This window comes from Pontibacter burrus (assembly GCF_010686685.1).
GTDB lineage: Bacteria > Bacteroidota > Bacteroidia > Cytophagales > Hymenobacteraceae > Pontibacter > Pontibacter burrus.
On record NZ_JAAGWD010000005.1, the window covers coordinates 346,028 to 403,698 of the forward strand.

A 57,671-nucleotide genomic window follows, 5' to 3' on the forward strand; every position below is an offset into this window, starting at 1 on the left:
TGTTTCATGGAAATAAGCTGCCTCGGGCTTGGTTTCGGCTTTTCTGTAGCCTTCGGGCTCGGGGTAAATGTAACTATAGAAAGCGGCCTCGGGTAGTGCTTCGTTGCCCGGCCAGAATCCGCAACTACTCACCTCATGCGAGTAGGCTTCCTGCGCTATCCAATCCGGAAGGCCAGGCACGCCGCCCGGATGTTTTGGAGCTGTGCGCCCCGAAAACCGCGAAACAGCCAGATCAAAACTACCCCAGAAAAAATGCACCGGACTACATTTGCCCCTGAACTCGGCTCTGAACTGCTTCATTACTTTCTGGGCCTGCAATAAAGCGTGGTGCAAGGCGCTTGCCTGTTCCGGATTATAGGTCCGGTGGGTCTGGTCCTGGTCAAACGGAACAGGATTTTCAAGTTCGCAAGGCACCTTATAGATGGGTACATGAATGCCTAATTCTGCCAGGGCATGCATCAGCTTCTTGTAAAACTCGGCAACCGTCATATTTCCCAGCGACAGTTTTCGCCTCTGGCCGGTGCTGGTTTTTATGTTTAACTGGTGCTGTATCAGGTTCAGGTCTACCTGGAAATGCTGGTTCTGGACTGGGAGGTCGCCGGTTGTAAGCCCGGTTGGGGTTACGATCAGGGTTACGTGCCAGGAGTGGTTTACCCAGGGCTGCGTTTTTATTTTCAGTTTGCCAAGCATCTGCGACCAGAGATGGAGCGTCTCGAGTGTGTCTTTAGATGCAGCGTAGTTAAGTTCAGGCCAGCCAGTTTTCATAGTTCTGCTATAGTTAATGGTGCATGTTACATTAACGGCAGAAACAGTTTAAAGTAAGCTCAATCTGGAAGAATAAATAGCTGATAAACAGCAACTATAGAACAATAGCCACCAACTATACCAAAGCCAGCAATCCCCCTCTTAGGAGGGGTTAGGGGTGGGTTAAAACGGCAGCTATAGATTAATAGCCAAAGTCACTACTTATTCCTGTCCCTTAAGGGCGGTTGAGTCAGGAGACTCGCGCTAGCAAAACAGGGTTACTTTTAGTGGCAAACATAGCAATAGCCAATCCATCAAATCCCTATTAATCTGCGGTTTAGACAGCAGCAAACTATAGTTTACCTCCCGGAATCAGGCCTGTACTTTAGTTGCAACCCCAGCAGGAAGTTGCGCAGGATCTGGTCTTTAAGCGGGCGGTAGTGTTGGTGGTCGGGTTTACGGAAAAAGGCGCTGAGCTCGGATTTGCTTAACCGGAATTTTATCAGGTCCAGCACGTCCAGGATGTCTTCGTCTTTATAGTTCAGTGCGATCTTGAGTTTGCGCAGAATGATGTTGTTGTTCAGACTTTTCTCGGGCTTTGGTTGCTCGCCTTCTTTTTTGCCACGCTTTTCGTTTATGAAACCGTTCAGGAAAGCCGCCAGGTTAATATCTACCAACTTCTGAAATTCAGGGTCGTCTTCTGGCTTCATCCAGTTGCTGATCTCGGAACGTGTTACTTCTTTTCCACCTGAGGCAAACAGATCGACCATTTTAAAATCGCTGATATCAAATGTATAGCGCAGGCGGCGCAGAATATCGTTATTGTTCATGTTATAGTTGCTTTTGCATGCATACGCTGTTTTCAACGCCTACATATTGGCCATAATTCGGAATTACAGTATAGCCGCTGTTTTTGTAAAGTTCTATGGCATCGGCCTGTTTCATGCCGGTTTCTAAAATAGTGGAGCTATAGTTCAGCTCCTTTGCCCAGGCTTCCAGCGCGGTTAGTATTTGCTTAGCTTTACCTTGCCTTCTGAAATCCGGGTGCACAAACATGCGCTTTACTTCGGCTATAGTTTCGGTATAGGATTTTATAGCGCCACAGCCAGCCGCCACGCCATCTTTATAAGCCACAATCACTTCTTTTATAGCATCTACTTTGTTGTATTGTGCATAAAACGCGTGGTCGTCGCCATCTTTCTCTTTTAAATCCTGGTCCAGTAAAACAACAAGTCGCCGGAAGTCAGGGTTGTCGGAAGTGGTGCGGGTTAGGGTTAGCATTTAAAGATTAATAGTAAATGGCCTCTCGTAAAAGACGTGCGAGGCCGTGACATGACTTTTACACAATGTTTAGCGACTGGCTTTATTTTAAGAAGTAACTGTTAAAAGTGTTTTTTATCAAGTCCCAAAGTAATGTAGCATTCTCTTTTGTTACGTTTAGTTGAATGATAATACTAATTACTGTTCCAATGAATAGGTTTTGCCAATCATATTTCCCTAAATCTTTCGCAAATTCAGTTAATCTTTCAAGTTCAATCTTTATCTCTGTGTGTTGCTGGACAAGAAGGGGGATTGTTGATAAATTCTGAGAGAGTAGGATTGTTTTTGCTTTTAATTCTTCGTATTCCCGAATTGTAAATTTTGAGTTATCTTTTTTTGAAGAAAAGTTAATAGAAGATATCTCCTTCTCAAGCCTTTCCCAACTATTTGGTTCATTTAACTCTCTTGTAAGATTTTCTATCCAATCGTAAAAATGGGTAACAATACTGTCCCATCCGATGCGTCCTGATGCTTCTAAGTAAGTATCTGAGCCTGGAACGTAGTTTACAACAAAAGATTTATGGTAGTTTTGGTCTTTGAATATGTTAAAATAGTATTCGGATTCTTTTAAACTTATTGAAGAAAATCCATTGCTGTCTGTGGAAGGTTCAGATAGGTTGAATTGTGCAGGTGTCAAATTCTCACTCTCTTCAATAATATTAAATAGTTCGTTTTTTTGAGATAGAAGAAGTTTCATAAGAAATTGATTTTTAGCTTGCCGTTAACTAATAGATAAACATATATATATACGCTTATCTTCACTATGGATGACGGTCATATCCTTCCTACAAATGCTGCACGTACTGCTCCAGGTAGCCTTCCATTTCGCGCTGAACTTCCAGGGCTGCTTCGCGGGCTTTTTCGGCGAAGTCGCGGCCAGATGAAGCGTAGATGATTGCGCGGGACGAATTTACTAATAGGCCGCAGCGCTGGTTCATGCCTAAACGGGATATCTCTTCCAGGCTACCGCCCTGCGCGCCAATGCCCGGCACCAGCAGGAAGTGGTCCGGAACTATAGCACGCACGCGCTGCACATACTCGGCCTGCGTAGCACCAACCACAAACATCAGCTGCCCGGCTGTGCCCCAGGTAGAGCTCTCACGCAACACTTGTTCCCAAAGGTATTCTTCACTTCCATCGGCCAGGCGCAGCATCTGGAAATCCTGGCTACCCGGGTTTGATGTTAAGGCCAGTAAAATCACCCACTTGCCACCCTGCACCAGAAACGGCTTCACCGAATCGGAGCCCATGTAAGGTGCCACGGTTACCGAGTCGAAGTTCATGGTCTCGAAAAAAGCGCGGGCGTATAGTTCGGAGGTGTTGCCAATGTCGCCGCGTTTGGCGTCGGCTATCGTAAATATTTCCTGCGGTATGTGGTTTATGGTTTTCTCCAGGCTCACCCACCCTTTCGGCCCCTGCGCTTCATAAAAGGCAATATTCGGCTTATAGGCCACGCACAGGTCGGCAGTGGCATCTATGATCTGGCGATTGAACTCAAAAACCGGGTCTTCAAAATCCAGCAAATGTTCTGGTAACTTCTTCGGGTCGGTGTCGAGGCCAACGCACAGGTATGATTTTTTCAGCAGGATCTGCTCGAATAGTTTTTCTCTTGTCATGGCTTTAGGTGGGTTTTATCAGGTAGAGCAAAGCTACATTTTTACGGGCACTGCTAAAAGCCTTTTTCGGGTTTTGCTGACACAGCGCTCAACTATAGTTTAAATTAGATGCACGACAAGGAAAATGCAACCATAATAAGATAAACTGACTCTCTAAAGTACAGCCTTATTATAACAGAACTAAAATTATGATCAGACTCGCCATCATTTTCGCGTTTTTCCTGTTTTCGGCTTTCAGCTGCTCTAAAGAAGAAGAAACTGTGAACTCACTGGAGAATTTCCCCGCTTATATTGTGGCAGTAGATGCCCCTGAAACCGCTACTGTAGGAAGCACTGTGCCTGTAAAAGTAGCGTTCCAGGTAAACGATAGCTGCGGAGAGTTCAAAAAATTTGAAGTAGATGCGCAGGGCAAAACTATACACATTCAGGTTTACCCGCAGTACAGAGAAGGACCTTGTCTGATGGTTGTTTTAACCCGTGAGGTAAGCTATGAATTTAAACCGACTGAGCCCGGCACCTACACGTTAAAGTTCTCACCTAAATATCCTGACCAAGAAATCTCCAAAACTATAGTTGTAGGCGAAGCAAACTAAGCTTGTCTGAAGCAGGATTAATTTGGGTTTAAAGTTGAACAGGATTTGTAGAGACGTAATACCTAGCGCCACTGCTATGAAACTATAGCTCTGTTCTGGTTCAGCTTTATTTTGCAACTATAGCACAGCGAGTCTGGAGACTATCACCCACTGTGCGGCAACTGTCAGATACCGGCGCCAGCATTTTTCTTGTCGTGGCAACTATAGCTCTAACTATAGAACCACAGTTTAGCATCATACTGGCAACAATCAACTAAATTTCAACTCCATCGCTTCGTAGCGGAGACGCAAAATCTTGCGTCTCTACATCCGGCCAATCCTATAAATCACCATTAATCCCGGTTCATACAAATCATACAAAATCGCATAAATCTCTTTAATCACTGGTCAAAAAAAAGCTGCTCCGTTTCCGAAGCAGCCTTTCCTATCATATCAGGTTGGGTTTATCTTAAATCTACCACGCTCACGCCTTTATATTTTGCTTTGTTAAAGCTGAAGGTATCAGCGGCAAGCGGCGGGTTAGCCTGGAAGTTCTTGATGGTATAAGTGTAGCGGTTGCCGTTGTTACGGAACATCTTCCAGCTTTTCAGGGTCTTGTCTTTCTGGTTAATGTACAGGCGAACTTTAAAAACCGGGTTGTTGCGGTCTTCCGGTGCCAGCTCAATTACGTCGTACGTAATACCATCAGCACCCTTTTCGGCGCCGGCGTAAGCGTATTTATAACCTTTCTTATACATTTCAAAAATCTTACCCGGCGACATAGCCTCTGCCTCAGGGTCCGATTCAGTTATAGTTACTTCGTTCACATCTTTCAGGTAAGTCCACAGCACTTTGCCATCACTAATAACCTCCTGACCGCTCACTGCCAGTCTGTACTTCGGGCCGCTCACCAGAATATCACCTTCAACGGTTTCTTTGCCTTTAGACGATGTGTTTTCCATAGTCTGTGCGAAGGTGGCTTTAAAGGCCTTCATGGCTTTGTACTTGGCACTCATGGCATCCAGAATCTTAGTTGCCTGCGGGTCTTGCTGTGCGCTTGCCAGGTTTACGAAAAGCACCATGGCAAGAAGTAGAGAGAATATCTTTTTCATTTTTTAGGGTTCAATTGTTTGCTTAACCCATCGTATTCAATAACTGTTCCAAACTGTATTCGTCCGGAATTAAAACTTCACGGGCCTTGCTGCCTTCAAACGGGCCAACTATACCAGCCGACTCCAACTGGTCAATCAATCGGCCGGCGCGGTTGTAGCCCAGCTTCAGGCGGCGCTGCAACAACGAAGTACTTCCCTGCTGGTGCTGCACTATAATGCGGGCTGCTTCTTCAAACAATGGATCTTTGTTGCTCGGGTCGAAGTCTGTTTTCTCAGCGCCGCTGTCGTCGCCCACAAATTCAGGTAACAGGTAGGCATCGCTGTAGCCCTGCTGCTCGCCAATATAATCGCAGATGCGGTCTACTTCAGGCGTATCTACAAACGCGCACTGAATACGGATAATGTCTGAACCAATAGAGAACAGCATATCGCCCTGCCCTATCAGCTGGTCGGCACCACCGGCATCCAGAATGGTGCGGGAGTCGATCTTGGATGTTACTTTAAAAGAGATACGCGCCGGGAAGTTGGCTTTAATGATACCTGTAATTACGTTTACCGACGGACGCTGCGTGGCAACCACCAGGTGTATACCAATAGCACGGGCCAGCTGGGCCAGACGCGCGATCGGGGTTTCCACTTCCTTACCAGCCGTCATCATCAGGTCGGCCAATTCGTCAATTACCAATACAATGTACGGCATAAAGCGGTGACCTTTTTTAGGGTTCAGGCGGCGCTCTACAAACTTGCGGTTGTACTCTTTCAGGTTACGGCAGCCGGCATCTTTCAGCAGGTCGTAGCGCATATCCATTTCCATACACAGCGAGTTCAGCGTATTCACCACCTTTTTGGTATCAGTAATGATGGCTTCTTCGCTATCCGGAAGCTTCGCTAAAAAGTGGCGCTCAATCTTGTTGAACAGCGATAATTCCACTTTCTTAGGGTCAACCAAAACAAACTTAAGCTGCGATGGATGGCGCTTGTATAGTAGCGATGTAAGGATGATGTTCAGACCAACCGACTTACCCTGGCCTGTAGCACCCGCCATCAGCAAGTGCGGCATTTTGGCAAGGTCGGTGATGAAAACTTCGTTAGTAATGGTTTTACCAAACGCGATCGGCAGGTCCATTTCAGATTTCAGGAACTTCTCTGTACTCAGAATCGACTTGATGGACACCATTTCTTTTTTAGTATTCGGCACTTCAATACCGATCGTTCCCTTGCCCGGAATCGGCGCAATAATACGTATACCAAGCGCCGCTAAACTCAGGGCAATATCATCTTCCAGGTTTTTGATCTTGGAGATACGCACACCGGCATCCGGCACAATCTCATATAGCGTAACAGTCGGGCCAATCGTTGCTTTAATGCTGGCGATACCAATGTTATAGTTACCCAGCGTCTCTACAATCTTATCCTTGTTGGCTTCCAGTTCCTCTTTGGTAACCGATACCTTGCTGGCGCCATACTCGTTCAGTAACTCTATAGTTGGGTACTGGTAACGGGCCAGGTCAAGGGTTGGGTCATAGTTTTCGATGGCATCGCCGGTCTCTTCTTCAGGCGCTTCTTCAATTACCAGGTCCAGTTCCTCTTCACCTTCGGCGGTATCAAACTCCAGCTCGGCTTCTTCCAGAATGCTTTCATCCTCAATGTCCAGTTCCAGGGTTGGGGCAGCAGGTTTTGGAGCCGGCGCTACCGGTGTTGTTATAGAGCGAAGCTCCATTTCCAGCGCCTGGTTTATAGCTTCTTCATCTTCCTCATCCAATAGCAGTTCGTCTTCCTCCTCATAATCCAGCGAAGCAGTAGGGTCGGCATTGTGGTTGATGTTACGCGCGGAGCCATGCACTACCTCACCAATTGAGGATGCGGCTCTGTTAGAGCTCAGGTTATCGTCGGTTTCAGCGGAAGGTTTCGGGCTCCAGCTTATTGATGTGATATCGAAGAAGAACACCAGGAACACGATGAACAGGAAGGCCAGCACCAGCCCAGAGCCCCAGCCCAGCAGCGAGTTCATCCAGATGGCAGTTTCGATGCCGATACCACCTCCTAAAAAGCCGAAATCTTCTATACCGCCTGCCACAAACACAATGTAGCCCAGCGTTAAGCTCAGCCACAACATGCTAAAGCTGCACAGCCCCAGTACATAAGAAAGTGAAATATTGAGTTTGCTGAAAACAATGCGGGCACCAGTGCAGAACACGATCGGGATAGCGAAGAAAGCGCCCATGCCCACCCATTTGAAGATGAACAGATGTGACAGCCAGGCACCGAACAGCCCCAGCCAGTTCTCTGCTTCCTGTCCGCTCTCTTTCAGGCCCGTTCCCTTCACTGATTCAACCACACTCTGGTCGGCGTGGCCGGTAAAGAGGTACGACACAAACGCGATCATCATGCAGAACGACAGCAACAGAAAAAAGAAGCCTGCAAACAGTTTAACCCGCTTGTCGTGCAGGAAGCTGATTCTGAAGCTCGGAAGCTTTATTTTAGGCATCGAGAACTTGAAAGATCTCTTGGCTTTCTGCTTTGGCTGCGCCTGATTTCTGGGCGTATTGGTGGCAGCACGCGGCTCATTGCGTCCCTTAAATTCATTCGTAGCCCTGCTTCCGTTCAGCGGTTCGTTTCTGTACGTGTTCTTTGCCATACCCTTCGACTAGTTAGAATTCCAAATTTACATTTTTTGCCTTGAAAGCGAAGAGCAATTAGCCGGGCAACTGAAAATTTATCTGGCCAGCAGCTTCTTGTTAATCTGGGTGATGAGCGCCGGGCCTTCGTAAATAAATCCGGTGTATAGTTGTACCAGGTCAGCGCCGGCGTCCAATTTCTCTAAAGCATCCTCAGCAGTCATTATACCGCCTACGCCAATGAGTTTTATAGTTGCTGGCAGGTGCTGGCGCAGGTACCGAATGATCTCGGTTGAACGTTTGGTCAGCGGTTTGCCACTAAGCCCGCCGGCTCCTATGTCCTGTACTTTTTGTGAGGGTGTGTGCAATCCGTCGCGGCTTATAGTGGTGTTGGTTGCAATTATGCCGCTTAAATTCGCTTCTTTGGCAATTTCGATGATGTCGTTGAGTTGCGGCTCGTTCAGGTCCGGGGCAATTTTGAGCAGCAGCGGCTTTGGTTTTGGCATTTTACTATTCTGTTCCTGCAGCGCTAGCAACAGTTGTTGCAATGGCTCTTTTTCCTGAAGCGCACGCAGGTCCGGAGTATTGGGCGAGCTAACGTTCACTACAAAATAATCCACTACATCATATAGCGCTTTAAAGCAGTACAGGTAATCGTTCAGAGCTTCCTCGTTAGGCGTTACTTTGTTTTTGCCAATGTTCCCACCAACTATAATGTTGCTTTGGCGGGTTCTCAGGCGAGCAACGGCAGCTTCTACGCCTTCGTTGTTAAATCCCATGCGGTTAATGATGGCCTGGTCTTCGGGCAAGCGGAACAAACGTGGCTTCGGATTTCCCTCCTGTCCTTTCGGGGTAAGCGTCCCGATCTCTATAAAGCCAAAACCTAAATTAGCCAGCTCGTCTATCAGCTTGGCATCTTTATCAAAACCTGCGGCAAGCCCCACCGGGTTAGGGAAATCCAGCCCAAACAATTCGCGCCTCAGTTTCGGACTATGCATTCCAAACATGCTGTTGCTTATAGTTTGCGCCAATGGCAACTTATAAACAGTACGCAGCGCATCGGTGGTCAGGTAATGTACTTTCTCAGGATCGAGCTTGAAGAGTAGCGGACGAAGCAGGCTTTTATACACGGCAGCTGGGGTTTAGGGTTTGCTGCCTGCAAAGATAGGGAATACAGTTTGGAAGTTAGAAGGTTTGGAAGTTAGAAAGTTAGTATAGTTTAAGAGTTTGGGAGTTTTAGAGTTTTAGAGTTGGAGAGTTTAGGAAGTTAGTGGCGTTCGTTGCTCTTTCATATTTGCGCACCGAGATTGCTTTGTCTGAAGCGCGGATTATGGGGTATTTATGGGATCATTGGATCTGAGGGTTTGCTATAGTTGAGGCTATAGTTTTATAGTTGCTGTGGTCCAACCACCCCTAACCCCTCCTTATCCAAGGAGGGGAGTTTTTCTGCTATTGTTATAGTTTACACAATAGTTTTATAGTTACGTTTTAACCCACCCCTACCCCTCCCGAGAGGGGAATTTGGGCTGTTGCTATAGTTTAGGTTATAGTTCTATAGTTTTAACTCGGTCTATAGTTACAGGCCACGAACAGGCAGGCGCAGCCTGCCCCTCGGAACTACCACTACGGAAAAGCCACAGAGCTATAGCTGTTAAGCTAAACTATAGCTATCGAGTGATCTCAGTCTTTGGGTTGAGCGCCTTGTAGATTTCTGGTGCCGCCAGGCATTGCGACGCAGGAGCAAAGGAAATGTACACCGCGCGATGCCCGAAGAGGGGGCCTCGCGGCCGTGAGCGCTCCAAGGCATCAATAACACTGTAGGCTGGTAGAGCTGCCAGGATAAAAGGTAACTATAGCACGAATTGCTTGTGTCCAGCTGCAGCTATAGTTAGCTATAGGACATATAAGATGTCTCGGCTATCGCTCAGGATGACAAAAGAGACCTATAAGCTGAAATAGATTTCCCGTTACACTCGAAATGACAAATAGGCAACTATACCACTACAATTAGAGCGATCACAATGATCGCTCTAATTGTAAATTACTCTTTTAACTTCTTCCAGGCAGCTTCCAGTACCGGATTTGATTCAGAACTATAGCTTGTATTCTTCATCTGCCTCTCTATTTCCTTGATGCGATCATCAGTGTTTGGGTGGGTGCTGATGAATTTAAGAAACTCTGGAGATTCAGTTTGCAGGCGTTCCATGAGCCACACCATGCCTTTGGGGTTAAGGCCGTTCATCGACAGTAGTTCCAGGCCGGCCTTATCTGATTCGGTTTCGGCTTTGCGGCTGTATTCCAGGTTATGAAAAGTTGAAGCGTTATCAAGAATTACGGCTGCAATGCCGCTTACATCGCCGAACAGCACCGAAAGCAGCATGTAATACGACAGGCTTCGGGCAATGGCTTTGGTAGAATGGCGCAACTGCACGTGCCCTATCTCGTGGCCCAGCAAACCTGCCAGTTCTTCGTGATTCTCCATCTCGTCTATGATGGCATCGTGCACCACTATAAATCCGCCGGGCAGGGCAAAAGCATTTACCATGTCGTTCTTCACAACAGTTACCTGTATCGGGAAGTCAGACTCTATGTTAAGTGCGCCAAGGTACTGTTGCAGCGCTACCGTTTTAGCCGAATCTACCTTTTGGCCGTGCATGAACTGGTTGTGCAGCTTTTCGCCCATGGCACGCTCATAACTAACCGGGAAGTGCGAGGCAGCTTTCTCGGCCAGCGCAGGAACACCCCAGAAAAAAAGTACCACAGCTACCACCAGCAGGCTCAGACCACCAACTACAAGCCCTCTGACACCGGTCTTCTGAAACGAGTCGTATTTTGAGCGTATAAACCTGGCGCCTCTGTATTTTACTTCGAGCGCTTCCTTAAAACCCTGCTCAAACACGGCTATGCTCTGGCGCGGGAAACCACCATATTCCAGTACAGTGGTGTTGTCGTTAAATTCGGTGGTATGTATCTGGTCCAGATGCCATAGTTCGTTGCCACTTTCGTCGTCGGCGCGCCAGCTAATACTGATATAGTTTGGCTCCAGCTTAATAAAAGCGGGCATACCCTTGGAGGTACGCCCGTTATAAAATTTTCCTTCAAACATATGTTATACAAGGCCTATGTCCAGCATATCGGCCATATCTTCAAAAGTAGCATTTTTATATTCTTCTTCGGTCTGAGCCAGCATATCCGGGTTAAATTCTCCTAAAATCACGCAGTTATGAATAATGGTATGCATGGTGCGCGTAACTACCCAGGAGTAGCCCAGGCCCAGCGTAAATACCATGATCAGCAGGTTGCCCAGCGTCAGTTTCAGGTTTTGCCAACCTGTAAGAGAGGAGTCCAGGCGACTGTATTTGCCATCCTGCTCTATCAGAATGTTATTGATATAGAAGTTGATCAGGTCTTTTGCCCACCAGAAGGAATAGATACCTAACGTAACAATGGTGAGGAAATACCCTTTTATATGCAGTATGAGCAAATCACCCCCATCTCCGGTATAGCTGAACCTGGCATTACCAAAACGCATGTTCCCGATGATCTCTTTGCGCAGGTTAGTTGTAAACCACGCACCGTAGATACCAAACGTAATCATGGTCAGGAACATATTCAGATAGAAAACCTTATACATGCTACCCAGCTTACCACGGTAGCCCATATGGATGCCTCGCCAGCTGGTACGCGATGTACGGTAACGCATCATTCCGTGCAGGGCCATCGGCACTAGCAGAGACAACCCGACCATAAAGATGGCTAAGCAGATAAAGTAGATGCCCATGTCTTCAGGTGTCATGTTGAAGATACCATAGAGCAACACCCCATAAAGAACTGCCAGAATACCGATTCCTTTTATAAAACCGATAAACATTTCTTTTCCGGTACCATGAAAAGTAAAGGGACTGCCGGCCAGTTCGGTTTTGCGGTAGATGTAATGTAGGTTTTTGGCTTTTGCCCACGGGTAGTAAAGCCCCAGGGTAACGAGCATCAGTGCGATGTTTACAATCTGGATACTAAATAGTTCCGAACCTTTTCCTTTAAAGGCTAATGTTGGTTCGCTAATGTTTGTTTTCACTTCGGTAAAAGTTTCCTGCATAATATGTTACTATAGGTTAAAAAATGAAGATTATCAGCCTTCTTGAAATCATGCACAATAATCTACCCTAAATATATATAACATCAGCTGTATTATGCAAATAAAGGAAAGAAGTTTTGGAGTATAGCGTACTAAGTAGCTATTAAACTTCCAGCTTTAAAAGACCAGTTTAATTATCTGCCAGAACTTATCTATAGTTTGTAAAACACCAGATTCGGAAATTAGCAGGAGTTGGTACAGGAATACACATAAACCAGCAAGAGCCACAAGCATATACAAAATTTTCCAACCTATGCCCATCGGATGAATTTTACCATTGTGATATGCGATTTTAACAGATTGCCCCTTGTAGAACAGCGGAATATTAGCTCCCACATCCATTCTTAATTCCTGAACAATCTCATTTTGATCCACAAACTGCACACTATAGGATAGTATAAGTAAGTTATTTTACCACTGGATGCACTCCATTTGCCTTTCATTGCTATTACTTTTCCTATAGTATAGTAACCGTATTTGGTCTGATAATAGTCTGTAATGATCAGATAAAGACCAACACAGAAGAACATCAACCCAAAAATTAAAAGAAAAACATCCATCTGGTCCTTTGCTTACTAACTCCTCGGATGAAAATCCTTGATTACCTGCTTCAGGTAATCTCTGTCCAGGTGGGTGTAGATTTCAGTGGTGGTGATGGATTCGTGGCCCAGCATTTCCTGCACGGCACGCAGGTCGGCGCCGCCTTCTATCAGGTGGGTGGCAAACGAGTGGCGGAACGTGTGCGGGCTTATCTGCTTCTGTATTCCGGCTTTGGCTGCCAGGTCTTTGATAATGGTAAACACCATTACACGGGTAAGTTTGGCACCACGGCGGTTCAGAAACACAATGTCTTCGTGGCCTTTCTTGATTTTAAGATGACAGCGCACACCTTCGCGGTATAGTTTAATGTGCTTCAGGGCATCGCGCCCGATCGGCACCAGGCGCTCCTTATCGCCTTTACCTGCCACTTTAATAAAACCCATGTCTTCGTACAGGTTGCTCAGTTTCAGGTCCAGCAGTTCCGATACGCGCAGCCCCGAACTATAGAGTGTTTCGAGCATGGCCCGGTTGCGTGTACCTTCCGGCGTTGACAGATCTATGGCCGAAAACAGCTGCTCGATCTCATGAAAGTTCAGCGTGTCGGGTAGTTTGCGGTCGAGTTTCGGCGCTTCAATGGTTTCGGTCGGATCGTGGGCCATTAGATCTTCCATGATCAGGAATTTGTAAAATGCCCGGATACCCGACAAGGTACGCGCCTGCGAGTGCACGGTCATGCCCAGTTCATTCACCCACTCCAGAAAATCACGAAGTATAGCCGGGGTAATTTTATCAGGCGACACCTGCAGGCTGTTTAAGTCCAGAAAATCTGTCAGCTTACGCACATCACGCAAATAGGCCTCTACAGAGTTACCCGACAACGACTTCTCCAGGCGCAGGTATTGCTCAAATTGCTTTACAGTGATATTCCAGGTCATGGAAGTTAGAGAGTTTGGGAGTTAGAGAGTTTAAGAGTTAAAAGGTTAGAAAGTTAAAAGTTGTGTTATGTAGAGATGCAATACGTTCCGTCTTTTACATCGGGAGACCCAACAATTTAACAATCAACAATTAACAATCAGCATTAATCCTGTTCATCCTTTAATCCTGAAAATCCTGATTTAGATAAACAATTTAACCATCCAACAATTAAACAATTTAAAGTAAAGCAAATATAGTTAATCCTTACCTTTGCATTGTCCGTTTTATGCGGAAATCAAGCTAATCACCCAACCTATGAAAATCCTGATCCTGAATGGCCCAAACCTGAACCTGCTGGGCATCCGCGAGAAAGCAGTTTATGGCTCCCGCTCTTTTGAAGATTATTTCGAAGAACTAAAGGAGGCTTTCCCAGCACTGGAGTTGTCTTATTTCCAGAGCAACACCGAAGGCACCCTGATCGACAAACTGCATGAGGTTGGTTTCAGCTATAAAGGAATCGTTTTTAATGCCGGCGCTTACACCCATACTTCGGTAGCGTTATCGGATGCGGTGAAGGCTATAGAGGCACCTGTGGTGGAAGTACATATTTCCAACATCTACGCCCGCGAAGCTTTCCGGCATAAAAGCATGATAGCCCCCTACTGCACTGGCAGCATAGTTGGCTTTGGCTTAGAGAGTTACCGCCTGGCATTGCAGTATTTCGAGCGACTGAAGCCAAAACAAATCGGCTTCGGCGCTAATAAATAAACTATAGTACCGTTAGTGTAGAGAAGAGAAGTTTTTATAAAAATATAGTTTTTATACTATATTTTATTTATATTCCAGCATGATGCTTAATTTTTACCCAGGCCCATCCAAAGTATATCCCGAAATTCGCACCTATTTATCAGATGCGTATGACGAAGGTATTTTAGGTGCTCCTCATCGTGGCGAGCAGTTCGTGCAGCTTTCCAGAGCAACGGTGGGCCTGCTGAAACGAAAAATCAACATACCTGAAGATTATTACATTTTCTTTACTTCCGGTGCCACCGAATGCTGGGAGATCCTGATCCAAAGCCTGACCAAACATAAAAGCTATCATATTTATAACGGTTCTTTCGGCGAGAAATGGTTTGACTATGCCAAAAAACTGCGCCCGAATGCAGAAGGCCTGGCTTTTGACCTGAACGAACCCATGCCGGTAGAGCAACTGAAGATAGGTTCCGATACCGAACTTATCTGCTTTACCCAAAACGAAACATCAAACGGCACACAGGTATCGGCGACCAGCATCCTGAACCTGCACAACCGCTACCGCGATACGCTTATAGCTGTAGATGCCACTTCTTCGATGGCCGGCCTCAACCTTAAGTTTATTAAGGCTGATATCTGGTTTGCATCGGTACAGAAATGCTTTGGCCTGCCTGCCGGGTTGGGCATCCTGGTTTGCTCGCCAAGAGCTATTTTCAGGGCAAAGCAAATGGCAGAGCGTGGGCACTACAACAGCCTGGTAAGCATGTACGAGAAAATGCTGAACTACCAGACTACCCACACGCCTAACGTACTGGGTATTTACCTGCTTCGCCGTGTGCTGGAAGACCGCCCCTTTGTAAAAGCCCTTGACCAGGAACTGGTAGACCGCTCGCAAAACCTGTACGAGTTCTTTTCCCAGTTTCAGGACATACAATTGCTGGTGGAGAACGAAGAGGTGCGCTCCAGAACAGTAATTGCCCTACAGGCTACTGAGCGACTGGTTGATGATATTAAAAAGCGTGCCCTGCATCACAACATCCGGCTGGGCAACGGCTATGGTCCGTGGCTGCGGAATACGTTCCGTATCGCCAATTTCCCGGCCATACTAGACGAAGAATTCGAAGAACTGAAGCGCTTTTTCCTGCACTATTACGCGTAATCTTATACCTTTGCGCGCAAATCAAGTATAAGCGCACATGGATATCTTTAACTTCAAGGAAATCATATCAGTTACGCTGATCCTGTTTGCGATCATCGATATTCTGGGCTCTATCCCGATCATCATAAACCTGCGCAAGCGCGAGGGCGTGATCCAGTCTGAGAAAGCCACCATTATTTCGGGTATTCTGATGATCGCGTTCCTGTTTGTGGGCGATGGAATCCTGAAGTTATTCGGCATTGATTTCCAGTCATTTGCTATGGCTGGTGCCATTATTATCTTCATTATTGGTTTGGAGATGATTCTGGGGAAAGACTTTTTTCACACCGACCCTGAGATCAAGAGCGGCTCTATCGTTCCGCTAGCGTTTCCGCTTATAGTTGGGGCCGGCACCATGACCACCCTGCTCTCGTTGCGTGCAGCTTATTCGTTGCCCAATGTACTGGTTGGTATCATCGTAAACCTGATCTTTGTGTACATCGTGCTGAAATCGTCGGGTTGGATAGAGAAGAAACTTGGAAAAGCCGGTGCCGACGTGCTACGTAAAGTGTTCGGGGTTATCCTGCTGGCCATCGCTATTAAACTGTTCAAGAGCAACCTACCGATATAATTATGAATTACAAATGATGAATTATGAATTGGAATAAGCCATTTAAGTTCGAGCGGGTAATCTGTTAAAACACCGAGTATAGTCCTTTATCAGAAACTGTCGCGAAACTATAGGTCCTCTTCTTCGAATTCACTCATTCAAAATTCAGGCATTCAAAATTACTTTATGATTGAAATATTTACAGACGGTGCTTCGCGTGGAAACCCGGGGCCGGGTGGTTATGGCGTTATATTGCGTTGGGGGCCGCATGTAAAGGAGCTTTCTGCCGGTTTCCGGAAAACGACGAACAACCGCATGGAGCTGCTGGCTGTAATTGTGGGGTTAGAGGCTATAACAAAACCGGGCATTCCGATCACCATTTACTCCGACTCGAAATATGTAGTTGATGCTGTAGAGAAACGCTGGGTGTTTGGCTGGCAAAAGAAAGGCTTTGCCGGTAAAGCTAACGGTGACCTGTGGGCTCGGTTTTTGCGCATTTATGCAAAACACAATGTGCGCTTTGTGTGGGTACGCGGTCATGCCGGCCATCCCGAAAACGAGCGCTGCGACGAACTGGCCGTAGCCGCAGCCTTATCACCAAACTTACCAGCCGACGAAGGCTTTGAATCCGGTATGTTTAACTCTAAGTAATTCGGTTTAATTATGAATGCTGAATTATAAATTATGAATTGAGTAAAGTACCTTAACATCAGCATTAATTCTTAATAGATTATTCATAATTCATAATTAAGCGCAGCATTGGCTAATTCTTACTTCCAATTTAAACAGTTCCGGGTTGAGCAGGACAGGTGCGCCATGAAGGTGTGTACCGATTCGTGTTTGTTTGGGGCTGTGGTAGAGGTTGGGCAGGCAAAGCGCATTTTAGATATTGGCACAGGTACCGGACTCCTCTCACTGATGGTGGCGCAGCGCAGTTCTGCAACTATAGATGCTGTTGAAATTAATTCCGATGCCGCCTCTCAGGCCGAAGAAAATTTCGCTGCCAGCCCCTGGCGAGAAAGATTAAACCTACACCCGGTTAGCCTGCAGCAGTTTGCAAACTATAGCCAGCAACGTTACGATGTAATTCTTTCCAATCCGCCGTTCTTCCTAGCATCGCTAAAGTCGGGGAATGCGGCCAAGGATAGCGCAAAACATACCGGTGATTTGTTTTTTGAAGATATTCTGGCATTTGCGCAAAAGCACTTGACACCGGACGGCAAACTATACATTTTGTTGCCACCAGCAGAGGCTACTCACTTTGCCAGCCTGGCTCCTGCTCACCAACTTTTCTTAACAGAAACTATAGAAGTGTTTACCTACATCAACGGCCAGTGCATCCGCCATATCCAAACCTATAGTTTCGCCAAGCCAACCATACCAACTATAAGCCAGCTCCACATCCGGGGGGCTGATAAAGTAACTTACACCACTGCCTTTACAGAATTGCTGAAGGATTATTATCTGCATTTATAACGGTCTGTTCTCTTTGAGAGTACTGCCTTTCATTGCGCGAATTCTCCCTTTGAGGCCAAAGCTTTTCATTTTCTTCTTTGTCATCCTGTAAGGATCTTGTTGACCTTTAGCAAAGACTTAACCAGTTGGGTTAGGGGCCAATTCTACCAACTTAAGGGTTTTCCATTTTCTAAAATGTCATTCCGAGCGCAGTCGAGGAATCTTATATGGCACTGCAATAGGACACATAAGATCTCTCACATTGTTCGAGATGACAAATTCGGCTTAAGTTGGCGGCATTGAGGTTAGGAGTCCTCTTTCTCCACCAAGTTTCTTAACAGAATGGCTTTAATTCAAAGCTCCACTTTCTAGAATGAAACGCTCATCCTCAAAAGTACAGTCCAAATAGAAACAAGTCTGATTCAAACTATAGTACAGACAACACCCTTTCCTGTTCTACGAAATTGATACCGTAGGCCTTCAGCTCTTCCAGCACTGGCTCGTATAGTTCGGGGTGGATTGGAATGACAACGCCGCGCTGCGTGATTTTGCCCTGCAGCAGCAGTTTGGCCAGTATAGCTACCGGCAGGCCAACCGTTTTCGCCATGGCGGTATGCACTTCATCGTCGCCTTTTACTACCAGCGACGAGGTGAATTCATGCTTTTCCCCATCCAGCTCATACTGAAACAGGTGCTGCATCACGATCATGTCTTTGTCGCCGTGCTCGAGCTGCCACTTCTCTTTCAGTATTTTTTCCAGTACCTGGGCCGGTGTCGCATTTGCCAGCTCCACAGGGTTTTCGGAAAACAGATCGAGCCAAGCCAGCTTCTGCATGATTTCGCCTTGCTCCTCTATGCCGGTATAGTTGGCTAGCCGTTGTTCTATAGTTTGCCCGTTTATAGTTGGCGGCAGAAAAGCTTCCAGGTAGCTGCGGTAGGTCATGTTTTCAGAGCCTTCCAAACTATAGCTGTCGTCGGTGAGGCCGAGCTGTACAAATACATTCCAGGCTGCACAATAGCCTTTTCGGCGCAAGGTGCCACGCAGCATGGTTGGTATATCATGCAGGTTGTAAGGTTCGCGATAGCTAAGCGAGTCACGGTTGGCGTAGCCTTCAAAATGGCCGTAGCCTTCTACAAAAATATCCTCGGTGCGGGTAAACAGCTGGTGATACGGGATGTATTTGTAGCCGCCGTTCCGGATGTATTTGGCTGTGCCCTGCCCTGCCAGCACTACGTTGCGCGGGTTCCAGGTAAACTTATAGTTCCATGGGTTGTCGTCAGATTCCGGTGCAATCAGACCGCCGGTGTACGATTTAAAAGAAGTAAGCTTGCCGCCTTTTGCCTGTATGTGCTGTATGGCCGCCATTGCCGACATATGGTCAATGCCAGGGTCCAGACCGGATTCCATGAGGATGGTAATGTTCTTTTGCTGAGCCTCGGCGTGAAGTTCCAGGAAGGCTGGCGTAACATAAGATGCCGTGATCAGGTGCTTTTCCTGCTTTAAACATTCCTGTGCTACTTCTATATGAAAAACTGCCGGCAATAAAGAGATTACCAGGTCTGCCTGTTTTACTTCGGCTTCGCGCTGTGCCTCGTCGTGCACGTTAAAAACAATGGCTTCGGCAAACGGTAGGTGATCTATAACAGACTGCAGGTGGCTTACTACAATATCGCCAATTCGGATGTGCCAGTTCTCGTTTGGGGCGTTTTGCAGCAGGTAATCGATAAGCGAAGAAGCGGAGCGGCCTGCACCAAGCAACAGGATATTTTTCATAGGGCAGCGGTTCTGGTTTTATAGTCTGCCTATAGTTTGCGTGAGGGATAGAGCGGTTGTTTGAGCTCCTATAGTTGGGTACAAACTATAGAGCGAGCCGCGAAAGCCCGACGGCTATGCCGGCACGCCCGACACCAATTTGTGGTTGCCTCCCACACAAACAATAGTTTAATTCTGGTGTTAAGTTAAGGATTACGGGCAGGACAGCAAACGTTTTTATTGTTTTTCAGGAATATAGCTTTATATTTATAGCCCTTTTCTAATTTTTGTATTGAAACGTTCTTAAATGGCAAACAAACTGACCATTAACATTGATGTTGATGTGCTGGACCCGGCTGAGCTTACGGCAGATGAAATGAAGGCGATGCAGCTCGCACAGGAAGCAGCCAATGATGCCTATGCTCCTTACTCTAACTTTTTAGTGGGCGCGGCCCTGCTGTTGGAAGATGGCTCCTTGTTTAAGGGCAGCAACCAGGAAAATGCAGCTTACCCTTCGGGGTTGTGTGCCGAGCGTACTGCCCTGTTCTCGAAAAGTGCCTACTACCCGCATACCAAAATTAAACTGATTGCCGTAACTGCCCGCCGCCGGAGTGAGCAGCAACACCTGCCCGCAATGCCCTGTGGCGCCTGCCGCCAGGTAATGGCCGAATACGAGTTTAAGCAGAAAGAGCCAATCCCTGTGCTGTTACAAGCTGCCGATGGTAAATATCACCGCCTGAAGTCTGTATCGGACCTGCTACCGTTCCAGTTTACGCCGGACCACCTGTAGTATAAAACAGTTCCGGCGAAGTGCCTGTTGTAGCTGAGAACTTACATTACAGCCCATGAACGAGCATCGCCTTACCGTGCCCCGTACTGCCCGCTTTTATATGCTGGGCACGCCTTCTGAAAAGATAACAGACCTGTGGATTGTATGCCATGGCTATGGGCAGCTGGCGCGCTATTTTCTTCGTCATTTTGCTCCGCTGGATAACGGCCGCACTGTTGTGGTTGCTCCTGAGGCGCTCTCACGGTTTTACCTGGATGGGTTTTCGGGGAGGGTAGGTGCTACCTGGATGACGAAAGAAGACCGCCTGGCCGAGATTGATGACCAAGCTGCTTACCTTAACTTGTTGCTGAAGACCCAACTACAGCAACTGCCTGCTGATGTGCGGGTAACTATAGTTGGTTTCTCGCAGGGTGGCGCCACGGTTAGCCGCTGGCTGGCAACTGGTACAACGCATGTGCACCGACTTATACTATGGGCCGCCTCCTTCCCCGAAGACATTGATTTTACCGCCGGCAAAGCTGCCTTCCAAAACTTACCTGTGGCTATAGTTTACGGCACGCAGGATGAGTTTATCACACCCAAAACAGTTCAGAAAAAAGAGCAGCTCATGGCTGAACTCGGCATAAACCCCACCATTTACACCTTTGAAGGCGGCCACACCCTGCACTCCGAAACCCTGCTGAAACTGGATAAAGAGTTGTAATAATTTGTGCTATATTTAGTAACGCAAGAGCTGCAAACTATAGCGCTGTAACTATAGCTATAGTGCGGATAAGGGTGTGTTTGGGTTTATACTATAGTTATGGTTTATAAGAATAAATGGAAAACATAACAAAAGGAGCTTACAAATCACCTGGAAAGAATCACGGCTTTGACTTCATTTTTGAAGGTGAAATCAGATTTGGACCATGTTTTTATAAAATTGCTTTGGATGGGGTGTTGATTCCAGATCGCATTTTCGGATTTGAGTTCAAGTGGGATTCTAACTCCAAGTTCTTGGCACTTCAAGAATGGTTAACAACTGACTATAGAAATGGACCTATAACTGCCTTAACTATCATAGATTTAAATACAAGAAAACTTGCTCGAATTTCCAAAGCAGATGGAGGGTTTATAAAACCACTAATGTTTGAGGATGATAAAATCATCTTTGAGAAAGAGTACCTTGCAGAAGCTAAAAAGATAGAGTTTGAAATAAATCTGAACAATATCAAGAACTGGGAAGATTGAAAAATAACTACACCACAACATGGTATAGTAGTAAAGCTTACTATCGCTTCGCCTCTTCTACTAAAACACGTTAGCGGTAACTTCTAATTATGAAGAAGATTCTCAAAAGATATAATGAGTCATTTTTTGTTGAAGTCAATCAATCAAAAGACAAAGTGATTGAATTTGTATCCCAAGAAAAAAATAAAAAAAGAGACATCTTCGGATTCCTTAGCAGCAGTCCCTTGGATTACAGTGAAGTCACTGTTTCTGGTGAAAAGATATGTATTGAAGTGTTGCCCAAAATGTTAAACCCATATAGGGGAATGGGCGAAATTCACATGAGTGTACAAAGTGGTTCAAGCAGTTCAGAAACCATAATTGAAGGAGAAATAATACCTTATAATAGCCTTTACTTCTTTTTAATCTGTATGGTGATTGGCCTTTTAGTTTTATGGACACCTTTAGTTTTAGTAATGAGTTCAGGCATTCATACCTTCATCATGCTTGCTTTCGGATGGACAATATTTCCATTAGTTTTATACCTGATGCCCATTTGGAATAGAATCAGACTTAGGGAGTATAAGGAGTTCTTTATAGCTGCTTTAATGAAAAGCTAAAAAAAAAGCATCAGCTTACAAGCACATAAGTAAAGCTTCTGCTGCGCCTCGCTCACTTTATGTACTATACCGCTAGCAATATTTTAAGTCAATGAAGTATAAAGATGACAATATAGGTACTATCTCCTCCTTCTTACTTGCGATCGTTATTATTCTTTGGGGTATTAAGATGATTGCAAAGAACCTTGTGGCTGTGGGAGTTAGTAGCAGGACTTTATCCCTGTCAGGTTTTGGTGGCGAATATTTAATATTAATGGGTTTAATATTACTGTTCGTAGCATACCACGGTCTGTCTCCCCTTGGTAAAATACGGCGGTTTCTTGAAGGGGACTTTAAGAAAAAGGACAAACAAAAGCAATCAAAGAAATAGCTAAACATAATTTACGCTAGTCATAACCTAGCTCTACTAAAACATAACTCCACTTCACAAAACCCATACCCCACAACAAACCAACATGGAAGACCACAAAAATCAAAATGCTGATACAACGCCAAAAGTGACCGGAATAGGCGGCATATTCTTTTATTCAGGCGATCCGCAGGAGACACGGGAATGGTATGCCAAGAATTTAGGACTTGAGATGAATGATTGGGGAACATCGAGCTTTGAATCCAGGAATGTTAATAATCCAGATGAGATAGACACGCTCCAGTGGTGTCCATTTAAAGAGGGAGACAAATATTTTGCCCCATCCAAAAAAGACTTCATGATCAACTACCGGGTTCAGAACATAGAGGGGCTTGTTGCAAAACTCAAAGCAAATGGTGTTACCATTCTCGACGACATCGCAACATTCGACTACGGAAAGTTTGTGCATATTATGGACGCACAAGGCAACAAAATTGAACTATGGGAGCCAGCTGGTTAAAAAGCCTGATTTGCAAAACCGCTTCCTAAAGTACTTCAAGATCTTAGTAGCTGCATCAACTATAGAATTAGAACATTAATATATTTTATTACGTATATACAATTAATCAGACAAAATACCCTGAAAATGTGTATTCCTGTATAAAATCTGTTCTAAAACCCTTGTAGTTATGCAAAAGAAGTTTTACGCTTTCACCTTGCTATACTTTGTGTCGGTTGCTGTTTTCGCGCAAAGTAAGATCAACATCACCGCCAACATCCCCGACGCCAAGTTTTTTCTGCTCCGCGAAACCGACAATGCCGAAGTGGCAGAACTGGGCGTAGGCAGCATTGAACTGAAGCTGGAAAAGGATGCAAAGAACCGCATTAAAATAGTAAAGGACGGTTACGAGCCCCTTATAAAAGAATATCCGCGCACGGTAAAATGGGAGAAAGAACAGAAAGTAGCGCTGGAAAACCGCATGGTAGATATCAGTGTGGAGCCTTATGATGCCGAGATTTTTGTTGACGGCCGCATGATCGGGACGAAACGCACCAATCTTATAGTTGGCAAAGGCAAGTTCCTGACGGTAGAGATCAAGAAAACAGGGTTTGCTCCCATCACCAAAGTATACTATAACTCCCCTGACCGTGAAGTACCACCTGCAAAAGACTTTTTTGAGCTGAAAGACCGGCAGGTTCGCCTGGAAGTGGCCCCAGCCGATGCCGCCATACTGGTAAATGGTGTAGCTAAAGGGCGCGGCAATTCTGATATAACCGTACCCGTTGGCGAGTGTGTAACAGTAACTGTTAACCGCGAGGGCTTTGCCGATGTAACACAGGTTTTCTGCAACAAACCAGACACTGATCCGGCTCCGCCGGTTCGGTACAGAGCTGCCCTGGAAGACCGCCTGGTTAAACTCACTACCGCTCCTGCCGATGCCAACATAGAAGTAAATGGCAAAATTGTAGGTGTAGGCAAATACGACCTGAAAGTACCAAAGAATGCATGTATAGAGCTGCGCGTGGTAAAAGATGGCTTTATCCGGTATGTGAAAAACTACTGCAACCAGAACAACATGCAGGAGCCGCCACTCACTGAGTTTGTAGAGATGGTCGCTGATGAAGCCTACAACTCTTCTATCTCTACTGACATGGCTAACGTGCGCATCACCATTCCGGTAAATAAAGCGATGAACCCTGAGGACGCGTGGCGTACCTTAAGCTCTATAATTACGCGCAGCTTTGATGTGCTGGAAACTGTAGATTACAATACCGGCTACCTTACTACTGCCTGGCAGGTGCAGAATTTCAACGGCATGAGTACCATCCGTACCCGTGTAATCATAAGCTCAGGCGGTAGTTCTGATGGTCTAACCTATGTGGTTAAACTGGTAAGTCAGCGGGCCGATGGCGTTACAAGCGTTAAAGAAGATCAGCTGTTTACGGACTGGGAAAGACTACTAAAGCGCTACGGCAGTATTGTAGAAGAGCTTCAGGCCAGGCTACAGTAACAAACTATAACTATAAATGTACAAGCCCCGTCAACTGCTGACGGGGCCTTGTGTATCTATAGTTCTCAGAGATTACTACCCCGAGTTAACTTTTTAACTTTTTAACTTTTTAACTTTTTAACTTTCTAACTTTCTAACTTCATAACTTCTTAACTTCCCCTCTCCCACATCCCTGTCATTACTACTTCTAAAAGGTGCTGGTCCGGGTCGCGGAAGTAGAAAGATAAAAAGCCACCACCCCAGTCGTATTCCTGTTCTATAGTTATGCCGGCTGCTTCCACTTCAGCTTTGGTTTTGCTATAGTCTGCTTTACTTACTTCAAAGGCCAGGTGCAGTTGCCCGCTCCCGTAGTGTGGCGGCAGGGTTTCAGCTTTACTAGCTGCTTCGGCAATAAAGCACAGTAATACCGAGCTCCCCGCCCTGAAAAAAACATGCCTGCCGGGTACTTCGCCAATTACCTTAAACTTTAGCAGGCCATTATAAAACGCTTTGCACCTACCAAGATCGGCAACGTAAAGGCAGGTTTCTTTTATTTTTACAACATCCATACCAGCTCAAAAAAGGTCATTTACAGATCTCTATATAGCAAACGTAACTCATAGCTGTTCGTTAGATAGTTATCAGCTTGTATCCTACAGCATAAACTATGAAGCTTATGATGAAAATTTTTATTGTTTTTGCCACTGTACTAGCCGTGGCTTTTTATTTCTTTTACAACTCCAATCAAACATCGCCTGCAGCAGTTACAACTGTTGGCGGCCAGCTCGAAAAACTTGCTCCGCTCCCCTCGGAGGTTAAAGAAAGCTCGGGCATTGAAGCTGCGGCCAAGCAAGGCCACTACATTACCCATAACGATGCCAACAACAAACCTTACCTATACGAAATCGACGAGAAAGGGCATCTGGTACAAACCTATAAGTTGAAGATTCCAAATGTGGACTGGGAAGATTTAACAAGTGATGACAAGGGCAACCTCTACATAAGCGATACCGGCAACAACGACAACAAGCGTAAAGAACTGGCAGTATATAAAGTAAATGCTGAGAACATGCAGCAGGTACAGCCAATCCGGTTTACATACGAAGACCAGCCCGCAAAAACATCAAAAAAAGACAAGTTAGATTTTGACTGCGAAGCCCTGTTCTGGCACGACAACTATTTATACCTGATTACGAAGGACCGTAACAAAAAAGGGATAGCACGTGTGTACCGCCTCCCCGACAAGCCCGGAAACTACAAAGCACAAAAGGTCGGTACCATAAAAATGACAGATCTGGTTACCGGCGCAGCCATCAGCCCCGATGCAAGTGCGGTAGCACTACTAAGCGAAGAGAAGGTTCACCTTTACCAGAATGTATCGTCGGTAGACAAATTTTATGAGGGCAAGCCAAAAGAGATAAAACTCAGCGGAGCCGGACAAACAGAGGGCATCATGTTTAAGGATGACAATACACTGATCCTTACCAGCGAAGGCGGTAACTTATATAGGTACTCGCTTTAAGATTGTGGGCAAGCAAAAGGGCTGCAGTTTATTGCTGCAGCCCTTTTGTTATTTTGCTTCCTGTAGTTTGCCACCTGGTAAGGCTGGCTTCGGATTTCGCCATACTCTGAACAGCACAAACAAGCCGATCAGGATTAGCGGCAGGCTTAGCAGCTGCCCCATGTTCAGGCTCATCGTATCTTCAAATTCAACCTGGTTCTCTTTCAGGAACTCTACCAGGAAGCGGAAAGTGAATAGCAACGTTACGAATAAGCCAAACAACAAGCCCAGCGGCAGTCTTTCCTTATACTTCTTCCAGAGCCCATAAAGCAGCACAAACAGCAGAAACGCGCAAAGTGCCTCGTATAGTTGTGTTGGATGGCGCGGGTCCAGAGAAGCGGCCACACCGTTTATGATCTCGTGGTTTCGTTCAAACTTAAACGCCCACGGCACATCTGTTACCTTACCTATAATTTCTGAGTTCATCAGGTTGCCCAATCGGATCAGTGCACCACCCAATGCTACCACAATTACAATGCGGTCGAGCACCCACATGTAGTTGAATTTATGGTTCCGGCTAAACAACCAAAGCGAGAAAAGGATACCTATAGTTGCTCCATGGCTTGCAAGTCCGCCTTTCCATATCTTCAGTATCTCGATGGGGTTGCTCAGATAATACTCTGGGTCGTAAAACAAGGTATGCCCCAAGCGAGCGCCTATCACTGTACCAATGATCATGTAGAGTGTAATTACGTCCACATCGCCTTCGGTTCGGCCCTCAGCAACATAAATTCTGCTCAGTATGCGCTGCCCGAATACAAAAGCAAGGGCAAATAACAGTCCATACCAACGCACCGAAATCGGGCCGATATTAAATATTTCCGGATCTACGTTCCAGGGAATAAAGTTCAGTAAACTCATATAAGGGTGATGATCGTGTATAGCCAAAGTTACAATAAATCGGGCAGGTACAAAAAGATGTGTTATAACTATAGTTTCTTCTTTGCTTACTGAACTTCTTTGTCATCCTGAGCATTCTTGAGACGAGAGTCAAAGAGAGCCAGCGTAGCTGTGAGGGATCTTATATGTACTATAGTTGCCACAGGACACAAGCATTCTGTGCTATAGTTACTTCTGATCCTGGGAGCTCTACTCACTTATAGTTTCAATTTAGCATTGGTACGCTCCCGGCCGCGGGGCCCCGTCTTCGGGCATCGCGCTGCTGCCTTCTTGCTATCCTCGTTCCTCGGATTGGCTGCGCCACCGCAACAAGTCAAAGGCGCTCAACCCAAAGACTGATATCATTCGATAGCTATAGTTCTTTTAGTATGAATATCTATAGTTACATCGCCTTCTCGTGGTGGTAGTTCCTTGTGCCAGGCTGCGCCTGCCTGGTTATGATCTGGAATTATAGCACTACAGCTCAACTATAGCAATGGCAGAAAGTCCCCCTTTGAAGGGGGTAGGGGGATGACTAACGTCCACTATAACACGATAGCCCAAACTATAGCAAAGGCAGAAAAGCTCCCCTCCTTAGATAAGGAGGGGTAGGGGTGGTTTGACAACCATAACTTTAGAACTATAGCTCCAACAATAGAAAAAGCTTCAGTCCTGTAAAACAGAAAAAATCTCACTTAATCACTGGTCCAAACCTTTTACCTGATTCAGTTCACTTCTGAAACCGCCACTCAGGATCGGGAAGCGGAGCCAGCTTCTTGGGTCCAGGCTATAGTCATCGAGGTGGAAGGCCGGGGCATAACGTTCGCGCTTCCATTGGTTGCGGCTCCATAAACTATAGAATTTCGTGATCCAACCTTGTATCGTTTCAGCATCGGCTACACCTGAAGCCAGCAGCTTTTCATAAACTTCGTGGGGAGCAAGACGGTCGTAAAAAGCCATTCGCTCAATCTGGTTCAACACATCATACGGCATCAGGTCTTTCTCATCGGTCTGTGATTCTTTTGCCGGACGCAGCTCTGCTGATGGTTGGAGATTATTTACGTACTGCAGGCCTTCGTAACCTAGTTCGGTCTGACACCAAACCAGCAATTGCCTGATAAAGGATTTATCGATACCCGCAATTGGCGAAATGCTACCGGCTGTGTCGCCATCCATCGTAGCATAACCAACAGCAGCTTCACTTCTATTGGAAGTAGCTAACAGCAAAGCACCTTTAATATTTGTCAGCATCCAGATAGATGGAGCCCGCACACGTGCTTGTATGTTTTGAAGTGTCACATCGTCTTCGGCCCAAGTAAGTGGGCGCTCTATCGCACCTTCGATAATGGAAGTATAGCCTTTTACCTGTTCATCTATGGTCCAGGAATAAAATACAGCGCCAATACTATGCGCCAGTTCTTTTGCAGAAGTAAATGTGTCGTCAGACGAGTTTTCCGTACCCTGATACGCGCAGGTAAGCAAGCGATTAACCAATTCTTTTATAGCCTGCGCTTTGCTTAGTGTATCAAAGTAGGCCGCATCTTTTAGCGGAAACAATTGTGTTTTCGCTAAAAAGCCAAGCACCCCCAACCCTTCTACACCACGGCGCACCATTTCAGCTACCGCTACTGCACACAAAGAGGAATCTGCTCCGCCGCTCAGCGATAATACAAAACCACGGCTGTGACTCTTGCGCATATAGTCGAACAGGCCAAGGCTTAGTGCAGCCATCACCTCGCGGTTTTCATCTATAGGCGGCAGGTATTCAATCTCAGTAGCTACTTCAGAGTTCTCGCTAAAGCTGACTTCCGCCAGTTCAAGGTCTACATTTTTAAAGCTTAGCAGTTCGTTTCGTTTCAGCAGCTTTCCGTTCTGGGCGATCAGTACTTCACCGTCATAAATTACCTTTCCGGCTTCGTTACCCAGCAGGTTGGCATACACATAAGCGCACTGGTATTTTTTTGATGCCTCTACCACTAAGCGGTAACGCACATCAGTTTTACTCAGGGCAAAGTGGCTGGCGCTTGGGTTAAGTATGAGCTGTACCCCTTTTGCCATATGGCGTTCTGCAGGTCGGTTCGGACGCCAGGCATCTTCACAAATCTCAAATGCATATTTCACACCCTGCTCTTCGTAAATCAAATCGCCGATCTGATACTTCTGCCCGAGCATCTCAAATTCGCCTACCTGGTTGGCAGGCCACTCGGTAAACCAGCGTGGTTCGTAATGCAACCCGTCTTTTGCCAGGAACTGTTTTGCCGTAAAGCCAACAATCTCTTTATTCCGGATCACGCAAGCCGTGTTGTATACTTCCTTCCCGATCCAGATGTGCACCCCCACACAAACTGTAATGCCGTCGCACCACTCTTTTATCTGTAGCAGACGTTTAAAAGCTTCTTCGCCCAGCCACGGGCTCAGGAAAAGGTCTTCGCAGCCATAGCCGGTAATGCAAAGTTCCGGCAGCAGCAGAATATCAACATTGTTAACTATAGCCTCGTTAATGGCTTCCTTTATATTCTGCAGGTTGTTTTCCCAGTCCAGCGGAGTCTGGTTAAGGGCGGCACCTGCCAGCGTGAGTCGGGTTTCTTTCATAGGGTTATATAACGGAAGTATGAAAGGGCAAGTTAGGTTTAATTGTTGGATGGGTAAATGCTCAAATTATGAAAGACTGATGGTTGCTTAAGGAACTTAACAAAGAAACTATAACCGGACCGCCGCTGCTTCTGCAACTATAGTTATGAAACAAAAAAGACGCAATCCCTTGCGTCTCTACATTTCTCAAGAATCCAACTATAGCCCGATTAACAATTTACCATCAACAATTTAACCTTCAGCAGTTAAGCAATCTTCAGAATTTCGATGCTTTTTTCTGCCGCGGCCTGATCTGCTTTTTTCTTGGAAAGGCCCACGCCTGTAGCTACTGGTTTATCGCCAATGTATACTTCGGTAGTAAACTCGGTTGTATTACCCTGCTGCTTCTTCTTTATGTTCTCAAACCTGATTTCCATGTTCTGGCTTTGCGCCCACTCGATCAGTTTGCTCTTAAAGTTCGCAGTTGTATTTACAAGTTTATGCAGGTCTACGTGCGGTTTAATCAGCTTGCCGAGTATGAACTGGCGTGTCATGTTATACCCTTTATCCAGGTAAATGGCGCCAACCAATGCTTCCAGGGCATTACCGTTTACAGACTTATGCCTGTTTGAGCCAGCCTCTACTTTCACCAGCAGGTTAAGCCCAATTTTAACAGCAATATGGTTCAGCGACTCGCGGTTAACGATACGCGAACGGATCTCGGTCAGGAAACCTTCGTCTTCGTACGGAAACTTCTTAAACAACAGTTCAGCAACTACAGCACCCAATACGGCATCGCCTAAAAACTCCAGACGCTCGTTGGTGTCGTGCTTCGTACCTGCTGCTTGCCGTGCAAACGATGTATGCGTAAGGGCAAGTTTATACAGCCTGATATTATCGGGAGTACTACCAATAATACCGGCAACGGCGCGCACTAACTCTCTGTCTTTGTTAAAAACCCGTTGGTAGAAACGCTTTACCGGTTTAATTGGACCAAGCACTAATCGTTCAGTTGTCTGAAAATTACGGATGTGTTGTGACCACCAAAACCAAAGGTGTTACTTAACGCTACTTTAACCTCACGCTCCTGGGCCTTGTTAAACGTAAAGTTCAGGTCCGGATTAAAGCTTTCGTCGTCAGTAAAGTGGTTAATGGTTGGCGGTACCACGTTGTTCTGAATAGCAAGTATAGAAGCGATGGCCTCTATAGCACCCGCTGCCCCCAGCAAGTGACCAGTCATCGACTTAGTAGAGCTGATATTCAGTTTGTAAGCATGGTCTCCGAACACCGTTTCGATCGCTTTCGCTTCGCTAACGTCGCCGAGTGGCGTTGAGGTACCGTGTACGTTGATATAGTCTACTTCTTCTGGTTTGATGTTGGCATCGCGCAGGGCATTCTTCATCACATTCAGGGCACCTAATCCCTCCGGATGCGGCGCTGTAATGTGATATGCGTCGGCAGACATACCGCCACCCAGAATCTCAGCATAGATCTTGGCACCACGTGCCTTGGCATGCTCATATTCTTCCAGGATGATGGCACCGGCACCTTCGCCAAGTACGAAACCATCGCGGTCCTTATCAAACGGGCGGGATGCAGTTTCAGGTGAATCGTTGCGTTCTGAAAGGGCTTTCAGGGCATTGAAACCACCAATACCGGCTTCTGTTACAGCTGCTTCCGAACCACCTGATACGATAACATCAGCTATACCTAAACGGATATAGTTAAAAGCATCAAGCAGGGCGTTGGTTGCAGAGGCACAGGCCGATACAGTTACAAAGTTTGGCCCACGGAAGCCATACTTAATAGAGATCTGACCAGCACTGATATCAGCGATCATTTTCGGAATGAAGAACGGGTTGAAGCGTGGCGTGCCATCGCCGTTGGCAAAGTTCACGCACTCTTCCTGGAACGTGCGCAAGCCGCCAATTCCAGATCCCCAGATCACCCCGACACGGTCAGGATCATAGTTACCTTCAATTAAGTTTGCGTCTTGTACTGCCTCTTCGGCCACTACAAGCGCAAACTGTGTAAACAGGTCCATTTTGCGGGCCTCTTTACGGTCAAAGTATTTTTCCGGATCGTACCCTTTTATTTCACAGGCAAACTGTGTTTTAAACTTACTCGCATCAAAGCGTGTGATAGGCGCAGCTCCACTCACGCCATTAACAAGGCCGTTCCAATACTCTGCAACGGTATTTCCAAGTGGCGTGAGTGCGCCCAGCCCAGTAACTACAACTCTCTTAAGCTCCATAAGCTGTTACCAGAGGATAGATATAGTAGAAAAATTCTTATACTAAAAAAGGTTATTATTTTGCGTGCTCTTCCAGGTAGCTGATAGCCTGACCTACAGTAGCTATGTTCTCAGCCTGATCATCTGGAATAGATACGTTGAACTCTTTCTCAAATTCCATGATAAGTTCTACTGTATCTAGTGAGTCTGCGCCAAGGTCGTTTGTGAAGCTAGCCTCAGGAGTAACCTCTGACTCTTCCACGCCAAGCTTATCGATGATGATAGCTTTTACTTTTTCTGCGATTTCTGACATTTTTTCTTATAGTTTATTAAAACACTGTGCAAAGAAATATAATTAGGCAGACAATGCCAAAAAAAATTACTCTATTCGTGTTTAAGCAAAAGTTTTGGCCCGTCGCTGTCTATTTACAAAGTACCTTCTTAAATTTAGGCGCCAAAGTGTAAACATGAAAACTTTTTACCTCGACGACGATTACGATTACGATTTTGAACTATACGGGTTGGTATCGTCGGGGAAGGAGTACACGCTGGCCTGGTGGCTGAACAAACTGCTGGCATTACGCCTCACAAAACAGAAGGACCTTTGCTACACCCTGCCCGACAGGCAGCAGATGCTGGTCTCCAACTATGAGTTCAACACCGAGCACAGCATTATACGGCTTTTCCGGAACAAGGCGGTTGGTACTACTACCACACGCAAGCCTTACCTGCTGCCAGATATAAAAGAGTATGACTTTGTGTTACAGATTTCGGGGCCGCTGCCAGGGGTGTCTGCGAGCAGTTTTATAAACACCCTATTGAACATACCGTTAGTACAGTATGTGAAACAATTCGACCCACTGGCGCTTAAGTATAGAGAGAATTTGATTTTTTAACTATGAATATTACGTTTAACAAAACCAAGGTGCTAGCCACCGTAGGTCCGGCTTCGAACACGTTCGAGCGACTGCTCGCGCTTGTGCAGGAAGGCGTGGATGCTTTCAGATTAAATTTCTCACACGGCGAACATGCCGAACACCTGGAGGTGATTCATCATGTAAGGGAGATCAACAGGCAGTTCGGCACCAATGTGTGTCTGGTGCAGGACCTGCAGGGCCCTAAGATCAGGATAGGAGATGTAGAAAATGGCGGAGTGGAGATTAAGGGGGGTGAAGAAATTCTGCTTCGCTGCGATGGCTCTCTTAGTGTACCAGGCCGCCTGGCAACTAACTATACCCACCTGGCCAAAGATGTAAAACCCGGTGATGCCATACTGATTGATGACGGTAAACTGGAGCTGCGTGTCCTACACACTGATAATGACCAGGAAATACGCTGCGAAGTAATTTATGGTGGTGTGGTAAAACCACGCAAAGGTATAAACCTGCCTGACACAAAAGTTTCAGCGCCATCATTAACCGAGAAAGATCTGCGCGACCTGCATTTTGGTCTGGACCATGACATTGAGTGGGTAGCACTTTCTTTTGTGCGTACCGTTCAGGACATCTATGAAATTAAGCGCATTATAGAGGAGCGCGGCAAAGACACCCGCGTAATTGCCAAGATCGAAAAGCCTGAGGCAATCAGAAACATTGACGCAATCATAGAGGCTACCGATGCCATTATGGTGGCTCGTGGTGACCTGGGTGTGGAAGTGGGCATGGAACAGGTACCGATGATCCAGAAAATGGTAGTTGAGAAGAGTAACCTAGCGGCTAAGCCTGTAATTATTGCAACCCAGATGATGGAAAGCATGATCGTAAATCCGCGCCCTACCCGCGCCGAGACAAACGACATTGCCAATGCGGTTATAGACGGAGCTGACTGCCTGATGCTGAGTGCCGAGACTGCTGTTGGAGCCTACCCTATCGAGACCATCAGAAGTATGAGCCTGACAATACAGACTGTAGAGACACAAGCTGATATCTTTAACAAAACATATGTGCTTAGCCCGCACTCGCCGCACTTCTGTAACGATAGCCTGGTAGCCAATGCCTGCAACCTGGCCCGCGATACAAACGCTAGTGCTGTTATTGGTATGACCAAGTCCGGCTATACTGCATTTCAGCTTGCCAAGTACAGACCAAAGTCAAACATTTTCATATTTACAGAGAATGAGCAACTGCTCACTACTTTAAATCTGGTTTGGGGCGTGCGTGGTTTCCACTACAACAAATTTGAATCTACGGACAATACGATTGCTGATATCAAAGATTTCCTGCTGGAGAGAGGCTTTATTGAAAAGGGAGATGTTTTCATTAACACGGCCAGTATGCCGATAAATGAGCAGAAGCGTACCAACATGATCAAGCTGAGCATAGCTTAACAGGTAAGATGTAACAGGTTTTACTAACTATAGGTAAAGCCTTGTTATAACAAAAAGCAAAAGCGCCGGTAACTTTAGTTGCCGGCGCTTTTTGTTATATACTATCAACATCCCTTTATTACAAAGTAGGGACTGTTCGTTAGGAGAAAACTATAGCACTGTTTAACAGGACTATAAATACAAAAAGCCTTGTGCGCATGCACAAGGCTCCTGAAACATTTACTCCGCAAAAAAAATTAAGCAGCCAGGCTGTTTACAAACTTAGCCAGTTTAGACTTGTTGTGAGCCGCTTTGTTTTTGTGGATGATATTTTTCTTAGCCAGACGGTCAATCATTGAAGAAACTGTCTTGTACAGTTCCTGCGCCTCGGCTTTATCAGTTGTGCTTCTTAGTTTCTTGATGAAGGTACGAGTAGTTTTCGCCTGGTATCTGTTACGAAGACGTTTAGCGTTGTTCGCTCTGATTCTCTTTAATGCCGACTTATGGTTAGCCATGTTATTTTATACTATTAAATATTTTTGTTCCGTATGTAAATGAGTCTGCAAAGGTAATTCCTTTACAATTAATTTCCAAGACCTGTTGCCTAGAAAAATATTTTAATTGCTTTGAGGTGACAAAGGTAAAACCAAAACAGTGAATTTACACTATATACTCCCTGTTATATAATCAATAAATTTGATGATGTATTCAGTCAAGCATTTACTTCCAGTATTTCTCCTCCTTTGCTGCCTTACTGCCTGCTCTTCTGATCCGGATATTCCACCTGCACCGGTAACAGAATACAAGCCAACACCCTATCAACTGAATATCCCCTCTACCCTGCCGCGCAACTTTGTTATTCCGCCCGATAATCCGCTTACCGAAGAAGGCGTAGTACTGGGTCGCCACCTGTTTTATGATAATAAGCTCTCGGGCAACAATACTATGTCGTGCGCCACATGCCACCAACAGCAATTGGCTTTTACCGATGGCAAATCCCTGAGCTTTGGTATTCAGCGGATGCCAACCAAACGCAGCACCATGAGCCTGGCCAATATGCTTTGGTTTAGCCAGTTTAACTGGGACGGCAGCGCTACAGGCCTGGAGGCACAGGCACGTGGCCCGATAGAAGACCCGCTTGAAATGCACGAAACTATGGTTAATGCTGTGAACAAGATACAGCGCACTCCAATTTATCCGCCCATGTTCTTCAAGGCTTTCGGCGACAGTACGGTTTCCGAAGAGAATATACTGAAGGCATTAGCCCAGTTCCAGCGCACACTTATTTCTGCCAACTCCCGCTACGACCGTTATCTGCAAAGCAAAGAAGTATTTACACCTGACGAGGTTGAAGGCATGCGTCTGTTTATGACACATCCCGAGCCTGGCCTGGGCATACGTGGCGGCAACTGCGGCGATTGCCATGGCGGCACGCTGCTATCGCTGAAGGGTTTCCATAACAATGGCCTGGACTACACCTTTAAAGACAACGGGCTGGGAGCTATAACAGGCCGTGAAACAGACAACGGAAAATTTAAGGCACCTACGCTGCGCAACATTGCTTTAACGGCACCTTACATGCATGATGGTCGTTTTAAAACGCTGGAAGAAGTGCTGGACCATTACAACGAGCACCTAATCTATAATAGCCCGAACCTGGACCCGCTGATCAAAGAAGCATCGAATATGCCGAACGGGCGCACCCTGAAGCTTACGCCAGATGAGAAGCGCAAGATCATCTTATTCCTGCACACGCTTACCGATTCCACTTTTATACAAGACGAACGATTCTCGAACCCTTTTACCAAATAATACGATGACACGATTCTACAAAATCACACTTTATATAGTTGCGGCAGCGTATTCTCTTTTACTATCAGGTTGTTCTTCTGAGAGCGACGAGCCACTGATGACTGATGTTGAGATTAGCATTACGAATGAGGTAAACGGCCAGCCACTGGTGTTGCTTGATAAGACATACACCAACCCATCCGGCGACACGTACGTGGTACACGACCTGAAGTACTTTATGAGCAATGTAAAGCTGATCAACTCTCGTGGCGAAGCTACCTACATAGAACCTGATAGTTACCACCTGATTGATGAGCAGATTGGCAAACGCGCGTTTACACTTAAAAATGTAAAAGCTGATACTTACACTAAGCTAGAATTTGGCCTGGGTGTTGATGCTGCACGCAACCATTCGACAGACCAGTACGGCGACCTAGACCCAAGCTCTACGATGGTCTGGGATTGGGATACCGGTTATAAATTTTTATCGCTGGTAGGTACGTATGTAGCCAATACCAAAGAGGGCGGCCTTGTGTTCCATATTGGTGGCGACACAAACTATAAAACGATTACTGTAGATCTGCAGCAGCCACTCAAAATTCAAAGCAGTTCAGGAAACCGCATTCAAATTGTTACTGACCTCAACGGGCTGTTCCTGGAGCCTAATCCGATTGATTTTGATGAGATAAACACGGCCATGACCGGACCGGCAGCTGCTAAAATTGCCGAAAACTATAGCACTGGCTTTTTTAAACAGGTAACAGCAAACTAATACATGCTACGCAGCAACATCTGCATGTGGGCAAAACTGGGAACAACTATAGTTGGAATAGCAGCTATAGTTGCTGCCTGCGAACGCCCTGCTTCTGTTGCTCCCGCTCCAGAGTTGGTACAGTTACAGGTTCCTGCCAATTTCCCGGCTCCACTGCCACAACCTGCGCACAACCCGGCTACAGCACAAGGCATCTTGCTTGGCAAAAAGCTCTTTTTCGATCCGGCGCTTTCAGTCAATGGAAACGTTTCCTGCGCTACCTGCCATCAACCCCAGAAAGCATTCTCCGACGGGCAGGCACTATCTAGTGCAGGTGTATCTGGTAAGGCTTTAAAACGACACGCTCCTGCCCTGATGAACCTGGCCTGGATGGATGGCTTGTTCTGGGATGGCGGCGCCAAAAACCTGGAGTCGCTGAGCTTTGCACCGTTGCGCCACCCCGACGAAATGGGCCAGGACATAGCAAAACTGGTTGCCCGGTTACAGCAGCACCCCACCTACCCTTCTTTATTTAAAGCTGCTTTCGGCACCGACTCTATTACGGCAGCGGCGCTATCACGGGCACTGGCGCAGTACCAGCGCACCCTCGTTTCGGCTAGCTCCCGTTACGACAAACATATACGCAACGAGCCGCACAAAACTTTGACTCAAACAGAGCTGCAAGGATTACACATATTTAAAAAGAACTGCAGCAGCTGCCATGCCACTGATCTGTTCACAGACAACCGCTACCACAACAACGGCCTGGACAACAGCTTTCCGGAAGGCGACGAAGATCTGTATTTTGGGTATGGTCGCATTAGCCGCAGAACAGAAGACATTGGTAAATATAAAACTCCAACGCTGCGCAACATTGCCCTTACGGCACCTTACATGCACGATGGCCGGTTTAAAACGCTGGAAGAAGTATTGCAACACTATAGCTCCGGAGTAAAATGGTCGGCGAGCCTGGCTCCGGAACTACAGCAGCATGCAAAGCCCGGTATTCCGCTTACCGCAACCGAGCAACAAAAACTGATCGCTTTTCTGCACACGCTCACTGACGAGGCTTTTGTAAAAACGAACTATAGCTCTCCCTGATGAGAGGACCATAAAAAAACTCCGCTGCAACTATAGCCGCAGCGGAGTTTATAGTTTATAACCAACTATACTTTAGTTATTGCGTCGGTTTACGTCAACATCTACATCTATATCATCAATCTTACCTAAACGCTTCTGAACTTTATCTTCAAAACGTTTCCAGTCAGCTTTTGTCTCTTCCCACTGACGACGGGTAGCGTCATCCCAGGTAGAAGCCTCAGCCTCTAGCTTAGCTTCTTTACGCTTATACTCGGTGCGTAATTCACGGTACTCATCTGCTGTAATGTTTTCGGCTTTGTTCGTGTTTGTCCTAACCCAGCCGCTGAAGTCTTCATAACCACGGTTCATGTCGTTGTCCAGCTCATCCATCTCGTTATTCATTTCAGCGTTGGCTTCCGACATTTCAGTCTGTGCTTCATCTACTTCAGCATTCGTTGCATTCTGAGTATCCTGGCTGCAGGCAAACGTAAATACACCAATTGCTATAGCCAGCCCTATCGTTTTAATTCCAGATATAATTTTCATAGTTCATGTAAATTTTGTTAAGGCCCTTTTTTACGAAGAATATAGAATAATGATATACGACAATATTAAATTCAATTTAAATGACAGCATCTTATAAATAAAATACAATAATTGTATTTATTTACTGTACACTAACCGTATCGAGACTTAATTCCTGATCTATGGTAGATTCCTGCCCATAGCGCTGACTTACGTTTTGTTTTGCTACAGCCCACGTACTCTCTAAGTCCAGCCATAGTTGGCGGTCTGTTTCGTCCCATTCATCTATGCTGCTCTCCAGGGTGGCTGCTCGTCGTTCAAACTCAGCGTTCAATGTGTTCCAGTTTTCTTCAGATATAGTTTCGCTTTGTGCAGCATTCTTGTTCACCCACTCACTGAACTCAATCAGCTCAGTGGTCATGTTGTGGGTAGTGTTTGGCCCATTGCAGGCAAATAACTGCAGGCTTAGCAGGAAAGGTAAACTATAGGTTAAAATCTTTTTAAACTTCATGGTGCTTTGGTTTGTTCCTGTTTTTATACGGAGCCTCTGTACCTCATTATTCATTTACCTGAAATAATTAATTTTACGCTGCAAGCATAACATTCAACTTACACTCGTATACTTTAGTATCTGTGTTACCTATCAACTTTACTGCCATGCCTATTTTATCCTCCTCTTATAAGGCACCTTTTTACCTGTTTAACGGGCACCTGCAAACTATAATACCAAGCTTATTCCGGCAGGTTGATGGCATAAGCTACAGCCGGGAGCGCCTGACCACACCCGACGACGACTTTATAGATGTCGACTGGTCCCAAGTTGGGTCTGATAGCCTGGTTGTGCTCTCTCATGGCTTAGAAGGTGACAGTCACCGCCCGTATATTCTGGGGATGGTGCGGGCTTTTAACGAGCGCGGCCTGGATGCGCTGGCCTGGAACTACCGTAGCTGCAGCGGCGAGCCCAACAAACTGCTGCGCTCTTACCACCTGGGCGCGTCTGATGACCTGGGATTTGTGATTGAACATGCCCTGCATACAGGCAACTATAACACCGTACACCTGATCGGTTTTAGTGCAGGTGGCAACATTACTTTAAAGTTTCTGGGCGAGGCACCAGGGCAGGTTCCAACAGAAGTTAAGCGGTCGGTTGTATTCTCCGTACCTGTCGACCTGAAATCATCCGCACAAAAAATTTCCCGCATCTATACGCAGCGCTTCCTGAAAACATTAGGAGCCAAACTGGAGCAAAAGCGCCAGCTCTTCCCCGAGGACATTGACCTGACCAACTATAGTGTGCTCTGGTCTTTCCCGGAATTTGACAATCGTTATACGGCGCCCATGCATGGTTTCAGAGATGCGGATGATTATTATACCAGGTCCAGCTCCAAACAGTTTCTGAAGCATATTCAGGTGCCTACGTTGCTTGTAAATGCCAAGAACGATCCGTTTTTATCTGAAGCCTGTTACCCTTTTGAAGAAGCGAAATTAAACCCTAATTTCTATTTTGAAATGCCCGAGAGCGGTGGCCACGTGGGCTTTACCGAAGATTTCCGAAAAGATGTTTACTATTCTGAAGCGAGAGCTGTTCGGTTTTTATTGGATGAGGCAAGGTATTGTTTGTAGTGTTATCTGGTTAGCGTAATATCAGAAATTTAACTTCAGTAAACTATAGTTTCTTTCTTGTCATACCGAGCGAAGTCGAATGATTTTGTATATCCTTTTCCTGTCGTTTCGAGAACAGCGAGAAATCTATCTTCGTCTATAGTCCACACTTGTCATGTCGAGCGTTAGCCGAGACATCTTATATGTCCTATTGTTAGCTATAGTTTCAACTCGATACAAGAAGATTCTTTCATAGTTACCACTTATCCTGGGAGCTCTACCAACCTATCGTTTTATAGATGCTTTGGTGCGCTCACGTCCGCGAGGCCCCGTCTTCGGGCATCGCACTGCTGCCTTCTTGCTACCCTCGCTGCGCTCGTGTTGGCTGCGCCACCGCAACAAGTCAAAGGCTCTCAACCCAAAGACTGAAATCAATCGATAGCTACAGCTATAATTTAGTGAGCAGCTATAGTTCTGTGGCCTTTTCGTGGTGGTAGTTCCTTGGGGCCAGGTAAACCTGTCCTATACTGGTCTGGAACTATAGCTACAGCCGGAATTCCCCTCTCGGGAGGAGTAGGGGTGGGTTAATGGCCAACTATAGAACTACAGCGCAAACTATAGCAAAAAGAGAAAAGCTCCCCTTTCTTGGCTAAGGAGGGGCAGGGATGGTTGGACCGCGGCAACTATGAAACTACAGCAAAATCCCAATCCTGCAAATCCCAAATCGCCATTAATCCCGGTTCAGACAAGCTACTTCAGCGGCACGTGAACCACCTTCTTGGTATCGAAGAATTCTTCTGAAAAGTAATCGCTCAGATTAAACTGCTTAGTGATCAGGCCAGATTCTGCAATCTCTTCATCCAAGTCGCCGCCTTTTAAGTAGTATAGTCCTTCAATTGGAGAGCCGGTTTTCTTGAAGCTGTTCATGATCCAAGGCCAGAAGTTGGCCAAGCGGGTAACGGCACGGCTAACAATGAAATCATATTTATCGCGCACCTGCTCGGCGCGGATATGGCTGGCTGTTACGTTTTGCAAATGCAGTTCACGGGCAATTTCCTGCACTACGTGTATCTTCTTCCCTATCGAGTCCACCAGATGAAACTTCACATCCGGGAACATTACTGCCAGCGGCAAGCCCGGTAAACCGCCACCGGTGCCCACATCCATGACCGCCGTATGCTCCGGAAACTGCACTACCTTCGCAATGCCAAGCGAGTGTAAAATATGATGTACACCCAACTGGTCCATGTCCTTGCGCGAGATCACGTTTATCTTCTGGTTCCACTCCTTGTAAAGCTCACCCATCTGCTCATACTTCTGCAATTGGTCTTCAGTGAGCTCCGGAAAATAACCTGATAATAAAGTGCTGATGGCGGTCATATTTTTTCAAATTATGAATTACGAATTAAGAATTAGGAAAAGCATTAGGCAGCAATCAAATACAAAGCTGTGGCTACCAATCCAACTATAGCAACTACGCCTAAAGCCATTAAAATATCGAACAGCAGCATAAGTCCTGCGTTCCGGTATTGCCCTTCGTACTTTATAGTTAGCTCCCGCTCAACTTTCGCTTTATCACGCAGGCGTAGCTGCAGGTATAGTTTACCTGACTGCGAAAGTATTGTATCTGTAAAGGAACGGGCCATGGCTATAGTTTACTACTGCTAGCTTTGTCTGTTGTTACGCAACCTTTGTCTTAAACAGGCTGCAAAAGTATAAAATATTACGGCAATGGCAGCAAAACTATAAAGCCCCTGCTGCTTACGGGCAACAGGGGCTTTAAAACATAATCAATATTCTTGGTTGTTGATTGCTAGTTGATGATTGTTAGACTGATAAAATTTTAAACAATCAACGATTAACAACTAACAATTAAATAAGGTGCTTTTTGTTCTTCACCATGTCATAGAGCAACTCGCGGGCCCGGTGCAATTGTGCTTTTACAGTGCCAAGCGGCGCGTTTAGCTCAGTAGCTATCTCTTCGTAGCTCAGCTCGTTAAAGTAGCGCAGCGTAACCAGGCGCTGGTATTTTTCGGGAAGCTTAGCCACTACATACTGCATGATCTCGATCTTCTGATTCTTGATCGCTTCTTCCTGCGGGTTCAGGTTCTTGTCCTTAAAGTCTATCGTTATCTCATCGCCGTTATCGATCTTAATAGCCGAATCAATGCTCATTGTTTTGATGCGGTTCTTGCGGATAAAGTCGATACAGTTGTTAGTAGCGATACGGAACAGCCAGGTACTAAAAGCATATTCCGGGTTAAATTTGTGCAGGTTTCTGAAAGCTTTCGCAAAAGCCTCAATTGTCAGGTCTTCTGCATCGTCGGGATTACGCACCATCTTGAGCACCACGTGGTACACCGGCTTTTTATAGATACTCATCAGCTCGGCGTACGCTTTCTCGTCGTTGTCTTCAACGGCAGCTTGTATCAGCTTGAAATCGTGTTTCGCCTTTGCTGAGAATTGTTTATTTACTTCCATCTGATTCTTTTATACAGTAGTACAGAAATACCAAGGAACAGGTAATTAAAAAAGTACACTAGGTCAAGTACGGGCAATAAAACTAAGGAGAGCTTGTCGTTAAGTCTGCGAGCTACCGATGTATACGCGGAAAACATAACTATGTACCGCAAACCGACTATAGCGGCTAATATAGCTAAATGACTATTTACGACAAGAAGAATGATAGCTAATACGTAAAAAAATATATTTGAGATTACGAATGCGCCAATTTTTCTTTTATCATCTGCCTTGTACTGCTTCCCGACCGAAAGATGCCTTCTTTTCTGTGTGATCCATTCCCGAAACGTCTTTTTGGGAATACTCCAGGTCTGCGCCTCTTTGTCTATAACAATATTTACTTTGCTATTGTTGACGGCATCTCTAACAAACAGGTCATCGTCGCCGCCGGTTATTTTGATATGAGAGGCAAATCCTTTGTTCCTAAAGAAACATGCTTTAGTATACGATAAGTTTCGGCCAACACCCATGTAGGCCTGCCCTTTGTTTGCCTGAGACAAATACTGAATTGCCGTCAGTAATGTTTCATATCGGATAAGATGATTTAAAAATCCTTTTAATTGTGCATACGGAGAATAGCCAAGTACAATATCGGCACCTGTTACGTAGCCACTCTGCATCTTTTCTATCCATTTAGTACTATAAGGGCGGCAGTCGGCATCGGTAAAAAGCATGTGCTCATACTTGGCTGCGCGTATACCCAGGGCCAGGGCATATTTTTTTGAATTCAGGTATTCCGGTGTCTTTTTAACGGTAACCACTTTAAAGTTCGAGAACTGCTTTTCCAGCTCATACAGGTAAAATTCCGTGTCATCGTCAGAGCGGTCATTTACTACCAGCACCTCAAATTCCAGGTACTCCTGGTCCAGCAGCATCGGCAGCAGCTCAAACAGGTTATCCTGCTCGTTGTGGGCAGCCACTATAACCGATACCGGCACCTGCTCCGTTACGTCCGGGTCTTTGTGACGGCTAAGCGGAAAAAAGTAAACAAGGGCAAAGTAAAACTGCACCAGTACACAAATGCCGAGCAGTGCTAATAGTATAATTGGAATCAATATTCTTACCTGTTAGAGTGTTGGATTGTTAAATTGTGAACGGGATAAAGTGCTGCATCGGTTCTAACAGTTTAACCATATAGCAATTTAACAATTTAGCTTCAAAAATAGCTATTCCGGAGGCATTTCCGAATGTTGTTGCGAATTATTAAATGTTCAAGGATTGTACTGTTGCACTTCGTATCTTTGCGCCTTATTTCTATAAACTATAATCCGCTGCTGGTGAGTACCTAAAACCACTAGCGGCGCCCGCTCAAATTGAGCATTAATTTACGATATGCAGTTTACCTTACTCGCAACCGATAAGCAATCCAAAGCACGCGCCGGCGTAGTGCAAACAGACCATGGCGCCATCGAAACGCCCATTTTTATGCCGGTGGGCACTGCCGGTAGCGTTAAAGCCGTGCACCAGCGAGAACTGAAAGAAGATATTAAGGCCGAGATCATCCTTGGCAATACATACCACCTGTACCTGCGCCCGGGCCTGGATGTGCTGGAAAAAGCAGGCGGCCTGCATAAATTTAATGGCTGGGACCGACCTATCCTCACTGATAGCGGTGGCTACCAGGTTTTCTCGCTGGCAGGTACGCGCAAAATAAAAGAGGAAGGCGTAAAGTTTAAGTCGCATATTGATGGCTCTTCGCTGGACTTTACACCGGAGAACGTAATGGACACGCAGCGCACGATTGGAGCCGACATTATCATGGCTTTTGATGAGTGTACCCCCTACCCCTGCGACTATAGTTACGCCAAAAACTCGATGGAGCGCACACACCGTTGGTTGCAGCGCTGTGTGGACAGGTTCGACAGTACCGAACCGAAGTATGGCTATTCGCAAACGCTATTTCCTATAGTTCAGGGCAGCACTTACAAAGACTTGCGTGTGCAGTCTGCTGAAACTATAGCTAGTTTTGGTAGAGAAGGGAATGCCATTGGTGGTTTATCTGTAGGTGAGCCGGCTGAGATGATGTACGAGATGACCGAAGTGGTTTGCGACATATTGCCAAAGGATAAGCCCCGTTACCTGATGGGCGTTGGTACTCCGGCTAATATTTTAGAGAACATTGCGCTGGGCGTGGATATGTTTGACTGTGTGCTGCCAACCCGAAATGCCCGAAATGGCATGCTTTTTACGACACAGGGTGTTATCAATATCCGGAATAAAAAATGGGCAGACGACTTTAGCCCCATTGATGCGGAACTGGGTGGCTATGTAAGTACGTTTTACACCAAGGCTTATCTGCGCCACCTGATACACAGCACCGAATACCTGGCCGGCCAGATTGCCAGCGTGCATAACCTTACCTTCTATTTGTGGTTGGTAAAGCAGGCGCGCCAGCAAATACTAAACGGCACCTTCCGCGACTGGAAAGACGTGATGGTGAAAAAATTAATGACACGATTATAGTTAGAAAGTTGGGAAGTTAGAAAGTTAAAAAGTTACACTTTCTGCTTCACTCACTTTCTAACTTTCTAACTTATAAACTTTCTAACTTTGAAGATTCTCGACTGGTACATACTGAAGAAGTTCTTGAGCACATTCGTGTTTGCAGTGCTGATATTGGTGGCAATTATTCTGGTGATTGACTTCACAGAGAAGAACGACGACTTTATCCAGCATAATGTAGCCATTTCGGAGATCATTTTTGATTACTACATCAACCTGATACCGTTTTATGCCAACATGCTAAGTCCGATTACGGTGTTTATTGCTACCGTTTTTGTTACGGCAAAACTGGCATCGCATACCGAAATTGTGGCCATGCTCAGCAGCGGAATCAGCTTCAGAAGGTTGCTTGTACCTTATATAATTGGTGCCACCCTTATCGGTGTATCTATTTTTGGTCTGATAGGCTGGGTGATCCCGAATGCAAATAAGAAGAGTGTGGCATTCCAGGTAAAGTATGTAAAAAGCCCTTTTACTTACGACAGCCGCAACATTCATATAAAAATAGCGCCCAATGCCTATGTGTTTATGGAGAGCTATAACGTTAACGCGCATGTAGGCTATAACTTTGCCCTTGAGGAAATAGAAGGTACTACGCTTAAAAGCAAAATCACCTCAAACAGTATTAACTGGGACGAAGAAGCCGGTAAGTGGCACATGGATTATTATACCCTGCGCACCTTCGATGGCGAAAAAGAAACTATACTGAAGGGACAGGACCTGGATACCACCCTGAACATGCGGCCCAAAGATTTTGAGAGCACTTATAAGCTGGAGCAGACCCTGACGCTACCTGAACTTAATAACCTGATCGATGAGAAACGCGCCCGCGGTGCCGACGACATTGAACTATACCTAGTTGAAAAGTACGAGCGTTTCAGCTATCCATTTGCCATTATCATCCTTACAGTTATCGGGGTAATTGTAAGTGCACGTAAGGCACGCGGTGGTGTCGGCGTACAGATCGCGCTTGGCTTCTTCCTGGCCTTTGTGTTTATCATATTCGTTATCACCAGCCGAAGCCTGGCCCAGGTAGGTGACATTCCACCCTATATTGCAGCCTGGATCCCAACTATAGTTTTCAGCGGGATCGGCTTTTTACTTTATCGATATATTCCACGTTAATGCCACGGTTTAAAGATTTTTTAGAACTCCACTTTGTAATTCTTCTGTGGGGCTTCACTGCTATATTAGGTAAGCTTATTACTATACCGGCTGTAGAGCTGGTTGCTATCCGTACTTTTTTTACAGCGCTGGCACTCGGCCTGATCATCTATAAAACGAAAGTACCTTTCTGGATGGGCCGCGTTACGGCGATGCAACTGATTGGGGTTGGTTTCCTGATAGCAGCACACTGGATTCTGTTCTTTGCAGCAGCTCGTGTGGCCTCTGTTTCTATCTGCCTGATAGGTATGGCCACCTGCAGTTTATGGACTTCCTTTCTGGAGCCTTTCTTTACGAAAAAGAAAATTAAGCCCTATGAAGTTTTCCTGGCACTGCTCATTATACTGGGGCTATACATCATCTTCCGGAACGAGACGGACCTGAGCAGTATACTAGGGCTGAGCATGGCAATCGGGTCGGCGCTGCTTGCATCGATCTTTACCATTATAAATGCCGCATTGGTTAAGAAGATACCTTCTACCACCATTACCTGCTACGAAATGGGCGGGGCTTTCTTGGGTACAGTGCTGTTCTTGCCGGCCTACGTGTTATACTTTTCTGAAGGCGGCCAGCTGAACTTCACGCTGATCCCGATGGATTGGGTATACATGGCTATACTGGTGCTTGCCTGTACGGTGTATGCCTATACTGCCGGTGTACGCTTAATGCAGCGCATCTCGGCTTACACCATGAACCTGACCGTGAACCTGGAACCTGTTTACGGTATCATTATGGCTATCTTTATCTTTAACGAGAGTAGCCAGTTATCAGCAGAGTTTTACATGGGAGCAGCGATTATCCTGATCAGCGTGTTTATTTACCCTGTTATAAATTCGTTTGCCGAGCGACGTAAAAAATTACAGCAGGCCTTTCCAGATGAGGTAGTGCTTCGGGAAGATTAATTCCGGAGCATCACCTTTAAAAATGCCGTAAACTGCCGATCCGGACCCCGTCATGGATGCATAGGCAGCACCTGCTTCGTACAGGTTTTCTTTCAACTGGGCTAGTTCGGGATATTTCGGGAACAGCGACTTTTCAAAATCATTGACCAATAGGTTTTTCCATTGTTGGATGTCCTGTTGCAGGATCTCTGCAATGGAGCTTGCTGGTTTATCTGGTGTAACTCCTCCATAAGCCTCAGCAGTTGTGATGTGGATGCCCGGGTACACTATAATGCAACTATAGCCGCTCAGGTCTATAGTTGCCGGCGTAAATACATCGCCGCGCTCAATAGCAATCACCGGTTTGTTTTCAACAAAAAAGGCGCAGTCGCTGCCCAGCTGCCGGGCATAGTTTTGCAGGCTTTCTACAGACAGATTCAGATCAAATAACTTATTCAGTATACGCAGCACAAAAGCGGCATCGGCAGAACCTCCGCCTAAGCCGGCACCCATGGGAATTACCTTGTGCAGGTGCATGTGTACAGGTGGCAGGTTGTGTGCTTCCTCCAGCAGCTTATAAGCCTTCAGGCACAGGTTTGTATCCGGATTGCCTGGCACGGGCAGGCCACTCATTGTAAAATTATGCTCGGTGGCAGGCAAAATCTCAAGGGCATCGCACCACTGTACCGGGTAAAAGCACGACTCCAGGTTATGGAACCCGTCCGGCCTTTTTTCGATAATCTGCAGGCCTAAATTTATTTTCGCGTTGGGGAAATCAAGCATCAGGTTTAACTATAATTACTGCAAGTAAGCAAATAACGGCTACCGAATAAACTGGTTCGGCCTTGTTTTTACTTAGAGCGATAACAGGAAAACATCGTATTACAGGCAAACATACTGAAAACTATATACGTATGCCTTACCTGCACACACTTCTCCAACTATAACAATACACATTAACCGTATTTGGTCGTTATCAGAAGCTGCATGCTCTCTTTTAGAAAGTGCTGTGCCTGCAATAATCTACAGTAATTTTTTCTTAAATTTTGCTTACTTGTATAGCCTAACTTCCACCATCACCCACAGATGAAGCAGATACTTTACAGACCGGGACGAATCTTCTTATCGGTGCCGCACATGGGTGGGCACGAACGCAATTATGTGCAGAAAGCGCTGGAAGATAACTGGGTATCAACTATAGGCCCGAACATACCCGGCTTTGAGCACGACATATGCCAGCACACCAATGCACAGCATGCAGTGGCTGTAAGCTCCGGCACTGCAGCGCTGCACCTGGCGCTTCGGGTACTGGGTGTAAAGCCTTCTGATGTAGTAATCTGCTCTACGCTAACGTTTGTAGCTACTGCCAACCCGATACTTTATTTGGGTGCCACCCCAGTGTTTATAGATAGCGAACCGGAAACCTGGAACATGGATCCCGTGCTACTGGAACAAGCTATAAAAGATAGCCTGTCCAAGGGCAAGAAGCCTGCCTGTATTTTACTGGTGCATCTCTATGGCATGCCAGCTAAGCTGAAAGAGATTATGGAAATAGCCGACCGCTATGATATTCCGGTTCTGGAAGATGCTGCAGAAGCACTTGGCTCTCGATACAGCGGCCATCAGGTGGGCACGTTTGGCAAAATCGGTGTATTCTCTTTTAACGGAAATAAGATTGTAACCACATCAGGCGGTGGAGCTATGATTACAGCCCATGAAGAACTGGCACAGCAGGCGGAACACCTGGCACATCAGGCCAAAGACCCTGCCCCCTATTACCTGCACTCGCAGATGGGCTATAATTATATGCTGAGCAATGTAAGCGCCGGCATTGGACGTGGCCAGTTAGAAGTGCTTGAAAAAAGAGTAAAACAGCGCCGCGAAATCTATAGTTACTACTATAACCACCTGCACGAGATAGAAGGCCTGGGCTTTGTGCTGGAACCTAAAAGCTGTTTTGCAAACCGTTGGCTTACTACGGTACTGCTGCCAGAAGGTATAAATCCTGAAAGGGTACGCCAGGAGTTAGAGCACGACAACATCGAAACGCGTCCGCTGTGGAAACCCATGCATCAGCAACCGCTTTTTGCAGGCTATAGTTTCTACGGTAACGGTACCAGCGATGAGCTTTTTGCACGTGGTTTGTGCCTGCCAAGCAGCAGCAGCCTAACCGAAGAAGACCTGGATAAAGTGATACGCTCGCTGAAGCAGGCTTTGCAGTAAACTATAGTTTACTTAATCCGCGCTCAAGGTCAGTCAGCAACTCTTCCGGCTCCTCTATGCCCACCGATAACCGGATTACGCCAGCTGTAATACCAATTTTCTGCTGCTGTTCTTTCGAGAGTGAACGGTGCGATGTGCCTAAAGGATAAGATATAGAAGTACTTACTCCTGCCAGAGAAGGTGCAAACGGAATATGCTCCAGCCCGCGCATAAACTTATTTACGGCTTCAGTATCATCCGCTATTCTAAAACTCAGCATTCCGCCATACATGCCGCCTCCCTGCTCATAAGCCAGCCTGTGTTGTGGGTGAGCACTTAGCCCCGGGTACCATACCTGCTCTACTTTCGCATGTGATGCAAGGTATTCTGCCACATCTAAAGCGTTGGCACAATGCTGCTTCATGCGCAGGCGAAGTGTTTTAAGCCCACGTGCGGCCAGCCAGCTCTCAAACGGACTCAGGTTCAGGCCATAGGTCATCATCACTTTCTGTACCCGTTGCAGGTCTTCTGCTGCCTTACATATAACTACTCCAGCTGTTACATCGCTGTGCCCCGACAAATATTTGGTAACACTATGGATCACGATATCGGCACCCAGTAGCAGTGGCTTGGTAAGAATTGGGGTAGCAAATGTATTATCGACCACCAGTTTGATGTTATGCTTCCGGGTTTGTTCGGCCAGGCGATTTATATCAAATACCAGCAGCAACGGATTGCTCATGGTTTCAGCCAGAAACAGGCGCGTGTTGGGCTGCACCAGCGCATCAAAACTATAGGTATCTGCGGATGGAACATAAGTAACCTCAATTCCAATCCTGCTCAGCTCCTGCGTTATCAGTACCGATGAACCTCCGTAGATCTCTTCTGCGCACAGCACATGGTCACCCGCTTTGCACACTGCTAGAATCGCTGCCAGTATTGCCGACATTCCCGATGAAGTAACTATAGCCCCTGCTCCGCCTTCCAGCGCGTTTACTTCATTTGCCAGTTCATCTGAGTTAGGGTTGGCATACCGGCTATACATGTAGCGGTTGCCCGGCTGTTCAAAATATGTCTCCAGCTCATTCAGGTCGTTGAACGTAAATACAGAGGTCTGGTAAATTGGGGTAGCTTTTGGGGAAATAACAGGCATAAAGCAGAATTAAGACTGCTAAAAATAAGCAGTAATTGTTATATTGCAAAGTAGTTATACTCTTCCGAAACCTGTTGCCTATTTACGGGTTTAAGTTTCTGTCAATATCAGACAGACCTCATTCTAAATACAGAGAATAAATGTAGCATCTATGGATATATCTATTGAGTTAATACTTTTCAGCATTGCCATTCTTTTTTTCCTAAGCATTCTGGCCGGTAAAGCAGGCTATAAATTTGGTGTACCCGCTTTATTATTATTCCTATCAGTAGGTATGCTTTGTGGTACCGACGGGCTTGGAATTGAATTTGAGAACATACAGTTAGCCCAAACTATAGGTACTGTCGCGCTTTGTATCATCCTTTTCTCGGGTGGTATGGATACCAAAATTTCCGAAATCAGGCCTGTTTTAGCACCAGGCGTGGTACTGGCAACTTTAGGAGTTTTGCTTACCGCGCTTTTAACCGGTTTGCTTAGCTGGTGGATATTAGGGTTGACGATGGAATCAGCAGGTATCGGGCTGGCTACAGCGCTCCTGTTAGCCGCCACTATGGCATCTACCGATTCCGCTTCGGTTTTCTCTATTCTACGGTCTAAAGGGCTCCACCTTAAAAATAACCTGCGCCCTCTGCTGGAATTGGAAAGTGGCAGTAACGACCCGATGGCTTACATCCTCACCATCACCCTGATCGAGATTGTGAAAATGGAATCGGAGCCTAATTACCTGGCTGCTACAGGCATGCTTTTAATGCAGCTGGTGATTGGGTTGGTTGCGGGTTATGTGCTGGGCAAACTGGCTGTAAAAGTTATTAATGGTGTTCAGATCGATAACAGCTCTTTGTATCCTATCCTGGTATTCACGTTCTGTATCTTCATTTTTTCTGCCACATACTTTATAAAAGGCAATGGTTACCTGGCGGTTTATATTGGTGGTCTTGTAATAGGCAATTCCAGATTTGTGCACAAGCGCTCTTCGCTCAACTTTTTTGATGGCATGGCCTGGATGAGTCAGCTGCTTATGTTCTTAACGCTTGGACTGCTTGTTAATCCCCGTGAGCTTGTTCCGATCATCATCCCGGGGCTAATCATCAGCTTCCTGATGATCTTTATCACGCGTCCGCTAAGTGTATTTTTGTGTACACTGCCTTTCAAAAAAATGCCTCTGAAAGACAGAACTTTCGTTTCGTGGGTTGGGCTTAGAGGGGCTGTTCCGATCATTTTTGCCATACTTCCCTTAGCTGCCGATGTGCCACATGCGCGACTGATCTTTAATATCGTGTTCTTCTGTACGCTGGTATCGCTGGTAGTGCAGGGTACTTCTCTTTCTAAAATGGCCACCTGGCTCGGCTTAAGTGAGCAGCCTAATGCACTTAAAAAACCTGAAGATTTTGATGTGGAATTTTCAGACGAAATAAAGTCAGTGATGACGGAGCTGAGCATTACAGACCATGCCCTACGATCCGGCAATAAACTCATGGACCTGCCCCTGCCTGAAAAAACACTTGCTGTAATGGTGAAGCGCGAAGGCAAATACTTTGTGCCAAGCGGTAAAACAGAACTTACCCTCAATGATAAGCTCCTGATCATTACCGATGACCACGATGCACTGATGGAGACCATGAAAAACCTGGGGCTTGCAGATAAACCCGCTACAACTTAACCTTCCTGAGAGCCTGAGCTATAGAACTATAGTTTTACAGTTCTATAGCTCAGGCTTTTGCTTTACTCCCGGAACGATAACCTCTAGCAAACCTCCGGTTTTTGCGTAAGCAAAAGATATGGCCATATCAGATAAATCAGCAGAAACAACACGCGGCTACCAAACACTGACCATTAGTAATATAAGCGAGGAAGTTGCCGGCGTAAAGATTTTCACTTTTAACGAAACGATCTCTTATAAAGCAGGGCAATACCTTACCCTGTTGCACCATGGCCCGCATGGCGAAATAAGACGCTCTTACTCCATCACATCGTCCCCGGTATTAAATGAACCACTTGCTATTGGTGTAAAAAGAATAGAAAATGGCTTTTACTCCCGTCGGTTAGTAGATCAAGCTAAAGTAGGTGATAAACTCCTGACAAGCGGTGCTGGTGGATTGTTCACCTTCCCTGATGACATCCAAAACTATAAACAGGTCTTTTTGCTGGCTGCAGGCAGTGGAATTACTCCTGTCTATTCGTTATTAAAAACAGCTTTACATACCTACCCGCACCTTTCTGTAGTTCTGTTTTACAGCAACAAATCTCCTGAGCAAACTATATTTCTGCAACCGCTCCAGCAACTGGCTTCTGCTTTCCCTGATCGGTTACATATAGAGTTCGTGTACAGTAATTCTCCCGACCTGGGCAGAGCCCGTCTGCACAAAGACTACCTGTATAAACTTATCGAAAAGCTGGCCATTGCTCCCCATGACCAATTGCTCTTTTATTTATGCGGCCCGCTTAATTATATGCGTCTTTCTTCTTTTTCGCTTCGCCAGTTTGGTTTTTCTGCTAACCAGATTCGGAAGGAAGTTTTTAATGTTGATAAAACCCCGTTACCAAAGGTGGTTCCGCCAGATACGCGGGCACACAAGGTTACACTCCATATAAATGGAAAGGTCAGTCAGATCAGATGTAAATACCCGCAAAACATTCTGGCAAGCGCACGCGATGCCGGAATTGCCATACCCTATAGTTGCGAAACCGGAAAATGCGGGAGTTGCCTTGCTAAAGTGATAAAAGGAGATGTATGGATGGCCTATAACGAAGTACTGACCGAGAATGACCTGCAGAAAGGATTAACCCTTACCTGCGTTGGTTACCCGGTCGGAGGCGATGCAGAACTTGAAATACTATAGTTAGGTACTTTTCCTGTTGTTTTCCGTTTAATGAGCAGATACACACCATCTTCCGATCATGCTGTTGGCAGTATCGTGATGTTATGCGCTCAACATTAAACTATAAACAGTAAAACTATGACGAAGTCTGCAACCGATTTAGTAAAAGAAGCTAAACAAAACATTGAGAACCTGACACCAGACCAGGTACATGAAGAAATAAAGAAAGGAAACGCAACACTCATCGATATAAGGGAGAGTGAAGAGTTAAGCCAGAACGGCAAAATTCCTGGTTCAGTACACTCGCCACGTGGCATGATCGAGTTTCATGCAGATGATACGTTACCCTACCATAAACCGGAGTTTGACAAGAATAAGCGGCTGATTCTGCATTGTGCTTCCGGAGGTCGTTCTGCGCTTGCGACTTCTACGTTAAAGCAAATGGGTTACGAAAACGTAGCGCACCTGGATGGCGGTTACAAAGCATGGAAGGAAGCTGGTTATCCCGTCACTGAATAACTATAACTATAGCATTTCAACCGAACTATAGTTCTTGCCTTAAAACAGAAACGCCTTCTGCTCTTTATGAACAGAAGGCGTTTTGGTATTGTAAATAGATGTTGTTACTCGATCACAGATTCGGCAAGTACGATGATTTTGTTGTTCAGTACTTCTACCACACCGCCATCTACGGTAAAGAACTCCTGTCCTTTTTTGGTAGTAATCCGGATTCTGCCTCTTTCCATGGTGCTGATAAGGGGAGCGTGCGAGTCCAGCACTTCGAAAGAGCCATTAGCTCCCGGAAACTGAGCTGCATCTACCTCACCGGCAAAAACCTTTTTATCTGGTGTGATTATCTCTAAATACATCTTGTTCAGTTATCAGTTAACAATGATCAGCAACCAGCATTTGATTACTGGTCACCGATAACTGTTTCTTGAATTTATTTTGCTTCAGCAAGCATTTTCTCACCTTTCGCTACTGCATCTTCAATTGTACCTACAAGGTTGAAGGCAGCCTCTGGAAGGTGGTCATACTTACCGTCCATGATCTCGTTAAAGCCTCTAATAGTGTCTTTGATATCAACAAGTACACCTTTAAGACCTGTAAACTGTTCTGCTACGTGGAATGGCTGAGACAGGAAGCGCTGCACGCGGCGTGCTCTGTGTACAACCAGTTTATCTTCGTCAGAAAGTTCGTCCATACCAAGGATGGCGATGATATCCTGAAGTTCTTTGTAACGCTGCAGAATCTCTTTTACGCGCTGTGCTGTGTTGTAGTGCTCATCGCCCAGAACGTCAGCAGTCAGGATGCGTGAAGTAGAGTCAAGTGGGTCCACCGCAGGGTAGATACCAAGCTCAGATATTTTACGCGAAAGTACTGTAGTTGCATCCAAGTGAGCGAAAGTCGTCGCTGGAGCAGGGTCAGTCAAGTCATCCGCAGGTACGTAAACGGCCTGTACTGATGTAATGGAACCACGCTTGGTTGAAGTAATACGCTCCTGCATGGCACCCATTTCAGTTGCCAGCGTTGGCTGGTAACCTACCGCTGATGGCATACGACCAAGAAGTGCCGATACCTCAGAACCCGCCTGGGTAAAGCGGAAGATGTTGTCGATGAAGAACAGGATATCACGACCAGCACCAGAGCCATCACCATCACGGAAGTTCTCCGCTACTGTAAGACCTGCAAGCGCCACACGTGCACGCGCCCCTGGTGGCTCGTTCATCTGACCGAACACCAGTGTAGCCTGCGACTTCGCCAGCTCATCCATATCTACTTTAGTAAGGTCCCAACCACCTTCTTCCATCGAGTGCTTGAATTCCTCACCATATTTAATAACGCCAGACTCGATCATCTCGCGAAGTAGGTCATTACCTTCACGGGTACGCTCACCAACACCGGCAAATACAGAAAGACCTGAGTAAGCCTTCGCGATGTTGTTGATCAGTTCCATGATCAATACTGTTTTTCCTACACCGGCACCACCGAACAAACCAATTTTACCACCTTTTACATAAGGCTCTAAAAGGTCAATTACTTTGATACCTGTATAAAGTACTTCAGAAGAAGTAGCAAGTTCCTCGAAACGAGGGGCCGATCTGTGGATTGAAAGACCACCTGTGCTAACCGGCTGCGAAATACCGTCAATGGCTTCGCCGATAACGTTGAAAAGACGGCCTTTAATGCCTTCGCCTGTCGGCATTTTGATAGGAGCACCTAAGTCAACTACTTCTACACCACGGGTAAGACCTTCGGTAGAGTCCATCGCAATGGTACGTACACGGTCTTCGCCAAGGTGCTGCTGACACTCCAGGATAATAACCTGGCCATTGTCTTTCGTCACCTGAAGGGCATCCAAAATATTTGGTAGCTTAGAGTTTTCACCCGCAAAGCTAACGTCCACAACCGGACCGATAACCTGGGTAATTCTGCCAATATTCGCCATTTGACTTTTTATATGGATTAACTTTTATAACGGAGTTATTTCAGGGTGCAAAACTAATGCATAAATCTTTGAAAACCATATAACACTTCAAAAACTTTTAACCCGTCTGCCTAAACTCATTCAGATTGTGTTACCCGCATAATAGGAAAATAAATTTATTGCAGCTACATTTTAAACTTTATAGTCTGAACAATGTCTAAAAACTTATTAAACAGATTGGCTGATGCTTCTCACTTTAAATTCACTGAAAAGTGTCTCCTTTCTGTCTGTATAACTATAATTCTGTTTTCATAAAACCATAATTTCTACCCAACAATCTAAACCAATTTAATCAACTATTAGCCAACATGAGAAAACTTTACGTGCTTCCTCTGCTCCTGCTCTTATGCTTTGGAGTAAAGGCGCAACCAACTGCACCTGCAAAAGGCAATTATCAGCTTGCCTCGCGCTTTTCACCTAAAAAATTACAGAAGCTAATCTTCAGTACATCTGTAGACCCACACTGGCTTAAGCAGTCTGACAGGTTCTGGTACGAGTACGAAACCAGCACTGGTAAGAACTGGTACATCGTGGACCCGGCCCAGAAATCTAAAAAACTGATGTTCGATAAAGACAAGCTGGCTTCTGAGATCACCATGATCGTACAGGATCCGTTTGATGCCCAGCACCTGCCTATCGAGAACCTGAAGTTTTTACCAGATGAGCAGAACATTCAGTTTGAGATAAAAAGTACTGTTGATGAAGTAAAAAAGGACAGAACAGATAAGTCGTCGCCTGATTCGCTTCAGAAAAAGACATTTTATTTCCGCTATAACCTGAACACGCAGCAGCTTCAGGAACTGAAAGACTACGAGAAACCGAAAGCAAGAGCACGTTGGGCTTCTATTTCGCCAGATCAGAAAGTTGTTGTTTTTGCCCGCAACTATAACCTGTACTGGATGGACATGGCCAACTATGAAAAAGCCCTGAAAAACGAGAAGGACACAACTATAGTTGAGCACCAGCTTACTACTGACGGCATTGAGAATTACCACTATGGCGACTCTCGGGGAGAAACGAATGTAGAACGCGAGAAGAACAAAAATAACCGTAAGCCTGCTTTTGTTCTCTGGTCACCTGACTCAAAGCACTTTGCGATGGTTCGCACGGATGAGCGCAAGGTAAAAGACCTTTGGGTACTGCATAACGCTACCAACGGCCGCCCGGAGCTGGAAACTTACAAATACCACATGCCGGGTGAGAAAGAAGCTCCAGTAAGAGAGCTGATTCTTTTCGATTTCACTGCAAAAACATCCCGCAAGATCCATACAGCAGCTTTTAAAGATCAGGAATTAGGCCTTTGGAGTGCCCCTGCGCTTAATAAGAACCGCGACGATGAGCACAGACCGGCTATCTGGCACGGCACAAACAATAAACTATACTTTACCCGTACCAGCCGCGACCTTAAAAAGATCGACATCTGCGAGCTTGATGTTTCTACTGGCAAAGTAACCCCTGTTATAAACGAGCGCTTTAACACCTATGTAGAAGTTATCCGTGTAGGACTTGTGAATGGTGGTAAAGAACTGATCCATTGGTCTGAGCGCGACGGATGGGGCCATTTTTACCTGTACGATAACACGGGTAAATTAAAGAACCGCATTACTACTGGTGCCTTCCATTGCGAAAGCATCGAAGGAATTGACGAGAAGAACCGTGTGCTTTACTTTACGGCAAACGGTCGCGAACCTGGCGAAGACCCTTACCTGATGCACCTGTACCGCATCAACTTCGATGGCAGCGGACTTACACTTCTTAACAAAGGCAACTTTGACAACAACGTTAGCCTGAGCGACAACAACGCATACTTTGTAAATACAGCTTCCAGAGTAAACACTACCCCTGTTTCTGCGCTGTATAACAACAGAGGCAAGAAGATAATGGACCTGGAAACTGCAGACCTTAACCGCCTGATGACGACAGGTTACAAATTCCCGGAGCCGTTTAAAGTTAAAGCTGATGATGGCATTACCGACATTTACGGTGTAATGTACAAGCCTTTCGATTTCGACTCTACGAAGACTTATCCGATCATTGCCTATGTGTACCCAGGTCCGCAGACAGAAGCAGTAAACAAATCGTTCGGCCGCAGCATGGACCGTATCGACAGACTAGCTCAGCTGGGCTTTGTGGTGATAACAGTTGGTAACAGAGGTGGCCACCCGGCTCGCTCTAAACGATACCACACTTATGGCTACGGCAACCTGCGCGACTATGGTCTGGCAGACAAGAAAGCGGCCATAGAGCAGTTGGCTGATCGTCACAACTTCATCGACATCAGCAAGGTAGGTATCACTGGTCACTCAGGTGGTGGCTTTATGTCTACTGCTGCTATGCTGGTTTATCCAGACTTCTTTAAAGTAGCAGTTTCTGGTGCTGGTAACCACGAGAACAACATTTACAA

Annotated in this window: 58 protein-coding genes (2 of these 58 running past the window's edge); 28 read left to right on the forward strand and 30 right to left on the reverse strand. The window is 46.0% G+C overall.

What is annotated here, in order from left to right; all coding sequences use genetic code 11:
• The 5 genes from GXP69_RS13065 to pyrF form a co-directional block, all read right to left on the reverse strand.
• Positions 1-765, reverse strand: the 5' portion of a protein-coding gene (locus GXP69_RS13065) for a DUF5996 family protein (RefSeq protein ID WP_163915512.1). It extends 138 nt beyond the left edge of the window; the window shows 765 of its 903 coding nt (coding positions 1-765); the start codon lies at positions 763-765; the stop codon falls past the left edge of the window.
• 338 nt (positions 766-1,103) lie between these two features.
• On the reverse strand, positions 1,104-1,574 hold the full coding sequence (locus tag GXP69_RS13070; RefSeq protein WP_163915513.1) for a YehS family protein: 471 nt from the start codon (positions 1,572-1,574) through the stop codon (positions 1,104-1,106).
• A gap of 1 nt (position 1,575) precedes the next feature.
• The gene (locus GXP69_RS13075) at positions 1,576-2,025 is read right to left on the reverse strand and encodes a GNAT family N-acetyltransferase (RefSeq protein WP_163915514.1); all 450 of its coding nucleotides are present in this window, start codon (positions 2,023-2,025) and stop codon (positions 1,576-1,578) included.
• An 82-nt stretch (positions 2,026-2,107) separates the two neighbouring features.
• Entirely contained in the window at positions 2,108-2,761 is a 654-nt protein-coding gene (locus GXP69_RS13080) for a hypothetical protein (RefSeq protein ID WP_163915515.1), read from the reverse strand.
• 88 nt (positions 2,762-2,849) lie between these two features.
• Positions 2,850-3,680 (reverse strand): orotidine-5'-phosphate decarboxylase, encoded by an 831-nt coding sequence (gene pyrF, locus GXP69_RS13085; RefSeq protein WP_163915516.1) that lies wholly within the window; start codon positions 3,678-3,680, stop codon positions 2,850-2,852.
• A gap of 188 nt (positions 3,681-3,868) precedes the next feature.
• On the opposite strand from pyrF, the gene GXP69_RS13090 reads away from it, so the two are divergent.
• A complete protein-coding gene (locus GXP69_RS13090) occupies positions 3,869-4,273 on the forward strand; it encodes a hypothetical protein (protein WP_163915517.1) in 405 nt (134 codons plus the stop codon).
• Positions 4,274-4,716: 443 nt separating this feature from the next.
• Here the strand turns inward: GXP69_RS13090 and GXP69_RS13095 are convergent, their stop codons facing one another.
• The 7 genes from GXP69_RS13095 to xerD all read right to left on the reverse strand — a co-directional run bounded on the left by GXP69_RS13095 (position 4,717) and on the right by xerD (position 13,592).
• Positions 4,717-5,364: a LolA family protein gene (locus GXP69_RS13095; RefSeq protein ID WP_163915518.1), complete on the reverse strand. Its 648-nt coding sequence runs from the start codon at positions 5,362-5,364 to the stop codon at positions 4,717-4,719.
• A 22-nt stretch (positions 5,365-5,386) separates the two neighbouring features.
• Positions 5,387-8,002 carry an FtsK/SpoIIIE family DNA translocase gene (locus GXP69_RS13100; protein WP_163915519.1) on the reverse strand — a complete coding sequence of 872 codons (2,616 nt, stop codon included), beginning with the start codon at positions 8,000-8,002 and terminating at the stop codon, positions 5,387-5,389.
• A 78-nt stretch (positions 8,003-8,080) separates the two neighbouring features.
• Positions 8,081-9,112, reverse strand: a complete 1,032-nt coding sequence (locus tag GXP69_RS13105; RefSeq protein ID WP_163915520.1) for a quinone-dependent dihydroorotate dehydrogenase — start codon at positions 9,110-9,112, stop codon at positions 8,081-8,083.
• 911 nt (positions 9,113-10,023) lie between these two features.
• Positions 10,024-11,088, reverse strand: coding sequence for a M48 family metallopeptidase (locus GXP69_RS13110; RefSeq protein WP_163915521.1), 1,065 nt, complete (start codon positions 11,086-11,088; stop codon positions 10,024-10,026).
• 3 nt (positions 11,089-11,091) lie between these two features.
• Positions 11,092-12,078 carry a YjgN family protein gene (locus tag GXP69_RS13115; protein ID WP_163915522.1) on the reverse strand — a complete coding sequence of 329 codons (987 nt, stop codon included), beginning with the start codon at positions 12,076-12,078 and terminating at the stop codon, positions 11,092-11,094.
• A gap of 156 nt (positions 12,079-12,234) precedes the next feature.
• On the reverse strand, positions 12,235-12,492 hold the full coding sequence (locus GXP69_RS13120; protein ID WP_163915523.1) for a hypothetical protein: 258 nt from the start codon (positions 12,490-12,492) through the stop codon (positions 12,235-12,237).
• Positions 12,493-12,692: 200 nt separating this feature from the next.
• The gene (xerD, locus tag GXP69_RS13125; protein ID WP_163915524.1) at positions 12,693-13,592 is read right to left on the reverse strand and encodes a site-specific tyrosine recombinase XerD; all 900 of its coding nucleotides are present in this window, start codon (positions 13,590-13,592) and stop codon (positions 12,693-12,695) included.
• A gap of 295 nt (positions 13,593-13,887) precedes the next feature.
• Between xerD and aroQ the strand changes: the two genes are divergently transcribed.
• The 5 genes from aroQ to GXP69_RS13150 all read left to right on the forward strand — a co-directional run bounded on the left by aroQ (position 13,888) and on the right by GXP69_RS13150 (position 17,549).
• Positions 13,888-14,340 (forward strand): type II 3-dehydroquinate dehydratase, encoded by a 453-nt coding sequence (gene aroQ, locus GXP69_RS13130; RefSeq protein WP_163915525.1) that lies wholly within the window; start codon positions 13,888-13,890, stop codon positions 14,338-14,340.
• An 82-nt stretch (positions 14,341-14,422) separates the two neighbouring features.
• Positions 14,423-15,484 (forward strand): aminotransferase class V-fold PLP-dependent enzyme, encoded by a 1,062-nt coding sequence (locus GXP69_RS13135; protein ID WP_163915610.1) that lies wholly within the window; start codon positions 14,423-14,425, stop codon positions 15,482-15,484.
• 43 nt (positions 15,485-15,527) lie between these two features.
• Positions 15,528-16,094, forward strand: coding sequence for a MarC family protein (locus GXP69_RS13140; RefSeq protein ID WP_163915611.1), 567 nt, complete (start codon positions 15,528-15,530; stop codon positions 16,092-16,094).
• A gap of 165 nt (positions 16,095-16,259) precedes the next feature.
• The gene (gene rnhA, locus GXP69_RS13145; protein WP_163915526.1) at positions 16,260-16,724 is read left to right on the forward strand and encodes a ribonuclease HI; all 465 of its coding nucleotides are present in this window, start codon (positions 16,260-16,262) and stop codon (positions 16,722-16,724) included.
• 108 nt (positions 16,725-16,832) lie between these two features.
• Complete coding sequence (locus GXP69_RS13150; RefSeq protein ID WP_163915527.1) at positions 16,833-17,549, forward strand: tRNA1(Val) (adenine(37)-N6)-methyltransferase; 717 nt, start codon at positions 16,833-16,835, stop codon at positions 17,547-17,549.
• A gap of 406 nt (positions 17,550-17,955) precedes the next feature.
• Here GXP69_RS13150 and GXP69_RS13155 read toward each other — a convergent pair whose 3' ends face one another.
• The gene (locus GXP69_RS13155) at positions 17,956-19,302 is read right to left on the reverse strand and encodes a saccharopine dehydrogenase family protein (protein ID WP_163915528.1); all 1,347 of its coding nucleotides are present in this window, start codon (positions 19,300-19,302) and stop codon (positions 17,956-17,958) included.
• 286 nt (positions 19,303-19,588) lie between these two features.
• Between GXP69_RS13155 and cdd the strand changes: the two genes are divergently transcribed.
• From cdd to GXP69_RS13190, 7 genes are all read left to right on the forward strand, one after another.
• Entirely contained in the window at positions 19,589-20,071 is a 483-nt protein-coding gene (gene cdd, locus GXP69_RS13160; RefSeq protein WP_163915529.1) for a cytidine deaminase, read from the forward strand.
• Positions 20,072-20,126: 55 nt separating this feature from the next.
• Positions 20,127-20,774 (forward strand): alpha/beta hydrolase, encoded by a 648-nt coding sequence (locus GXP69_RS13165; protein WP_163915530.1) that lies wholly within the window; start codon positions 20,127-20,129, stop codon positions 20,772-20,774.
• A 116-nt stretch (positions 20,775-20,890) separates the two neighbouring features.
• Complete coding sequence (locus GXP69_RS13170; protein WP_163915531.1) at positions 20,891-21,301, forward strand: hypothetical protein; 411 nt, start codon at positions 20,891-20,893, stop codon at positions 21,299-21,301.
• A gap of 89 nt (positions 21,302-21,390) precedes the next feature.
• Positions 21,391-21,900 carry a hypothetical protein gene (locus GXP69_RS13175; protein WP_163915532.1) on the forward strand — a complete coding sequence of 170 codons (510 nt, stop codon included), beginning with the start codon at positions 21,391-21,393 and terminating at the stop codon, positions 21,898-21,900.
• Between the two features lie 91 nt (positions 21,901-21,991).
• Positions 21,992-22,270, forward strand: a complete 279-nt coding sequence (locus GXP69_RS13180) for a hypothetical protein (RefSeq protein ID WP_163915533.1) — start codon at positions 21,992-21,994, stop codon at positions 22,268-22,270.
• Positions 22,271-22,355: 85 nt separating this feature from the next.
• On the forward strand, positions 22,356-22,769 hold the full coding sequence (locus tag GXP69_RS13185) for a VOC family protein (protein ID WP_163915534.1): 414 nt from the start codon (positions 22,356-22,358) through the stop codon (positions 22,767-22,769).
• 169 nt (positions 22,770-22,938) lie between these two features.
• Entirely contained in the window at positions 22,939-24,261 is a 1,323-nt protein-coding gene (locus tag GXP69_RS13190; RefSeq protein ID WP_163915535.1) for a hypothetical protein, read from the forward strand.
• 149 nt (positions 24,262-24,410) lie between these two features.
• On the opposite strand, the gene GXP69_RS13195 is transcribed toward GXP69_RS13190, so the two are convergent.
• Positions 24,411-24,809: a VOC family protein gene (locus tag GXP69_RS13195; protein ID WP_163915536.1), complete on the reverse strand. Its 399-nt coding sequence runs from the start codon at positions 24,807-24,809 to the stop codon at positions 24,411-24,413.
• Between the two features lie 107 nt (positions 24,810-24,916).
• Here GXP69_RS13195 and GXP69_RS13200 point away from each other — a divergent pair, with 107 nt between their 5' ends.
• Positions 24,917-25,762 carry an SdiA-regulated/phytase-like domain-containing protein gene (locus tag GXP69_RS13200; protein ID WP_235925712.1) on the forward strand — a complete coding sequence of 282 codons (846 nt, stop codon included), beginning with the start codon at positions 24,917-24,919 and terminating at the stop codon, positions 25,760-25,762.
• 48 nt (positions 25,763-25,810) lie between these two features.
• Here GXP69_RS13200 and lgt read toward each other — a convergent pair whose 3' ends face one another.
• The 5 genes from lgt to GXP69_RS13225 form a co-directional block, all read right to left on the reverse strand.
• Positions 25,811-26,662: a prolipoprotein diacylglyceryl transferase gene (gene lgt, locus GXP69_RS13205; protein WP_163915538.1), complete on the reverse strand. Its 852-nt coding sequence runs from the start codon at positions 26,660-26,662 to the stop codon at positions 25,811-25,813.
• Positions 26,663-27,379: 717 nt separating this feature from the next.
• Positions 27,380-29,272: an NAD(+) synthase gene (gene nadE / locus GXP69_RS13210; protein WP_163915539.1), complete on the reverse strand. Its 1,893-nt coding sequence runs from the start codon at positions 29,270-29,272 to the stop codon at positions 27,380-27,382.
• A gap of 245 nt (positions 29,273-29,517) precedes the next feature.
• The gene (gene rnc / locus GXP69_RS13215) at positions 29,518-30,252 is read right to left on the reverse strand and encodes a ribonuclease III (RefSeq protein WP_163915540.1); all 735 of its coding nucleotides are present in this window, start codon (positions 30,250-30,252) and stop codon (positions 29,518-29,520) included.
• A complete protein-coding gene (gene fabF / locus GXP69_RS13220; protein ID WP_163915541.1) occupies positions 30,252-31,505 on the reverse strand; it encodes a beta-ketoacyl-ACP synthase II in 1,254 nt (417 codons plus the stop codon). Before fabF ends, rnc begins: the two co-directional genes overlap by 1 nt.
• A gap of 55 nt (positions 31,506-31,560) precedes the next feature.
• Positions 31,561-31,797, reverse strand: a complete 237-nt coding sequence (locus GXP69_RS13225; protein WP_007659745.1) for an acyl carrier protein — start codon at positions 31,795-31,797, stop codon at positions 31,561-31,563.
• 154 nt (positions 31,798-31,951) lie between these two features.
• Between GXP69_RS13225 and GXP69_RS13230 the strand changes: the two genes are divergently transcribed.
• Both GXP69_RS13230 and pyk read left to right on the forward strand, forming a co-directional pair.
• The gene (locus tag GXP69_RS13230) at positions 31,952-32,380 is read left to right on the forward strand and encodes an IPExxxVDY family protein (RefSeq protein WP_163915542.1); all 429 of its coding nucleotides are present in this window, start codon (positions 31,952-31,954) and stop codon (positions 32,378-32,380) included.
• 2 nt (positions 32,381-32,382) lie between these two features.
• Positions 32,383-33,810 (forward strand): pyruvate kinase, encoded by a 1,428-nt coding sequence (gene pyk, locus GXP69_RS13235; protein ID WP_163915543.1) that lies wholly within the window; start codon positions 32,383-32,385, stop codon positions 33,808-33,810.
• A 236-nt stretch (positions 33,811-34,046) separates the two neighbouring features.
• Here pyk and rpsT read toward each other — a convergent pair whose 3' ends face one another.
• Positions 34,047-34,304, reverse strand: a complete 258-nt coding sequence (gene rpsT / locus GXP69_RS13240; RefSeq protein ID WP_163915544.1) for a 30S ribosomal protein S20 — start codon at positions 34,302-34,304, stop codon at positions 34,047-34,049.
• A 184-nt stretch (positions 34,305-34,488) separates the two neighbouring features.
• Here rpsT and GXP69_RS13245 point away from each other — a divergent pair, with 184 nt between their 5' ends.
• Genes GXP69_RS13245 through GXP69_RS13255 form a run of 3 tightly spaced genes read left to right on the forward strand, consistent with a single transcriptional unit; the run spans position 34,489 to position 37,432 of the window.
• Positions 34,489-35,601 (forward strand): cytochrome-c peroxidase, encoded by a 1,113-nt coding sequence (locus GXP69_RS13245; protein ID WP_163915545.1) that lies wholly within the window; start codon positions 34,489-34,491, stop codon positions 35,599-35,601.
• 4 nt (positions 35,602-35,605) lie between these two features.
• Positions 35,606-36,352, forward strand: coding sequence for an MbnP family protein (locus tag GXP69_RS13250; RefSeq protein ID WP_163915546.1), 747 nt, complete (start codon positions 35,606-35,608; stop codon positions 36,350-36,352).
• 3 nt (positions 36,353-36,355) lie between these two features.
• Entirely contained in the window at positions 36,356-37,432 is a 1,077-nt protein-coding gene (locus GXP69_RS13255; protein ID WP_235925714.1) for a cytochrome-c peroxidase, read from the forward strand.
• A gap of 72 nt (positions 37,433-37,504) precedes the next feature.
• Here GXP69_RS13255 and GXP69_RS13260 read toward each other — a convergent pair whose 3' ends face one another.
• Both GXP69_RS13260 and GXP69_RS13265 read right to left on the reverse strand, forming a co-directional pair.
• Positions 37,505-37,957: a hypothetical protein gene (locus GXP69_RS13260; protein WP_163915547.1), complete on the reverse strand. Its 453-nt coding sequence runs from the start codon at positions 37,955-37,957 to the stop codon at positions 37,505-37,507.
• Positions 37,958-38,078: 121 nt separating this feature from the next.
• The gene (locus tag GXP69_RS13265; protein WP_163915548.1) at positions 38,079-38,447 is read right to left on the reverse strand and encodes a hypothetical protein; all 369 of its coding nucleotides are present in this window, start codon (positions 38,445-38,447) and stop codon (positions 38,079-38,081) included.
• Positions 38,448-38,593: 146 nt separating this feature from the next.
• Between GXP69_RS13265 and GXP69_RS13270 the strand changes: the two genes are divergently transcribed.
• Positions 38,594-39,559 carry a YheT family hydrolase gene (locus GXP69_RS13270; protein WP_163915549.1) on the forward strand — a complete coding sequence of 322 codons (966 nt, stop codon included), beginning with the start codon at positions 38,594-38,596 and terminating at the stop codon, positions 39,557-39,559.
• Between the two features lie 729 nt (positions 39,560-40,288).
• Here the strand turns inward: GXP69_RS13270 and rsmG are convergent.
• The 4 genes from rsmG to GXP69_RS13290 form a co-directional block, all read right to left on the reverse strand.
• Entirely contained in the window at positions 40,289-40,918 is a 630-nt protein-coding gene (gene rsmG / locus GXP69_RS13275) for a 16S rRNA (guanine(527)-N(7))-methyltransferase RsmG (RefSeq protein ID WP_163915550.1), read from the reverse strand.
• Between the two features lie 44 nt (positions 40,919-40,962).
• Positions 40,963-41,184, reverse strand: coding sequence for a hypothetical protein (locus GXP69_RS13280; protein WP_163915551.1), 222 nt, complete (start codon positions 41,182-41,184; stop codon positions 40,963-40,965).
• 226 nt (positions 41,185-41,410) lie between these two features.
• Positions 41,411-42,019, reverse strand: a complete 609-nt coding sequence (locus GXP69_RS13285; protein ID WP_163915552.1) for an RNA polymerase sigma factor — start codon at positions 42,017-42,019, stop codon at positions 41,411-41,413.
• Positions 42,010-43,113: a glycosyltransferase gene (locus GXP69_RS13290; RefSeq protein ID WP_163915553.1), complete on the reverse strand. Its 1,104-nt coding sequence runs from the start codon at positions 43,111-43,113 to the stop codon at positions 42,010-42,012. The genes GXP69_RS13285 and GXP69_RS13290 overlap by 10 nt, the downstream gene beginning before the upstream one ends.
• 277 nt (positions 43,114-43,390) lie before the next feature.
• Between GXP69_RS13290 and tgt the strand changes: the two genes are divergently transcribed.
• The 3 genes from tgt to GXP69_RS13305 all read left to right on the forward strand — a co-directional run bounded on the left by tgt (position 43,391) and on the right by GXP69_RS13305 (position 46,626).
• Positions 43,391-44,521, forward strand: a complete 1,131-nt coding sequence (gene tgt, locus GXP69_RS13295; protein ID WP_163915554.1) for a tRNA guanosine(34) transglycosylase Tgt — start codon at positions 43,391-43,393, stop codon at positions 44,519-44,521.
• Positions 44,522-44,608: 87 nt separating this feature from the next.
• Positions 44,609-45,685 carry an LptF/LptG family permease gene (locus GXP69_RS13300; RefSeq protein ID WP_163915555.1) on the forward strand — a complete coding sequence of 359 codons (1,077 nt, stop codon included), beginning with the start codon at positions 44,609-44,611 and terminating at the stop codon, positions 45,683-45,685.
• Entirely contained in the window at positions 45,685-46,626 is a 942-nt protein-coding gene (locus tag GXP69_RS13305) for a DMT family transporter (RefSeq protein ID WP_163915556.1), read from the forward strand. The genes GXP69_RS13300 and GXP69_RS13305 overlap by 1 nt, the downstream gene beginning before the upstream one ends.
• Here the strand turns inward: GXP69_RS13305 and ispE are convergent.
• Positions 46,582-47,388, reverse strand: a complete 807-nt coding sequence (gene ispE / locus GXP69_RS13310; RefSeq protein ID WP_163915557.1) for a 4-(cytidine 5'-diphospho)-2-C-methyl-D-erythritol kinase — start codon at positions 47,386-47,388, stop codon at positions 46,582-46,584. The two genes, GXP69_RS13305 and ispE, sit on opposite strands and share 45 nt — an antisense overlap.
• Positions 47,389-47,691: 303 nt before the next feature.
• Between ispE and GXP69_RS13315 the strand changes: the two genes are divergently transcribed.
• A complete protein-coding gene (locus tag GXP69_RS13315; RefSeq protein WP_163915558.1) occupies positions 47,692-48,828 on the forward strand; it encodes an aminotransferase class I/II-fold pyridoxal phosphate-dependent enzyme in 1,137 nt (378 codons plus the stop codon).
• 1 nt (position 48,829) lies between these two features.
• Here the strand turns inward: GXP69_RS13315 and GXP69_RS13320 are convergent, their stop codons facing one another.
• The gene (locus tag GXP69_RS13320; protein ID WP_163915559.1) at positions 48,830-49,960 is read right to left on the reverse strand and encodes a trans-sulfuration enzyme family protein; all 1,131 of its coding nucleotides are present in this window, start codon (positions 49,958-49,960) and stop codon (positions 48,830-48,832) included.
• Between the two features lie 151 nt (positions 49,961-50,111).
• On the opposite strand from GXP69_RS13320, the gene GXP69_RS13325 reads away from it, so the two are divergent.
• From GXP69_RS13325 to GXP69_RS13335, 3 genes are all read left to right on the forward strand, one after another.
• Positions 50,112-51,620: a potassium/proton antiporter gene (locus GXP69_RS13325; RefSeq protein WP_163915560.1), complete on the forward strand. Its 1,509-nt coding sequence runs from the start codon at positions 50,112-50,114 to the stop codon at positions 51,618-51,620.
• 118 nt (positions 51,621-51,738) lie between these two features.
• Positions 51,739-52,800, forward strand: coding sequence for a flavin reductase family protein (locus tag GXP69_RS13330; RefSeq protein WP_204282023.1), 1,062 nt, complete (start codon positions 51,739-51,741; stop codon positions 52,798-52,800).
• Positions 52,801-52,917: 117 nt separating this feature from the next.
• Positions 52,918-53,298, forward strand: a complete 381-nt coding sequence (locus GXP69_RS13335; protein WP_163915561.1) for a rhodanese-like domain-containing protein — start codon at positions 52,918-52,920, stop codon at positions 53,296-53,298.
• 104 nt (positions 53,299-53,402) lie between these two features.
• Here GXP69_RS13335 and atpC read toward each other — a convergent pair whose 3' ends face one another.
• Both atpC and atpD read right to left on the reverse strand, forming a co-directional pair.
• A complete protein-coding gene (gene atpC / locus GXP69_RS13340; RefSeq protein WP_163915562.1) occupies positions 53,403-53,648 on the reverse strand; it encodes an ATP synthase F1 subunit epsilon in 246 nt (81 codons plus the stop codon).
• A gap of 74 nt (positions 53,649-53,722) precedes the next feature.
• Positions 53,723-55,228, reverse strand: a complete 1,506-nt coding sequence (atpD, locus tag GXP69_RS13345) for a F0F1 ATP synthase subunit beta (protein ID WP_163915563.1) — start codon at positions 55,226-55,228, stop codon at positions 53,723-53,725.
• Positions 55,229-55,575: 347 nt separating this feature from the next.
• Here atpD and GXP69_RS13350 point away from each other — a divergent pair, with 347 nt between their 5' ends.
• Positions 55,576-57,671, forward strand: partial view of a S9 family peptidase gene (locus GXP69_RS13350; RefSeq protein WP_163915564.1) — the 5' portion only. It continues 430 nt past the right edge of the window; 2,096 of the gene's 2,526 nt are visible here — the first part of the coding sequence; it begins with the start codon at positions 55,576-55,578; the stop codon falls past the right edge of the window.

Bases quoted from the DNA above. Each gene is read 5' to 3' on its own strand.
- cdd (WP_163915529.1), top strand. From the start codon at position 19,589: ATGGCAAACAAACTGACCATTAACATTGATGTTGATGTGCTGGACCCG.
- GXP69_RS13270 (WP_163915549.1), top strand. From the start codon at position 38,594: ATGCCTATTTTATCCTCCTCTTATAAGGCACCTTTTTACCTGTTTAAC.
- GXP69_RS13200 (WP_235925712.1), top strand. From the start codon at position 24,917: ATGATGAAAATTTTTATTGTTTTTGCCACTGTACTAGCCGTGGCTTTT.
- xerD (WP_163915524.1), bottom strand. From the start codon at position 13,592: ATGACCTGGAATATCACTGTAAAGCAATTTGAGCAATACCTGCGCCTG.
- GXP69_RS13245 (WP_163915545.1), top strand. From the start codon at position 34,489: ATGATGTATTCAGTCAAGCATTTACTTCCAGTATTTCTCCTCCTTTGC.
- GXP69_RS13095 (WP_163915518.1), bottom strand. From the start codon at position 5,364: ATGAAAAAGATATTCTCTCTACTTCTTGCCATGGTGCTTTTCGTAAAC.
- GXP69_RS13285 (WP_163915552.1), bottom strand. From the start codon at position 42,019: ATGGAAGTAAATAAACAATTCTCAGCAAAGGCGAAACACGATTTCAAG.
- GXP69_RS13080 (WP_163915515.1), bottom strand. From the start codon at position 2,761: ATGAAACTTCTTCTATCTCAAAAAAACGAACTATTTAATATTATTGAA.
- rnhA (WP_163915526.1), top strand. From the start codon at position 16,260: ATGATTGAAATATTTACAGACGGTGCTTCGCGTGGAAACCCGGGGCCG.
- atpD (WP_163915563.1), bottom strand. From the start codon at position 55,228: ATGGCGAATATTGGCAGAATTACCCAGGTTATCGGTCCGGTTGTGGAC.
- GXP69_RS13330 (WP_204282023.1), top strand. From the start codon at position 51,739: ATGGCCATATCAGATAAATCAGCAGAAACAACACGCGGCTACCAAACA.
- GXP69_RS13135 (WP_163915610.1), top strand. From the start codon at position 14,423: ATGCTTAATTTTTACCCAGGCCCATCCAAAGTATATCCCGAAATTCGC.
- rpsT (WP_163915544.1), bottom strand. From the start codon at position 34,304: ATGGCTAACCATAAGTCGGCATTAAAGAGAATCAGAGCGAACAACGCT.
- GXP69_RS13315 (WP_163915558.1), top strand. From the start codon at position 47,692: ATGAAGCAGATACTTTACAGACCGGGACGAATCTTCTTATCGGTGCCG.
- GXP69_RS13170 (WP_163915531.1), top strand. From the start codon at position 20,891: ATGGAAAACATAACAAAAGGAGCTTACAAATCACCTGGAAAGAATCAC.
- GXP69_RS13250 (WP_163915546.1), top strand. From the start codon at position 35,606: ATGACACGATTCTACAAAATCACACTTTATATAGTTGCGGCAGCGTAT.
- pyrF (WP_163915516.1), bottom strand. From the start codon at position 3,680: ATGACAAGAGAAAAACTATTCGAGCAGATCCTGCTGAAAAAATCATAC.
- GXP69_RS13265 (WP_163915548.1), bottom strand. From the start codon at position 38,447: ATGAAGTTTAAAAAGATTTTAACCTATAGTTTACCTTTCCTGCTAAGC.
- rsmG (WP_163915550.1), bottom strand. From the start codon at position 40,918: ATGACCGCCATCAGCACTTTATTATCAGGTTATTTTCCGGAGCTCACT.
- GXP69_RS13195 (WP_163915536.1), bottom strand. From the start codon at position 24,809: ATGGATGTTGTAAAAATAAAAGAAACCTGCCTTTACGTTGCCGATCTT.
- GXP69_RS13230 (WP_163915542.1), top strand. From the start codon at position 31,952: ATGAAAACTTTTTACCTCGACGACGATTACGATTACGATTTTGAACTA.
- GXP69_RS13070 (WP_163915513.1), bottom strand. From the start codon at position 1,574: ATGAACAATAACGATATTCTGCGCCGCCTGCGCTATACATTTGATATC.
- GXP69_RS13280 (WP_163915551.1), bottom strand. From the start codon at position 41,184: ATGGCCCGTTCCTTTACAGATACAATACTTTCGCAGTCAGGTAAACTA.
- GXP69_RS13165 (WP_163915530.1), top strand. From the start codon at position 20,127: ATGAACGAGCATCGCCTTACCGTGCCCCGTACTGCCCGCTTTTATATG.
- GXP69_RS13260 (WP_163915547.1), bottom strand. From the start codon at position 37,957: ATGAAAATTATATCTGGAATTAAAACGATAGGGCTGGCTATAGCAATT.
- tgt (WP_163915554.1), top strand. From the start codon at position 43,391: ATGCAGTTTACCTTACTCGCAACCGATAAGCAATCCAAAGCACGCGCC.
- GXP69_RS13190 (WP_163915535.1), top strand. From the start codon at position 22,939: ATGCAAAAGAAGTTTTACGCTTTCACCTTGCTATACTTTGTGTCGGTT.
- fabF (WP_163915541.1), bottom strand. From the start codon at position 31,505: ATGGAGCTTAAGAGAGTTGTAGTTACTGGGCTGGGCGCACTCACGCCA.
- GXP69_RS13175 (WP_163915532.1), top strand. From the start codon at position 21,391: ATGAAGAAGATTCTCAAAAGATATAATGAGTCATTTTTTGTTGAAGTC.
- GXP69_RS13075 (WP_163915514.1), bottom strand. From the start codon at position 2,025: ATGCTAACCCTAACCCGCACCACTTCCGACAACCCTGACTTCCGGCGA.
- GXP69_RS13180 (WP_163915533.1), top strand. From the start codon at position 21,992: ATGAAGTATAAAGATGACAATATAGGTACTATCTCCTCCTTCTTACTT.
- ispE (WP_163915557.1), bottom strand. From the start codon at position 47,388: ATGCTTGATTTCCCCAACGCGAAAATAAATTTAGGCCTGCAGATTATC.
- GXP69_RS13100 (WP_163915519.1), bottom strand. From the start codon at position 8,002: ATGGCAAAGAACACGTACAGAAACGAACCGCTGAACGGAAGCAGGGCT.
- GXP69_RS13225 (WP_007659745.1), bottom strand. From the start codon at position 31,797: ATGTCAGAAATCGCAGAAAAAGTAAAAGCTATCATCATCGATAAGCTT.
- aroQ (WP_163915525.1), top strand. From the start codon at position 13,888: ATGAAAATCCTGATCCTGAATGGCCCAAACCTGAACCTGCTGGGCATC.
- nadE (WP_163915539.1), bottom strand. From the start codon at position 29,272: ATGAAAGAAACCCGACTCACGCTGGCAGGTGCCGCCCTTAACCAGACT.
- atpC (WP_163915562.1), bottom strand. From the start codon at position 53,648: ATGTATTTAGAGATAATCACACCAGATAAAAAGGTTTTTGCCGGTGAG.
- GXP69_RS13255 (WP_235925714.1), top strand. From the start codon at position 36,356: ATGCTACGCAGCAACATCTGCATGTGGGCAAAACTGGGAACAACTATA.
- GXP69_RS13090 (WP_163915517.1), top strand. From the start codon at position 3,869: ATGATCAGACTCGCCATCATTTTCGCGTTTTTCCTGTTTTCGGCTTTC.
- GXP69_RS13335 (WP_163915561.1), top strand. From the start codon at position 52,918: ATGACGAAGTCTGCAACCGATTTAGTAAAAGAAGCTAAACAAAACATT.
- GXP69_RS13110 (WP_163915521.1), bottom strand. From the start codon at position 11,088: ATGTTTGAAGGAAAATTTTATAACGGGCGTACCTCCAAGGGTATGCCC.
- GXP69_RS13185 (WP_163915534.1), top strand. From the start codon at position 22,356: ATGGAAGACCACAAAAATCAAAATGCTGATACAACGCCAAAAGTGACC.
- GXP69_RS13115 (WP_163915522.1), bottom strand. From the start codon at position 12,078: ATGCAGGAAACTTTTACCGAAGTGAAAACAAACATTAGCGAACCAACA.
- pyk (WP_163915543.1), top strand. From the start codon at position 32,383: ATGAATATTACGTTTAACAAAACCAAGGTGCTAGCCACCGTAGGTCCG.
- lgt (WP_163915538.1), bottom strand. From the start codon at position 26,662: ATGAGTTTACTGAACTTTATTCCCTGGAACGTAGATCCGGAAATATTT.
- GXP69_RS13305 (WP_163915556.1), top strand. From the start codon at position 45,685: ATGCCACGGTTTAAAGATTTTTTAGAACTCCACTTTGTAATTCTTCTG.
- GXP69_RS13320 (WP_163915559.1), bottom strand. From the start codon at position 49,960: ATGCCTGTTATTTCCCCAAAAGCTACCCCAATTTACCAGACCTCTGTA.
- GXP69_RS13325 (WP_163915560.1), top strand. From the start codon at position 50,112: ATGGATATATCTATTGAGTTAATACTTTTCAGCATTGCCATTCTTTTT.
- GXP69_RS13155 (WP_163915528.1), bottom strand. From the start codon at position 19,302: ATGAAAAATATCCTGTTGCTTGGTGCAGGCCGCTCCGCTTCTTCGCTT.